We start from the raw sequence: 57,671 nt of genomic DNA on the forward strand, positions 1-57,671 counted from the left end.
CCAAATGCAAGCAACGGTAAAGTAGTTAATAAACCTAATAAAGTATCCGATAACTTTACATCAAAACGAATCATGTCTATTAACGGCCCAATACTAGATAATGCCGGTCTTAAATTAACCGACACCATTAAGACACCCACAAGTAGTAATGTTCGAGCGCCTTTACTTAATCCATTTTCATCTAATTTTGCCATACTAATTGAATAATGGACACCAATATGCCCCATTGTAATGAAATAAAATACTTCGAAAAAGACAGCAAAAATAGGCGTTTGAGATGAGAAGTTACTTTTTTAACTAAGGAGATTTACAGGGATTAGCAAAAAGAAGGAAACAACATCAATTGTCCCCATTTTATTAGCGTCTACTCCCCTCCTGTTATATAGTCGCCTTTGACATACTTATCTGCATATTGTTTTGTAAAATGCGCACCATATAAAAGAATGAGACTGGTATAAGACACCCAGAGCATAATTAATATTATGGAGCCTGCTGCGCCATAGGTGGAGCCTGGTTCCATGGTATTAAAATACCACGCAAGCAAGTACTTCCCTATTAAGAACATAAAGGTTGTTAAGGCGGCGCCTGTACGTACGGATTTCCATGAGATTTTAGCAGACGGTAAATATTTGAACATGGTAGCAAAAAGGATATAGATAAAGCCTACCGAAATTAAGAAATCGAAAACAAATAAATAATCGAACAGGTTTTCTGGTAAAATACGGTCGAGCTGTTTGCTAAATGTACTCAGTAACGAGGTTAGTACAAAACTGGTTAGTAGTAAAAACCCTAGAATTAGAATAAATCCAAAACTCTTTACACGACTCATCAGCGTGGCAACCACGTCATTTTTATAAGACGGTTCTTGTTCCCAGATAGAATCTAATGCCGATTGTAACTGAAAGAACACACCTGTAGACCCATAGAGCAAAGTTCCAATACCAATGATAGCCGCAAATACAGAGTTGTTTTTTCCACTCTGGTTGACAATCATCGTTCTGATTGCGTCGGCAGCATCTGGCCCGATGGTCTGCGAAATTTCACTTAATAATTCACCTCTAACAATATCTTCGCCCCAAACACTACCGACTACTTTTAAAATAATAATTACTAAAGCAGGTAGTGACAACACCGCATAATAAGCGACGATGGCACTGCGCTGAAAAGGCTCGCTTCCGAACCATGATTTGAACGCCGCCACCAATAATTTGGGCAATTGTTTAATATTGAATTTTTGTGTTTCGCTCATTGACTACGATGTTGTTTTATACCTAATATATACTTAATCTTCTTTTAACTAGTGCTTAACGCCTTGTATTATGCCTCTCCTCTAGCCGGATAATCTTTAGATAATACAAATTTGATGGCATTAATAATATCATCTAAACCAGGTCTTGCAAATGGCATGGTTTGAATAGATGCACAGTATAATTCTTGATTAGGACGTATAACAAATAAACCAGGTTCTATAAAGGTATCCGGTTCATCTTTAATTCCTTTAGAAATGTATAAGCCCCATTTTCTGGCTTCTTCTATTGGAAATTCATAACCTAAAGGCACATCACCAATATCCCATTCCTTATAGGTTTCCTCGGCTGTTGCTTTGGTATCGCTGCTTATAGCTACGACGTTGACCCCTAACTCATCGAATTTTGATAATTTACCCTGTAATTCTTCTAAGTATTTTTTACATACCGGACAGTGTAAACCTCTGTAAACAATAACTAAGGTAAAGGCTTCGGGGTCTTGTTTGCTTAAGCGCCACTCGGTACCATTGATAAGATCTATTGTTAATTCTGGTGTTTTCTCTCTTGGTTTTAACATGTTTATTCTTTTTAAGGTTTTGCAACTTAATTCTTAAGTCTGACAAGGTTTAAAATTATAACGATCAGCATCTAATCATTGTCACATTTAATAATAATCTTAATGGTATTGAAAACTAAGCTCAAGTTTTACGTCTCACCACGCCCCTTTTCTTATATGGTCAATAATTATCACATTCGCGTTAATGAGGTTCTGTGAAATATTGCAATTTGGAGTCTTAAAAATAACTTATGGAAACGAAACAACAAGATACATTTAAAACCATTAACCCAGCCAACGGTAATGAATTGGCCTCCTATCAGTATATGACGGATGCGCAAGTTGAAACCACTGTTAAGACATCTCATGAAGCCTTTTTATTATGGAAAACAAAATCGTTTGATGAACGTGGCCAAATTATCAAAGCAATAGGAAAAGCACTTCAAAAGCATAAAACGGAACTCGCCCAATTAATGACCGATGAAATGGGTAAACTACTCAAACAAAGTCATCAAGAAATTGACCTTTGCACTGGTATTTGTGATTATTCCGCAGAAAAAGCAACTGAAGTTTTAAAGCCTGAAGAACGTGAATTACAAAATGGAGGAAAAGGTATTATTAGCTATGCACCCATCGGTATTATTTATGGGATTCAACCATGGAATTATCCGGCTTATCAAGTGATTCGCTATAGTATTGTTAATCTGATGGCAGGAAACAGTGTGTTGTTAAAACACGCCTCTAATGTAACGGGTACCGCCAAATTATTAGAATCTATTTATAAGTCTGCAGGATTACCTGAAGGATTATTTAGTGTTATGGTTATTAATCATGAGCAGTCAGACAAACTCATTACTCATAAGCATGTCCGAGGGATTACCTTAACTGGAAGTCCGGTTGTAGGTGAAGCCATAGGAGAAAAAGCAGGTAAAGCCCTAAAGAAATCGGTTCTAGAATTAGGGAGTAACGATGCCTATATTGTGCTTGAGGATGCCGATTTAGAACTCGCCATAAAAAAATGTGTTATGGGACGTATCTATAACAATGGAGAAACTTGTATTGCTGCCAAACGCTTTATTGTGGTAGATGCCGTTTACGATGCATTTAAAGCAGGCTTTGTTAAAGCTATGGAAGCGCTAAAATTAGGAGACCCTACAGATGATGCTTCTAAATTAGGCCCAATGGCACGGGAAGATTTGCGAGAAACACTACATGAACAAGTTGAAAAAAGCGTTGCACATGGCGCAAAGATATTGTGCGGTGGTCAGATTCCTGAAGGCGAAGGTTTCTATTATCCGGCAACGGTGTTAGAATCGGTAACCAAAGGCCAACCGGCTTACGATGATGAGCTTTTTGGACCTGTAGCAGCACTGATTAAAGCCAAAGATGAAAGCGAGGCTATGGCGATTGCAAATGATAGCCGATTTGGACTTGGTGGTGGTATCTTCTCTACAAACGAACAACATGCCATTGAACTAGCTGAAACACAATTTGATACCGGAATGGTGTTTATTAATAAATTTGGATTAGCCGAACCTAATATGCCGTTTGGTGGTGTTAAAGATTCAGGATTTGGAAGAGAACACGGTGGTTTTGGAATGAAAGAATTTGTTAATGCAAAAGCCATTATGATTGGCTAATGGTATCCTATAAACACAGCGCAACTTATAACAGCCCTAAATAATGCCTGTTATAAGTTGCGCTATTATAATTAAAATGATTAAAAAGGTATTCTTTAGATAACAACACGTCATGGCGTGCTAATGGTCCGATTTATAAACCTTTACAAACGTATAATCGATAAAAGATAGACGTACAACTTACAAATTAGACCCCCAATCACAAAGGTTTTAACTTTGTAAATCAGATGTCCCTCTATCTATTAAATCTAAATATTATGGAAACAAAATTCTCTTTGTTTAACCAGGTTAATAGTTTATGTTACTGGTTATTAGTCTCAAGCGATTACAGAACGTCAGTGCATTTGGATGCAGAAAAAGACACTTACAGTGTTTGTATAACCCATGGAGGTATAGAACTCTATAGTAATACAATTAAAGGCTTTAGTAAAAGAAATGCGACGTTTTTAGAACACGAGTTAGATGGTATGGTTGCTGGATTATTACATTTAAAGCAAAATGTAGAACAGAAATCAGCTTAAACACTACTTGACGTTTCAATTATTATTTAAACGTATAAGACACACCTAAAGTGGCATAATGGAATAAGGAGAAGTTATAAACTTCATCATTATCGGCACCACCTTCTAAGATTCTGTAGCCTAAACGCATTACGGCTTGGTCAGAAAATTTGTAGGTCCCCGCTAACATAACATCTTCTGCTCTGCCTTGCTTTGCGGCTAAGGCATCACCTTGAAAAAGCAGACCGATTTTTTCATGAAAGGCCCAATGAAGTCGAAAGTTAATCAGCGGTACAAAGCCCACATTCTCTTTTTTAGCGCTTAAGTTATCACTGACGAGTTCGATTTCAGCATCTCTAATTTTACCTGTTAATCCTAATCCAAATTGAAACTTAGGGTTTCTTACAAAATCATAACGGTACGTTATACGGTAAGAGTTGAATTTATAGGATGCATCGAGTAATGTGTTTGCAGGAAATAATTCGCCTTCAAACGCAATAGGAAAATTAACCGAACCTGATGGTTTCACCGTTAAAGGCGCGTACAACACTGAAATGGTATGTTTAGAATTGATGGTATAGCCTGCTCTAATTCTGTAAAAGACACTAGAATTCACATCTAAATCGGAAGTTAATGAGACCAAAGTACCCGCATCTCCAGGTATCCTTACATCATTATAACCTGGAAATAAAGCGCCTGTTTCTACATCAATAAAGGCTTGAGCATTGCTTGGTGTGGTATGAATAAAAAATGCGATTGAAAAGACGGTGACTAGGGAAAGTAATCTATGTTTCATAAGAATTGAAGTATCATTGTTATTTAAGTAAGCCTAATATTCCACTACTTATAGTTATAATAATATGCATACTTAAGCTTTATCTAAAATACAAAAAGCTTTATTTCAATTTAACTTAAAACAAACTAAGTTTAACCGAAATGAAAGCTTTTTTAAACTCCTTTATATTGAAACTATATTCTTACTTTTTATAAAAGCATAAGCAATATACTAGCGTGCTAATTTACGAAGTGCCACCCATTGTTTTAACATCTCTCTAGAGTCAACTGCTGGGTAACCTAAAACTGTTTTTCCGGCAGCAACATCACCCATAACACCAGAGCCTGCACCTACTGTAGCACCAGAATGAATGGTTGTATGATCTTTTATAGACGCCGAACCACCAATAACCACACCATCGCCTAGAGTTACTGAGCCTGCTAAGCCAGAGCTTCCAGCCATAATACAAGAACGGCCAAGCACACAGTTATGTGCTATTTGAACCAGATTATCAATCTTACAGCCATCACCTATAATGGTAGAACTAAATTTACCACGATCCACACAAGAATTGGCCCCTATTTCTACTCCATTTCCAATAACTACATTACCAATGTGTGCAATCTTAACTAAGCCTCTACCGTCATCACTTGGGCGGTATCCAAAGCCATCAGCGCCAATACTTACATTATTATGAAAAATACACCCGCTACCGACTTCAGTACGTTCTCTAATGATAGTGCCCGACCAAATAGTCGTATGCGCTCCTATAGTTGTATCATCTAAAATGGTGACGTTAGGATAAATTGTAACATGATCTCCTAAAACCACATTTTTACCGATATAGGATCCCGCACCAACACGACAGCCTTCGCCTATAGTAACAGATTTATCAATGGTAGCAGCCGGATGAATAGCCGTTTCAAAATGCGGTGCTTCAGGTGTAAAAGCCTCTAATAATTTAGCCATTGCTAAATCGGCATTCTTTACTTTAATCAACACACGGTTGTCACCAGGTTCAATATCAATAGTATCATTTACAATTGCTAAACTGGCTTTAGAGTCGTTCCATAGTTTCGCAAATTTTCGACTCCCAATAAAGGTCGCCTGATTTTCAGTCGCTTTCTGAATTTGTTCTAAGCCTGTTATTTGATTTGTAGTTGTGCCTATAATGGTGCCGTTAATAATGGCGTTAATATCTTCTATTGAAAATGATTTCATTGGTAAAAATTAGGTGTTAATTAATAAAAACACAAGATAGTATTAAAATATGAAAAGGCCTTGCTATGAGGTTTGAAGAATTCTTACCATTTACATGGTGATTTCTCTAAACACAATGCCTAACGCCTTTTGAGTCTCTAGGACTTTTTGCATTTCACCAGGAATAATTAAGGCAATAGATTGGCCTGTTTTCCCTGCTCTTGCTGTTCTTCCGCTTCGGTGCGTGTAGTAATCTAAATGTTCTGGTAATTGATGATGTAAGACAAAGGCTAAATTATTAACATCGATACCTCTAGCAGAAACATCTGTAGAGATTAAGACCTGTAAGCTTTCATTTTTGAACGCTCGCATTACTTTATCGCGTTCTTTTTGTTGCATATCGCCTTCTAAAGCACCAACAGCAAAACCTTCTTTTTGTAATTGTTCTGCTAAGGCTTTGGTGCCTGCTTTAGTTCTACAAAAAATGATACCGCGTTCTTCTGGGCGCTTATCCAAGATTCGGATAATCATATTCACTTTGTCTTTAATGCTCGTTTGGATATAATGGTGTGATATATTTTCGTTAACCAAAGCATTTTTGTTCACCTCTACTCTAACCGCATCTTTAGACATGTAATTCTTTATGATGCTTTTGATTTCCTCGGGCATAGTTGCCGAAAACAACCAGGTTTGTCTTTTGGAAGTGTTGAATTTTAGTATTTTATTTAGGTCTTCTTTAAAGCCCATACTTAGCATTTCGTCAGCTTCATCTAGAACTAGAGTTTTTACTTTTGAAATATCAATAGTACCACGCTCTACCAAATCGAGTAAACGTCCGGGAGTTGCCACAATGATATGCGTTGTTCTAGAGAGGTTTTTAATTTGCTTGTCTATTTTTTCGCCACCATATACGCCTTCAGCAAAAATCTTCTGATCTACGTATTTTGTAAATCGGAACAATTGCTTTTGTATTTGCTGTACCAATTCGCGTGTTGGCGCAATGATTAACGCTTGTATATCAGAATTGTTAGGATTTATAGCGTGTAAAACGGGCAACCCAAACGCTGCTGTTTTACCAGTTCCGGTTTGTGCCAGTCCTATTAAATCGGTTTTAGAATCTAATAAGATAGGAATAACTGTTTCTTGTATTTCGGTTGGGTTTACAATATTAAGTTCTTTTAAGCCCTTTATGTAAGATTTGTGAACGCCGAGTTCTGAAAATGTTGTCATAATAATTGAATTATAGTGCAAAGGTAATTTGTTATTTCAATGAAATTCATCAATTCGAGTAAATTTTACGATTGAAAATGAGTGAAATTTGTATCGAGAATAAGAATTATTAATAACCATATTGTTCTCGATACGATTTTTCATCCTTCAAAATCACTCGAACTGACGTTTATATTTCCGATATAAGCTATAGTAATATTGTTAATGTTGGTCTTGTTTTTAGCTAGAACTACCAGCTAATAGGACGGTAATCTTTTAAGAATTTACCCGACCAGTGTTTCCCGGTGTTTATGCCATCAAACAACGGATCCATTACACGTGCTGCACCATCCACAATATCTAATGGAGGTTGAAAGTCGTGTAATTCTTGTTTGCGTTTGGCAAGTTCAGCAGGATCTTCATCAGTCACCCAACCGGTGTCTACAGCATTCATATAAATGCCTTCTTTGGCTAAACTACCTGCAGCCGTATGCGTTAACATATTTAAGGCGGCTTTTGCCATGTTGGTATGGGGATGACGGTCTTCTTTAAAGAAGGAATGAAACTTCCCTTCCATAGCTGACACATTGATAATGTGTTTTTTACCTGTGCTCTCCTTCTTCATTACTTCAGCTAGTCGGTTACACAAAACAAAAGGCGCTACGGAGTTTACCAATTGTACTTCAATCATTTCGGTGGTTTCAATTTCACCGAGTTTTAGTCGCCAGCTGTTGGTTTTTCTTAAATCGACTTGTTGTAAATCAGCATCTAATTTGCCTTCTGGAAAAACCTCTTGAGCCACCAAAGTATTATCGAAACTATAAGGAATTTGCGATAATTTAGCAGAGGCTCTTAAACCGATACCAGGTTCTGGTCCATGCCAAGTCACTGGCATATTTTTATTAGGAGATGCCCCAGACGTTAACTGTTGTAACTCTACCAAACATTCGGCGTGATCATTTAATAAATCGCGAGCATATTTTGGTAATTCCTCAATTGGTCGTTCTTCATTAGGCATTAAATGGCTGTAGAAACCTGCAGGACGTCTTACGGTTTGTGCTGCATTATTAATTAGGATGTCAAGGTTCTCATAGCGTTGTTCTATAAAGTTACAGAAGATTTCTACACTTGGGATATGTCTTAAATCGAGTCCATGGATTTTTAGTCGATGTCCCCATTCTGTAAAGTCTTCTTCTTGAGAAAAACGCAAAGCCGAATCTACAGGAAAACGTGTGGTTGCAATCACCGTAGCCCCACCACGCAATAGCATAAGTGTAATATGGTAGCCAATTTTTAATCTTGAGCCTGTAATTACGGCCACTTGGCCTTTTACATCGGCTGTTTGAAACCGTTTCGCATAGTTAAAATCGCCACATTCTTCACACATGGTATCATAGAAATGGTGCAGTTTGGTAAATAAGGTTTTACAAACGTAGCAGTTTCTTGGTGATTCTAGCTCCTGTTGCTCTTTAGCTTTTAAGTCGGCTTCGGCCAATAATTTAGGTGCTACAAAGACATGAGCTTCTCTAGCACTTCGGATACCGGTTTCTTTTCTGGCGTTTTTATCTCTTGCAGCCTGCTTTCGTTTGGCCGCTTTTTTGGCGTCTTTTTTACGTCGTGAAAACTCTTCGCGACTAGGACGAGATAATTGGCCAGAAGCTTTAATTAAAGCGGTACGTTGCGCCTTGGGAATCTCAAAAATTTGATCGGTATCAGCAACTAAACGTTCTAAAATAGAAATGCAGTTCTCAATCTCTTCAGAAGAAATGTCTTTAGATGCTTTGTTTGTGTCGTTGCTCATAAGTACTTGTAAATAAAAGATTAGGCGTCTTGAAGTTCTTTTTTAGACTTTCTATATAAATACGAATTAAAAATGCTTCGTCTAGCGAAACGCATTTGTTTATCTGAATTTATAAATTTAATAAAAACACCTTTAGGCACACCAAAATACTCATAAGTTGCGCCATCTAAAAAAGTAATTTCTAAAAGCTGCCCTTTGTGTTGGAAGTCAACAATACTAGAATCGGTAATAGTTGCCGTGTATTCTTCGAGGTTTGCCGCCTTAGTTTCTGGTGCAATACTCACTAAAAAATGATACCCATCAATGATTTCGACACTTTTTAACTCCGCTTCTTCTTGTCCGGCGTCACCATCCTGAAATTTATCGGGATGCCATTCTTTTACTAGGTTTCTGTATGATTTTTTTAAAGTTTTTAAATCTATGGAATCTTCTACAGAAAATAACTTTTTGTACTGGTTGATGCGCTTCATATTTAGTGCTTTATTTTGAGGCGCGAAATTACGTTAAAATATAAGATGTATGCTATTTATTTTTTAAGCACTTATATTCCTTTTTATATCGCATCAGATTTATAAGCACAAAACATTTATAAAGATAGGTTTAACAGTAGGTTTAGTGAGGTTTTTAATTAATTAACAACTTCAACACACAGATGATTTAGCTTCAACTCAACCCCTTAATTAACATTTATTTAGGTTAAAGTTTTTTTAACGTACGGTCTATTTTGAGTTGAAACACGTTCCTTTATCACATCAATCAATCCAACCATGCGTTTTTTTACATTAATAATCGTTCTGCTGTGCTTTCCTTTTCTCAATTTTAGTCAAACTTTAAATGGAAAGGTCTATGATGCAAAAGGCACTTTAAAAAACATTAAAGTCCTTAATAAAACTCAAAATATATTAACGGCAACTAATGACAACGGCAATTTTAGTTTAGAAGCCAAAGTAAATGATACCATTGCGTTTGGTTCACTGTTTTATCATAATCAACAGGTTGTGTTAAGTGCGTTTCATTTTGAAGGTACTGCAGTTTTTGAACTTAAGGAAATCCTTAACGAACTCGATGAAGTTGAGGTTATGGCAGAACCCGAGGAACTTGTTTTTAATGAAGAAACTTATAACGTTGATCTTCAAAATTTAATACAGACAGATATTAAAAATAATCCTGAAAAATATGCGCCTTTAGGCAGTAATCAAGGTGTTGATTTTGTGTATCTCGCCAAAAAACTTATTGACCTAATTAAGTCTAAAAAACCAAAAACTATTGAAGAAAGCACCATTACCTACGAGAACTTCACCCACCTTATTGAAAACAGTACATTTTTTAATAGTCGGCTGTTAACCGATGATTTAAATATTCCTGAAGCTCATAAAAACCTGTTTTTAGACTTCTGTGCAGCAAAACAAATGCCTTTAACACTCCTTAAAGAAGAAAATAAAATGCAATTGCTTGAAGAATTGGTCTTAAATAGTCAGCTGTTTTTGATTATTTTAGAGGAATATGGTGAGGCTAATGTTAACAAGGAATAATTAGCATCTTATAATTTATAGCGTAACTATACTAAATCCTAACTTCAAAAGTTATATTTTTAAAGCCTTAATTATATTTACGTTTTATGAAGCGATTGCTATCATTTTTACTGTGTTTCGGAATCTTGATGTTTTGGAGTTCTTGCCGAGAAGATTTTGAATTTTCACCTAGCCAAGGTCAGTTAGAATTTGTCAAAGACACCATTTATTTAGATACTGTTTTTTCAACCATTGGCTCTAGCACTTACAACTTAAAAGTTTATAACCGTAGTGATGACGATATCGTTATCCCAACCATACAATTAGAAAACGGAGAAAGCTCACTTTACAGAATGAATGTAGACGGTTCTACCGGATTAGAAGGTGAAGGGCAAGTTGGTAAATTTTTTGAAGATGTAGAATTATTAGCTAATGATAGTTTATATATATTTATTGAAACAACTATTGATATCGCTTCACCAGACTTAGGCGCTTTAGAAAATCAATTCTTATATACCGATCGTATTTTATTTGATTCTGGTAGTGAACAGCAAGATGTTGATGTGGTGACTTTAGTTAAAGATGCTGTTTTTATTTATCCTGAAAAAGATGACGATACCGATATAATAGAAACCCTAACCTTTGATGTTGATGGCGATGGTACACCAGACGAAACCACATTACAAGGCCGTTTTCTTGGTGATGACGAATTGACGTTTACCAATGAAAAACCATATGTTATTTATGGTTATGCTGGTGTTGGCGCAGGAAAAACCTTAACGATGGAAGCTGGAGCACGCGTACATTTTCATGCCGATTCTGGTATTATAATAACGAGTAATGGCTCATTACAAATTAATGGGGAATTAAGTAACGACCAAGAACTTTTGGAAAATGAAGTGATTTTAGAAGGTGACCGACTTGAGCCGTTGTATGCGGATATTCCGGGGCAATGGGGCACCATCTGGTTATTTAATGACAGTGAAAATAACAGTATTAATTATACCACTATAAAAAATGCGACAATAGGAATTATTGCGGAAGGCAACCAAGATGCAACCAATGCTAAATTAAGCATACGCAATTCGCAAATTTACAATACCAGTAGTTTTGGGATTAGAGCCACTGGATCGTCTATAACTGCAGAGAATTTAGTGATTAATAATTCCGGACAAGCCGCTTTTGCAGGTACCTACGGTGGAACATACAATTTTACCCATTGTACCATTGCTAATTATTGGAACAGTAGTTTTAGAGAATACCCTGCCCTACTCCTTAATGATTATGTGGTTGATGAAAACAACGTTGTTTATACTAACGCCCTAACTGAAGCTAATTTTAATAACTGTATTATCTATGGTAATGATAATCCGGAGTTTATTTTAGAAAGTGAAGGCGATATTTTTAATTATAAATTTACGAATTGTTTATTAAGATTTGATGATTCTAGTCTTGAAGGCAGCGGTAATTATAATTTTGATGACCCTACACATTACGCAAACAACGTATTTAATCTTAATCCACAATTTGAAGATGCTTTTGAAAACAAAATGCGTATAGGCGACAATTCTGGTGCAGCAGGTATTGGTCTGTCTACGTTTGCGTCTCAAGTACCTGAGGATCTTTTAGGAGTAAGTAGAACCGCTTCGACAGATGCTGGTGCTTACCAGAGTATTGAATTTGAAGATTAACGCGGTCTTTGGAATAATTGTTGATGGATTAAATGAGCAACGCTTACATCTCTAAACATCATGATTTCGAAAAAATTACACACCTGCTTATTCTTTTTGCTTTTAGTCATTAGCACCTTAAGTTCAAAAGCCCAAAATTTTGAGCTCATTAATGCAAGTTTACAACTATTGAATAGTGCTAACAGCAGTTGTAGCTGTGACTGCATTACTGAGCTAAATACTAAGGTCCCTGTTTATGAAGGTAAAATCACTTTAAAAGATCGTACTGTTTTAACAGGGGAAATCAGCGTTAATCAGCAATTTCAAAATAGATTAATTACCCTTTTTAAAAGTGATGATCAGTATGAAGCTATAGCCAACGCAACAATTAAAGACGTTAGTATATTTAATAGTGATACTATACTTACTGATGTCACAAAGTTTGTGAATATCAATGACGATGATAGGCTTTATAGATTAGTTTATGACAATGCTGATGAAACACGTGTTTACGACAGCTCGAGCAAACTCACAGATACGGATTTAGTAGGCCGAATCTTTATTATAAAACACAACACCTTAATAGATACTTGGAATTTTTGGTCATCGGGACCTAAAAAGGATTTGATTAATTACCTTAATGATAGAGACGACACAACTTACAAACGGCGAGATTTTGAAAGCTTAACAGATTTATTTGCTAAGCTATAACACTTATGTAAAGTAAAAAGCCTTTCAATATAAATTGAAAGGCTTTTTGTATCATATATAAAGACCTAAATGGTTTTGAGGTCAATTATATGTTAAGCATTAAATAAAGGACGTCCGCCCATGAGCGTGTTTACTTTTTCGGCAACCCCTTCTAATACGGTTTCATTATCGTGATTTGTTAATACTTCATCCACTAAATCTACAATGTATGGCATATCTGTTTCTTTTAAACCTCTTGTAGTAATAGCAGCTGTTCCTATTCTAATCCCAGAGGTTACAAAAGGTGATTCTGTATCAAAAGGCACCATATTCTTATTCACAGTAATATCTGCTTTTACTAAAGCATTTTCAGCATCTTTACCCGTAATATCTTTATTTCTAAGGTCAATAAGCATCATATGGTTATCCGTTCCGCCAGAAATTAAATGGTAATCTTTAGCAACAAAAGCTTTTGCCATAGCATCGGCATTATGTTTTACTTGTAACATATAGTGCATAAAGTCATCGGTTAATGCTTCACCAAACGCAATCGCTTTAGCAGCAATAATATGTTCTAATGGTCCACCTTGGTTTCCTGGAAATACACCAGAGTCTAATAAGCCCGACATTTTGCGAAGCTTACCACTCTTTAAAGTGATTCCAAATGGATTATCAATATTTTCGCCCATCATAATCATACCACCTCTTGGTCCACGCAATGTTTTGTGTGTGGTTGTGGTTACCACGTGGCAATGCGGCATTGGGTCATTTAATATTCCTTTAGCAATTAAACCTGCAGGATGTGAAATATCGGCTAATAAAACAGCGCCTACACTATCTGCAACCTCTCTAAATTTTGCAAAATCGATATCTCTAGAATACGCAGAAGCACCAGCAATAATCAGTTTAGGTTGTTCTTTTTGCGCTTGATCTGCTAACATATCGTAATCAATACGTCCGGTATCTTTCTTTACACCATAAAATGTAGGGCGGTATAATTTTCCAGAAAAATTAACAGGAGAACCATGCGTTAAGTGTCCACCATGAGATAAATCGAATCCTAAGATAGTATCCCCAGGTTTTAAACAAGCATGAAAAACAGCGGTGTTTGCCTGACTCCCTGAGTGGGGTTGTACGTTAGCATAAGCAGCACCAAATAAAGTTTTAGCACGTTCAATGGCAATAGTTTCAACTTCATCTACTACTTCACAGCCACCGTAATAACGTTTACCAGGATAACCCTCCGCATATTTATTAGTTAACACAGAACCAGAAGCTTCCAAGACTTGGTTGCTCACAAAATTTTCTGAGGCAATCAATTCTATACCATCAGTTTGGCGTTCTTTTTCGGCTTTAATAAGTTCAAATATTTGTTCGTCGCGTTGCATATAAAAAGTGTTTGTTAAATCGATACAAAAATAGTGAATACATTAGTTTAAATATCAAAAATTATGTAGGTTTGAATTAATTTAATGAACATTTAATCAACAATAATATATGCCATTATCCGCTAACAATCCCGATCGTACTTCTTGGTTACATGTCGGTAAAAATTCAGATTTCCCTATTCAGAACATTCCTTTTGGTGTTTTCTTAACTCGAGATGATATCATAACTATTGGAACTAGAATTGGAGATACTGCTATTGACCTAGGTGCTTTACATCAATTAGGCTATTTTAAAGGCATCCCATTAACAGATGATATTTTTTTACAAGACACCTTAAATGATTTTATTGCAGACGGTAGAAAAACATGGCGTTTGGTGAGAAATAGAATTGCCGAGATTTTTGATGCTGATAATGAGACTTTAAAGAATAACGTTCCACATAAGGAAACCATTTTATTTCGTTTAGATGAAATTGAAATGCAATTGCCAATACAAGTTGGTGATTATACCGATTTTTATGCCAGCAAAGAACACGCTACTAATGTAGGAACGATGTTTAGAGACCCCGACAATGCCTTAATGCCTAATTGGGTACATATGCCAGTAGGCTACCATGGTCGAAGTTCTTCTATTATTCCTTCGGAAATTCCTATTTTTCGTCCACAAGGACAAACATTACCTGCAGATTCAGATCAACCAGTATTTGGTCCTTCTAAATTAGTAGATTTTGAATTGGAGATGGCCTTCATTACTACAGATGCTAATGATTTGGGCGAACCTATTCCGATTGAAGAAACTGAAGAATATATTTTCGGATTGGTCTTATTTAATGATTGGTCGGCACGCGATATTCAAAAATGGGAATACGTACCACTTGGGCCGTTCTTAGGAAAAAGTTTTGCCTCGTCTATGTCACCTTGGATTGTAACGTTAGATGCTTTAGAACCGTTTAGAATTGAAAGTCCAAAGCAGAGTCCAAAACCACTTAAATACCTTCAGACCAAAGGCAAAAAGAGTTTTGATATTAATCTAGAGGTTGGCATTCAGCCAAAAGGCGTTAAAGAAACCATTGTTAGTAAGACTAACTTTAAATATATGTACTGGAATATGGCTCAGCAATTAGCCCACCACACCGTTAATGGTTGTCCTGTGAATTCTGGTGATATGATGGGAAGTGGAACAATTTCTGGACCAACACCAGATGCTTATGGGTCAATGTTAGAATTGACTTGGAAAGGAACTAAACCTTTGCAAATGAAAGACGGCACAGAACGAAAATTCATTAACGACCACGATACGGTTATTATGAGAGGTTATTGTGAAAATGATGATGTTCGTATTGGTTTTGGACAGGTAAAAACAAAATTATTACCTGTTTTTGATTCTAAGAAAAAGAAGAAATAGGTTGAGGTATCCACCTAAATAATATATTGAAAAGAAGATTAGGGCTAAGTGCTTTAATCTTCTTTTTTTTGCTCTCACTGCGAATGGCGATTATGAAAATTATTACACAAAGCTCCACTAATAAGGCACAAAGATTCACGGAGAAATTGTTCTGAACAATTAACTTAATGTACTAACCCACTAAACACCGCGACTAAAACCCAGCCTCACAACTAAACCGAACCCACTCACGTTTCACAGGATGTTCAAACTCTAGAGTTTCGGCATGCAAATGTAATCGATTAGAAGGTGTACCATATAAATCATCGCCAACAATAGGCAGATTTAAGCCCTTATGATGGGCCGCGTGAACACGTAGCTGGTGTGTACGACCAGAAATAGGATAAAAATGAATTCTGGTTTTATAATCTTTAACTGCAATCACTTTATAATTTGTAGTCGCTGATTTACCATGTTTATCACAGACTAACTGCCTTGGGCGGTTATTTAAATCGACCCGAAGTGGTAAATTAATGATACCTGCTTTAGATTCTAAAACACCATCTAGCAAAGCCACATAGCGTTTTTTGATGGTACGATTTATAAATTGCTTTTGAAGCATTTTATGCGTGCGTTCATTTTTTGCAACCAACAACAAACCCGAGGTAGACATATCTAAACGGTGTAATAATAAAGGGCCTGTGGCATTAGGTAAATAAGTCTGCATACGGGTTAAAACGGAGTCTTTAATGGTCTTTCCGGGAACCGATAAAAATTCTGGCGGCTTGTTTACGAGTAATAAAAAATCATCCTCATATATAATTTCTAATTCCCCATTAAAAACACCTGCGGTTTCAATAGGATTAGGTTCCACATCTAAACCCTGCATCATATGACCCAAAATAGGTTCGCAACGTCCACGACAAGACGGATAAAATTGCCCGTGTTTTCTAACTTCAGCTGTTGGTGAGATGCCCCAATAAAACTCGGCCATCGCTATAGGTTTTAATTGATTTTCATAAGCATACTGAAATAATTTAGGCGCAGCACATTCGCCCGCAGCTACAGGAGGCTTACCCAAATCTGTGGATTTAAAAATAGCTATTAAATCTTTGGTTTCACCTTTGGCATTGAGAAATTGATACTGAGCGTGAATTCGTGCTTGTAAATCAGCAGAGCGTTGTTTTCGTTCTAATTTTAAATTTTCTATAGGGTTTACCAATGCCTCTAAATGTTGTTCTGCTGTTGCAACTTCGGTTTCAAGATCTAATTTTAAGTATTTTAAATCTATATTAGATTGGATACTTTCTTGTTTCAAAAGTTCAAAAAGGGTTTCCTGTTCGGGGTGTGATAATTCTTTAGCAGCCACTGCCCTACGCTTTTTCCTGTTTAATTTTTCAGCTTTAGCATGTGTTTTAAAAGCTTCAAGGGTTTCAATATGATTTGCCTTAGCTTGTTTAAGCATTAGCCTGGCTTTCTCTAATTCTGGCTGTTGTTCTAAGCTATCAATTTCAGCAGTTAACTGATTTAAATAAGCTTCATTTTTTTTATAAAATCCGTCTTTATTTAAGGTGTCATAAATAGGTGGTACAAACCCTCTTAAATAATTACGTTCGGCTAATTTCCCTGAAAACGCCACGATAAATCCCAATTGATTTTCAGGCGTTTCAACAAGCATTACGCCAAACATTTTTCCAATTTTCAAACCTGTTTTAGATGAGTCGAGTCCAAAATTATGTTCAAAATCGGTCTGACTGCTTAAATAGGTTTTTACCGCATTGGCAGCTTTAACACAAAGCGGATGTGGTGTATAATAAAACGGAAAAGTAAATTGTTTCGGCCGGTTTTCGGAGTGTAATTCTATAGGGTGAAAACAGCCATTTTCTGGATTAAACATGCGCCTTTTTATTGATTTGCAAAGAAACAAAAATATAGAAAAGCGCCGTTTTAATTCTTATGAAACTTTTGATTGATTGAATCTGAAATGTCAATCCATAAAAATTCATAAATTTGAACTCTAAACACTTTGGCATCAAAATTGGAAACACTAAAAAATATAACCCACTAAACACAAGATTATGAAAAAAATTCTACTCCTCTCAGTTCTTATCACGGTACTCATATCTTGTAGTGCCAAAAAACAAATGGAAACTGCTATTAGTCATGGTAATTACGATGAAGCTATTGCTGAAGCTTTAAAAAAACTAGAAAACAATAAAGACAAAAAGCGTAAGCAAGATTATATTGTCTTATTAGAAGAAGCCTACAACAAAGTTTTAGCAGAAGATTTAAAAACCATCAAGCACCTCAAAAAAGATGGTAACCCTGAACAATATGAAACCATTTATGAAATTTATGCTGATTTAGAAGCGCGACAAACCGCCATTAAGCGTGTAATGCCATTAGAAATTGACGGTAAAACCTTAGAATTAGAATTTAAGGACTATAGTACCGAAATGGTAGACTATAGATATAAAACATCAGACTATTTAATTAATGAAGGTATAGCCCTTTTAGACTCTAATAACAAAGCAAATGCTAGAAAGGCGCATGAGATTTTTAGTTATATAGAACGTATTAATCCGAATTTTGAAGAAAACAGAAGCTTAATTACCGAAGCCCATTTAAAAGGTATGGATTATGTGCATATTTCTGTAGAAAACCAAACGGCGCAAATTATTCCACAAGAGTTAGAAGCTGAATTGGTTGATTTTAATACTTATGGATTAAATCAATTTTGGACCACCTACCACGCTGATATTGATACAACACTTACTTATGATTACGCCATGCAATTGCAATTAAAGCAAATTAATATTTCTCCTGAACGTATTAGCGAACGAGAAATTGTAAGAGAAAAAGAAGTTATTGATGGCTGGGAATACCAATTAGACCGTGCCGGAAACGTAAGAAAAGATAGTTTAGGTAATGATATAAAGGTTGATAAAATTATAAATGTTAAAGCACGTCTTTTAGAAGTTATACAAACCAAATCGGCACAAGTTGTAGCTAATGTTGTTTATACCGATTTATATAAACAACAAATTATGGATAGCTTTCCTATTGATAGCGGTTATGTGTTTGAAAACGTATTTGCAAGCTTTAAAGGCGACAAGCGAGCTTTACATAAAGATGATTTACCGCTTATAAAGCAAAGACAAGTCCCGTTTCCAAGCAATGAACAAATGGTGTTTGACTCCGGAGAAGATTTAAAACTTAAGTTAAAAGACTTGATAGGCGCTTATCAAATAACAAAACCTTAGCTGCCTGACTGCTATCGTTAATATTTTGGTTTTAAATAAAATTGACCTGCAAGATTATATGATGACTGAGCGTAGTTGAAGTCAAAGTCTTGCAGGTTTTTTTGGTTGATAAGCTGTACCTACAAAATTAAAAAAAACTTGCAGGATAATTAAGCAAGAAAAGGCAAGTTGGTAAATTACCTTATTTATCTTTTAAAGTGTTATATAAATGCCTGGTAGAGCCCAGTCGAAACCTATGTCTAGTAGAAAAACAATCCTTGTTTGTTTCTAAAAAAGTCTATTTTAAAGTCTTATTTATTTAACAGACCGTTTTGCATCGACTAACGTCTGTAAAAAACAAACGCATCTTTTTTATAGAATGAGTAATATTTAAAGAAAATCGCTATAAAAATGACATTCCACTTTCTCCTGTATAAAGATTGACAACAACAGCTTTTAATAGAGAATTTTTACCAGTTAACGGATTTATAATCAACTCTATTGATTTCAATTTATATTTGTGCATCCCTTTAGAATTATTAGCAATCATGAGACCTTTTGTGTTGATTTAAATTGTTTTTAAATTTTTGTGCTTTTATGTATTGTAAGACCACTATTGTTTTTTGAAAAAAATGAAACCTCGTTCAAGTCTAAGATTTGAAAACCGTGGTTTTTATTTTGACTAAAAATAAATAGTACTAAATCGCTGTTAAACCTTTGTTTAATAATGATTTAAAGATGGGTAGTTATTGGTTTAATCCGCTGATAATTTAACCTAATTTCAATACCTTTAAGTAGACTTATTTAACAGCAATTTGATAAATATAAAAGCGCCATACAATCTTCTTAAATGTAGCTATTTGCAACCGTAAAACAACACTTTATCGGAGATTTATGTCGTTTTGTCGAGAATTTATTTTGAAAAGTCGTTTAATCGTTCTATATTTGGCATCCCTCTACAGTTATGAAAATAACACTTTAATTACAACCATTGAATATAGCGCTAAACCTCTTAGGACCAAATGAATATTGTGTATTGCAATAAACTATGATGAACATGAAAAAAAGTGGCCTTCTGTTAATACAATTTTTAATTGCATTAACCTTTACTGTTAGCTTATCAGCGCAAGATGCGTTTATTACCACTTGGGATACTACTAATTATAATGGCGGTACCGAGTCACCGACAGGTACCATAAGAATACCGATGACTGGTGGGCCATACATCGTAGATTGGGGTGATGGTACTACGTCTACACATACTGTTGCACTAGGCGGTTATGCTGAACATATCTATACCACAAATGGCATTTATACGGTTACTATCACTGGAAGTTACGATAGAATTTATTTTAACAATAGTCGTGACCGAAGAAAAATACTTGAAATCAACCAATGGGGTACTAACCAATGGACCTCTATGGAAAAGGCTTTTGCCGGATGTACTAATTTAGTACTAAACCAATATAACACCTCAGAAGCTCCTGATTTGAGTATTCCTAATTTATATTTTTATGAAGATTATGATTTTATCCTAAAAGGCATGAGTTTAAAAAGTATGTTTGCAAGTGCTACAAGCTTTGATTCAGATATTGGGCATTGGGATATAACTAACATTACTACAGCAGAAAATATGTTTGGACCTGTAGATGGTAGTTCTCCTGCCGTTACAATATCAACTGAGAATTATGAAGGTATACTAATAGGATGGGCTAGTCAAATGGATTCGTTTTCTCCTATTAGATATGACGATTTTTATGTTAATTTAAACTTCCATGGTGGTAATAGCTATTATTGCTCTACAGCTGCTATAAATGCGAGAGCTAGTTTAGATAATAATGGAACTAATGGTACTGGTTGGGACACTATTACTGATGGCGGCTTAGAACCTCCTTATGCAATTTGTCCTGACGATATTGAATTTGTTTTAGACTCTAGTGTTGGTACAACAACATTAACTATAGCCGATTTAGGCGGTATTGAGAACCTATTTGAAATAAATTGTGGTACTGCTACTGTTGCAATAACTAATGGCACTACTAGTTTTGATTGTACCAATGTAAGTAATGAATACCCAATTGAGATAACCGCTACAAGTTCTAATGGTACGACGGCCAACTGCACTGTAAATGTAAAGATACTCGCACCTGCACCTACGTTTACTCCTGCAGAATTAGCAGCCTTTGGCACGGTAGAAAGACAATGTAATTATACTTTTGATTATAGAGATGCACCTGAAGGCATTGATGGATGTACTGGTGACCCTATTTATGGCGTACCTAGTCAATCTTCACCAATTCTTACCACAACCACTTTAACATGGACCTACACTAGTGCAGATGGTGCTTCTACCACATTAACTCAAGATGTTATTATCACTGATGGTGCTTTTGCAAATTATACGGATGTAGGGAGTGGCAGTTGTGATGAAACTACCATTCAATTAGATGCTAATGATGATTTAGATGGTAGTTGGACTGCAACATCCACTACGGGAGGTGCTTTTTCATTTTCTGATAGTTCTGCTTTTAATTCAACATTCACTGGAGAAAGTGGAGAAAGCTACAACATAACTTGGACATTAGACGACGAAACAAGTTGCCCTGAAGCACAATGGTCATCGACCATAACAGTAGATTTTCCTGACTGCGGTAATAATATTGACTTTAACGGTTTAGATAACAGCATAAATTTTGGTGATAATTACGATTTAACTACGGGCACTACGGGCAGTTTTAGTATTGAAGTTTGGGTTAAATCTGAAGCAGAAAACACCAATATTCAAACTATTCTATCTAAGCGTGACGCCGATAACCTTTCAACGGGTTATGATCTTCGTATATTAGATGGCGAAATTTCATTTAATGCCAATAATGAAACTAATGTTGTATCATCTACAATCACTACAGGACGTTGGTATCACATTGCAATAACCTACAATTCTGGCACATATACATTGTATAAAGATGGTAAAAGTAAAACTTCTAATTCCTCAGTAGCAATACCTACACCAAATTCTGCCAACATGCGCTTAGGTGCCATGGCAAGAAGTAATAATTTACCTACTCATTATTTTAATGGCTGGCTAGACGAACTCCGCATCTGGAACGTGGCTTTAAGTACAGATCAAATTCAAGAAATGATGAACCAAGAAATTGAAGCTAATGGAACTTCGGTTTCGGGTAGTGTTCTTGGTTTAGATATCACAGGACTTCATTGGACAGATTTAGACGGTTATTACCAAATGAACCAGACTACAACAGATATTAATGAAGGGTATTTAAATCCAAATAAAGGAACGACTAAAGGCCGTTTAGTTAGTATGATGACTACTCAACCAGAAACGGCACCATTACCTTATATGACTAGTACCAATGGCACATGGGACACCGCTAGTACTTGGCTTAATAACAGTGATCAAATGTTACCGAATACAGATAGTGTTAACTGGAACATAGTTAAATTATCACATAACATTACGTCTGGGAACAGAGCGACAACCCTTCTTGGTTTAGTAGTAGATAACAATACCTACACCATTACCAATGACCAAGAATTAAACGTTACCAAATACTTAAAAATTAATGGCACCTTAGATTTAGAAGGCGAATCGCAACTCATACAACCCGAAGGAAGTATTGTTGATTATACTGGAATTGGTAAATTAGAACGTGATCAACAAGGAACTACTAACCTTTATAATTATAATTATTGGGGAAGTCCGGTGAGTAATTTAGGAACTTCAGATAATAGAACTTATGCTTTAGGGTCGGTATTATATGACGGTACAAATCTAGTAAACTGGAATACGGATCATGATCCTCTAGTAGCAACCAGTCCAATTACAATCAGCAGCCGTTGGCTATATACGTATGCGAATTTTGATGGTACTTATGAAGAATGGAATTCTATTAATGAAAGCTACAATATTCCTGTAGGTCTAGGATTTACTATGAAAGGGAGTGGCGCCGCAACCTCTGAACAAAATTACACGTTTATAGGACAGCCTAATAATGGTATAATTACTAGAGATATAAGTGCTAATAACGAGACGCTTGTAGGCAATCCCTACCCTTCTGCCATTGACGCTCAGCAGTTTATTTCTGATAATGAAGATGCTTTATTAGACGGCAAAGTGATATTCTGGGAGCAGGCACCAAGCAATAACTCTCATAATTTATCAGCTTACCAAGGTCGGTATTCTTATTATAATTATATTGGTGGCACTGCGGCTACTGGAAATGAAGTAACACCTTCGCAAATAGATGGTTCAGGAGATGCATCTAAAATACCAGAACGCTATATCCCTGTAGCACAAGGTTTCTTTGTGAATGCCGATTCAGTTGATGGTACAATTACCTTTAAAAATAGCCAACGTAAATTTAAGACTGAAGACTCTGAGTCAATATTTTTTAGGTCGGGTGATATCAATGAAAATCAAGAATCAAATAGTGATGAAAATTCAGATGCAATTAGCCGCATTAGATTAAATTTCAATACTCCCGAAGGAGCTACAAGACACTTACTATTAGGATTTACCTCAGATAATGCAGCAACAGATGGTGTAGATTATGGCTATGATGCACTTAATGCAGACTACTTCCCAAGTGATTTATCATTCCGTATTGAAGACAATAATTATATTATTCAAGGCGTTGGAGAATTTGATATTACTAAAACCTACCCTTTAGATATGGTACTTGGTGAACAAGGTAATATTGAAATCGGATTAACTGCCCTTGAAAATTTTGATACTACTATCGATGTATTTATTTACGATGCCTTAGAAGGGACTTACACCCAGTTCAATGACGTTAATTTCCAAATGAATTTAGAAGCCGGTAATTATAGTGAACGATTCTATATTGCATTTCAAGACGATGAAACCCTATCTACAATTGCCGATGAATTTAAGCTTGTTCGTGTAAGGTTTTTGAGCCAAAGTAGTGAGATATATGTTCAAACACCAGCTACGGTTCAAGTGAAGCAATTGCATCTAGTTAATTTATTAGGTCAAACTGTTGCTACGTGGAATGCAACCAACTTACCAATGAGCAATACAATCGTCATTCCGGTAAAAGATATTTCTGAAGGTGCTTATATTTTAAAAGCAGAAACAGATACAAGTGTATTTAATAAAAAAATTATTATAAAGTACAATTAAATAATGTATAGTATTTAAGCTAAAAAGCCGCAACCTCATTATGAGATTGCGGCTTTTTTATTTCAAAATAAGAAGTCATTTATATTCTAAAAGTATTTAATTGTTAGCTTGTGTTGAAGTTTAGTCTTAATGTCAGGTTTGAACATAGTCAAAAGAACTTTATTGGTCGTTATTACGAATGAGGAACGAAGCGGAATCTCATAGTTTTAAATTTGCAATGAGAGTTCTGAGTAGCTTCAAAATGGCAAAACACGCTTAACAACTAGAGTAACCGCAATTAAATTGGCGTTCAAACTACAACAAAATTGTTAGGTTAAGCACAGTCGATAGCTGTTTAGAAAATATAATTATTATATAAAACTAAACTACAACCTAAGATTTCTTCTTCCCTTTCCCAACTTTATAAGACTGTTTAAAACGTCGGCGTTTTTTACTTTGAGGCTTTGGTTTTAGACGTTCATCCCGTTTAAATTGCTTTAAATCTTCTATAAGTTTAGATTTTACCAAACGCTCTAAAACAGCATTACGTTTTTTGTAACTATAGACACAGCCAATTAATAACGTTATACCTCCTACTATTTCTATAGCACCATTAGATATTAACGGAAACTGTGTATATAAATTCACACCTATTAAAGGTTTGGTATAAGCAAATTTATACCAGCCCAATAGGATAAAAAACACCGCCAATACACCAAACAAATAAATATTAAAATTAATCCCTTTTTTAGTTTTACGTTCTAATTTTAAAATATGGTCGGCACTTAAAATAGGATTATTTGCCTTTTCTTGTTGTGCTATAAATTTAAAAAAGGCATCATCTGCACCTTCTATAAGTGTACTGTGTTTTCGCTTCTTAAGATCTTCTTTTGTTATTTTATAGGGCATTAAAACTATTAAATTTTAATTATACAGTTTTAAATCAATTTCATTAATCCCACCATGACTAACATGCGCTACCACCACGCCATTTTTAATAATTAGCAGTTGTGGCGACTGATGCATCACCTGAAATTTATACCCCACTTCATCAGACACGTCTCGATAAGCTAATAAATCTAAATAATACAAATCAGCGTTTAGTTCTAAATCATAGGCCGAAACAAACTGTTTCATCACCATACTACTAATACCACAGCGTGTAGAATGCTTAAATATTAGCTGCGGTTTTATTAGAGATTTTTCAGTAATAGAACCTAGTTGATTAACATCAACCAAAGCTTGCCAAGGCAGTATTTTTTCTTCTTTTTTAGGCTTTGATTCTGATGAACCGAATATTTTTTTAAACATATTATAATAGGATTTTAAATTGTGGTCGAAAACAAAACAACAAGCTTACAAACAGACAAAACGTCACGCTATCACTAACAAAATCAGTCATATTGTCGTTTAAACCAGCAATAATTCAATTGGTAAGATTATTGTTTAAAGGTAAACAAATGCACTAATAAATTAATAAAAGTGTGACACTAGACATTATATAAAATAAAACTATTTTTCATATTAAGTCTTTTAATCAGATAACATGCTAGTGAACACATTAAGTTGAACATAAAAAAAGAGCCCTGTTTTTACAGGCAATATAAGATGAATTTTAATAATTATACCATTAAATCGCAAGAAGCCATACAGCAAGCGCAGCAGCTTGCTCAGGGTTTTGGACATCAGCAAATAGAAAATGAGCATATTTTTAAAGCCCTTTTTAATGTTGATGAAAATGTACTACCATTCCTTTTAAGAAAGTTGAATGTTAATGTATCATTACTTGAACAAGTATTAGACAAAGAACTCGAAAGTTTTCCTAAAGTTTCAGGAGGTGACCTTATGCTCTCTCGTGAAGCCAGCAAAACACTCAATGAAGCCGCTATCATCGCCAAAAAGATGAATGATGATTTTGTATCTATTGAGCATTTAATTTTAGCTATTTTCAAATCCAAAAGTAAAACCGCTCAAATCTTAAAAGACCAAGGTGTAACTGAAAAAGGATTAAAAGCTTCGATTGAAGAATTACGAAAAGGCGACCGCGTCACGTCTCAAAGTCAAGAAGAAACCTATAATTCTCTAAGTAAGTATGCTAAAAACTTAAATCAATTAGCAAGCGATGGAAAATTAGATCCTGTAATTGGTCGTGATGAAGAAATACGTCGAATTCTTCAGATTTTATCGCGTAGAACTAAGAATAATCCTATTTTAGTCGGTGAACCTGGTACAGGTAAAACAGCCATTGCCGAAGGTTTAGCACACCGAATTATTGATGGTGATATTCCAGAGAACCTAAAAGACAAGCAAATTTTTGCCTTAGATATGGGTGCGCTTATTGCAGGTGCTAAATATAAAGGTGAATTTGAAGAGCGTCTTAAATCAGTCATCAAAGAAGTTACAGAAAGTAATGGCGATATTGTATTGTTTATTGATGAGATTCACACCTTGGTTGGTGCTGGTGGTGGACAAGGTGCCATGGATGCAGCCAACATCTTAAAACCTGCTTTGGCACGAGGCGAATTGAGAGCTATTGGGGCAACCACACTAGATGAATATCAAAAATATTTTGAACAAGACAAAGCTTTAGAACGTCGTTTTCAAAAAGTTATCGTTAATGAACCCGATACCGAAAGCGCAATTTCTATTCTGCGAGGTATCAAAGAAAAATATGAAACACACCATAAGGTTAGAATCAAAGACGACGCTATTATTGGTGCTGTAGAATTATCGGAACGTTACATAACCAACCGTTTTCTTCCAGATAAAGCAATTGATTTAATGGATGAAGCGGCCTCTAAATTGCGTATGGAAATCAACTCTAAACCAGAAGAGTTAGATGTGCTAGACCGCAAAATTATGCAACTAGAAATTGAACATGAGGCTATTAAAAGAGAACAAGATGAAACTAAATTAAAAAGCCTAAAAGCCGATTTAGCCAATCTAAAAGAAGAGCGGAATGAATTGAATGCGAAATGGAAATCTGAAAAAGAAGTTGTTGAAAACGTTCAGAATATAAAACAAGCCATTGAAAACTACAAACTTGAAGCCGAGCGTGCCGAACGTGAAGGCGACTATGGTAAGGTTGCAGAAATTCGTTATGGAAAAATAAAAGAAGCTACTGAAGAACTTGAAAAATCGCAAAAACAATTAGCAGAGCAACAAGATACTGCCATAATAAAAGAGGAAGTAACTTATGAAGACATTGCAGATGTGGTTGCTAAATGGACCGGAATACCTGTCTCTAAAATGCTTCAAAGTGATCGCGAAAAATTATTGCATCTTGAAGACGAATTACACAAACGAGTCGTTGGCCAAGAAGAAGCCATTGAAGCCGTTAGTGATGCCGTACGTCGTTCTAGAGCTGGACTTCAAAATCCAGAAAAACCAATTGGAACCTTCCTGTTTTTAGGAACAACCGGTGTTGGTAAAACAGAACTCGCTAAAGCATTGGCAGAATATCTATTTGATGATGAAAACGCCATGACACGTATTGATATGAGTGAATACCAAGAGCGTCATGCTGTTAGTAGATTGGTAGGTGCGCCTCCGGGTTATGTTGGTTATGATGAAGGTGGTCAATTAACAGAGGCTGTGAGAAGAAAACCTTATTCTGTAGTACTATTAGATGAAATTGAAAAGGCGCATCCAGATACGTTCAATATTCTGTTACAAGTCTTAGATGAAGGGCGTTTAACGGATAACAAAGGACGAGTGGCCGATTTTAAAAATGCTATTATCATTATGACTTCAAATATGGGAAGTCACATTATACAAGAGCGTTTTGAAGCTACCAAAGATATTCCTTCAGCTATTGAATCTGCCAAAGTAGATGTCTTAGCATTATTAAAACAAAGTGTACGACCTGAGTTTTTAAACCGAATAGACGACACTATTATGTTTACACCTTTATCTAAAGAAAACATTGTAGATATCGTTGGTTTACAGCTCAAAGGAATCACAAAAATGGTGGCGAAACAAGGCATTACGTTTGATGCCACACCAGAAGCTGTAAGTTACCTAGCAAACAAAGGCTATCACCCAGAATATGGAGCAAGACCTGTAAAACGTGTCATTCAAAAAGAGGTTTTAAACGCCTTGAGTAAAGAAATATTAGCAGGAAAAGTAACTATTGACAGTATCATTTTATTAGATGAATTTGATGGCGAGTTGGTCTTCAGAAATCAAAATGATTTGGTAAGTGAAGCCTTGTAAGTTTAAAACTAATCTGAGTAGATTAGAATAATCAATAAAAGGATTGGTTGGTTGAAGCAACAGAGCATTTAAGTCGGGTAAATAAAGCGCGTCTAAAATGTTAGTGTTGCTTTTTTTCGTAACAAACTTATCAGTCAGACGACTTGTAAATTGAGTTTCAATTTACAATTATATTTAGCAACTAAAACTTTAGGATGGCACGTAATTAGTCAAACTCAATACAAATACCTATCAAATAGAAAATGATTACAATGAATAAAAATATACCATTTTAGCTATAGCGATATTTTCAATGCTATCGGTAAATGATGAATGATGAAAATAATGCTTCTATGGCTAATCATTAAGATAAATTATTACATCAAAGGAACAAAAATTGGATTTCTAAAATTGAAGCGTATGCTAATGACCAACCAACTTTCTTTGGCGTTGGTGCAGAGCACTTAGCTGGAGAATTAGGCGTCATCAATTTACTGAGACAAGCAGTTTATAGAGAAACAGCGGTAATGAAATAAAACAACAACTATAAAACTTAGAAGTTCTAACAAAAACAAAATGTTGTGAACGTATTAATTTAGACATTCAATAATCTAAAAAGCGCAACTTAAACTCTACATTATTTTTAGCGTTATTATGTATTCAACTCAAAAGTCTAATTAGCCACACTTTAATGGTTATTACTTATAAGAATTACCTTTTTTATAACTATTTATATATCACAATAGGCTTTTAGGCTAACAATAAATTAATATTATCTGCGTTTAATATTCTACTAAAAAACTGAAATAATAACAGCTTAAATTGCAATAATTTACACTTGTAAAATACCTTTTTCGATGAACGGTATTATAAATTATCGCTTTTTATCATGTTTTTTAACGGATAAATACTTAATTTTGTCGAGCTATTTATTCCAACGAAATTTAAGATAAAATTTAAACTTGTTAGTAATCCTCTACTAAGTAGAGCTTTATTATTACAAATTTTTACCCAAAACCCAAATCAAAAAAAATGGAATTAAATCGATATATAGACCATACCTTATTAAGTGCATCAGCAACAGAATCAGAAATTCTTAGACTTTGTGAAGAAGCTTTAAAATACAATTTTTACTCTGTTTGTGTCAATAGTTGCTATGTTTCTATTGCCAATCAAGCATTAGGTGATTCTGATGTTAAAATATGTACTGTAGTTGGCTTTCCACTAGGCGCAATGTCTACAGAAGCTAAGATTTTTGAAGCCAAGAATGCTATTGAACAAGGGGCTACAGAAATAGATATGGTAATGAATATTGGCCGCTTAAAAAGCAGCAATCATTTGGCTGTTCTAAAAGATATTAGTGATGTTAAAAGAGCCATCGGTCACACAACTTTAAAAGTGATTTTAGAAATAAGCGAGCTTTCAAAAAACGAAATCGTAAAAGCATGCGAAATTTGTATTGATGCTAAAGCCGATTTTGTAAAAACATCAACCGGATTCTCTAAAAGTGGTGCCACTTTAACTGCTGTAAAGATTATGAAAAAAACAGTTAGAGACCAGCTAAAAATAAAAGCTTCTGGTGGTATAAGAGACGCAGAAACAGCACAAAAATATATTGATATTGGTGTAGACCGAATTGGTGTATCTGCAGGAGTTGCTATGATGAATAATCTAGCCACAAACTCTGCATATTAATTGAAACGCTTTTCTTAACTTTGTAGAATGAGTGTACATATAGAAGCTGAAAAAGGCGAAATTGCAGAAACTATTCTTTTACCAGGTGATCCATTACGAGCAAAATGGATAGCGGAAACATTTTTCGAACATCCAAAATGTTTTAATAAAGTTAGAGGCATGTATGGTTATACAGGCTTCTATAAAGGGAAACGTATTTCTACTATGGGAACTGGTATGGGCGTGCCTAGTATTTCTATTTATGCTAACGAACTTATTTCAGATTACGGTGTAAAAAACCTGATCAGAGTTGGTAGCGCCGGCTCCTATCAAAAGGATGTAAAAATTAGAGATGTTGTTTTGGCCATGTCTGCCTCCTCCACTTCTGGTGTTAATGAATTGCGTTTTGGAGGTGCAGATTATGCACCTACAGCAGATTTTGGTCTGTTTATAAAAGCGGTTGAAGCGGCTCGAACTATGGAAATCCCCATTAAAGCGGGAAATGTATTATCTTCAGATGAATTTTATGAAGATGATAAAGAAGCTTTTAAAAAATGGTCTAAATTTGGTGTACTTTGTGTTGAAATGGAAGCTGCTGGTTTATATACCATAGCTGCTAAACACAAAGTAAATGCTTTAGCTATATTAACGATTTCAGATTCATTAGTTACAGGAGAAACAACTACCAGCAAAGAACGCGAGTCCACTTTTAAGCATATGATTGAGGTGGCTATGGAATTAGCTTAGTCAGTAATATCGTAAACTTATGATTTTATACTATACTTATGAAAAAGCTAAGCCTATTACTTCTCGTCATTTTAACTGTGTTCCCTTCTTGTAAGGAAAACACTAACACTGAAAAAGAAGTTATATCTACTTATTATTTGATTAGACATGCTGAAAAAGACCGTTCAGATTCAACTAACAAAAATCCACATTTAACCGAAAAAGGCTTACAGCGTGCTGAGAATTGGGCTCAACATTTTAAGACTATAAAATTCGATATGGTTTATACGACCAATTATAATCGAACAATTCAAACAGCAAAACCAACAGCCAAAGCTAACAAAACAGAACTTCAATTCTATAACCCATCAGATTTAAATATTGAAGAGTTTTTAATACAGACTAAAGGAAAAACATCCCTCATTGTTGGGCATAGTAATACCACACCAAAGTTTGTGAATGATTTATTGGGTGAAGAAAAATATAAAGACATTGCAGACACTAATAATGCCAATCTTTATAAAGTTGTAATTTCTGAAAGCGGAAAAACAACACAATTATCAGTCGTTGACTAATTGCACTTCCACATTATCAAGTTCTATTTTAGACAATAATTCTAACTGATTTGCTTCAAAAGCTTTGCCTAACTTTTCAACCGGAATACTTTGATCTTCAGATTTAAAATTATTGTAATCTACAAAGCGTAAACTATTAATATAACGCTCATTGTAAGCTTCTCTAAATCGCATCCCTAAGCCACTTTCTTCCTTATAGGAATACGCTAGGTAATCCGCTTTAAATGTTTCTTTATTAATCCAATACACAAAAACATCATCAAAATCTTCACCACCACCAGCTTCATTAAAAGTCACTTTTATTTTATAGTAATTTTTAGACTTAATCTGTTCGCTCCCCAGTAAGGTTTTATTTACAGCGGCATCATTTAATCCGTAAGGTAATACCGAAAAATAATGCACAGAGTTTACAGAAGCTTCGTATTTTTTAGCAATAGAATCTTCAAGCTTAACAAAGGTTTCGTTATTGTAGCGTTCATAACCTACATTGCTTAACATATCAAATATAGAATCGTTGTCTTCTACGGTTAATCTGACTAATAGAAATTCGTGATTCTTACGCAGTGCCTGATAATACGTATCTCTAAATTCAAATTTAAGACTCGACCTTTTAAAGTTGTCTCCGCCAGACACCTCAATCGATTGATTTATAATATCATTTGCCGTTAAAGTCTTTTCAGTAGCTATAGCTTCATTTTGAGTTTTATTTGTATTGTCATTTTTACACGCTAAAAAGAGTATAACAACGAGGAGTCCGAGAAATTGCTTCATGATAAAATTAGTTTACTTATAATGTCGCAAAACTATAAATAAGATTACATACTTATCCCAAATTCAACTTAAAAAGGACACTTAAAATGGCTTTAATAGCTAGTATTTACCTAAAGCGTTTCAACTTTATATGTTAAAGCCGATAAACTTTTGTCGCTTTCGAGCTTCAAACTTCAATCTTACTTTCTTATCTTTGCCCACCATGCAAAAAACCGTTAACATACTCAATAGAAAAGCCAAATTTCAATATGAAATATTGGACAAATACACGGCAGGAATTGTCCTTACAGGTACCGAAATTAAATCGATACGGTCTGGAAAAGCTTCTATTGCTGAAGGGTTCTGCGAATTTAATGATCGCGGTGAACTTTTTGTCATTAATATGACGGTTGAAGAATACAAATACGGAACGCATTACAATCACAGACCTAAAGCTGAGCGCAAATTATTACTCAACAAAAGAGAGCTTAAAAAACTGGAAAAAGAGGTTAATATTAAAGGAAATGCTATTATTCCTTTAAAATTATTCGTTAATGATAGAGGTTTAGCTAAGCTCGTGATTGGTCTTGGAAAAGGTAAAAAACTTTACGATAAACGCGAAACCATTAAGGATCGTGATAACAAGCGTAACTTGGACCGTATAAAAAAAGATTTCCGATAATTTTAAGATAGCCCTAACTTTTAATCAACTATTTTTAGTCAAAAGTTTAAGATTACATCCATAATTTTGAATGATTCGTTTTACGCTATCATCACAAATCAATGTAGTGCTTAGACAACCTTTTATCATTTAATTTCGTCTTTATGTAGGTACAGGCACAAAGTTTGTGATGATTTATTTTCCAAACAATCAAAAAAAATATGATTAAAAAACTACTCAGTTGTTTCCTTATCTCCTTCAGCACTTTAGTTTCCGCACAAATCACCGGAAACATCACCAATCAAAATAACGAAGCACTTCCCTTTGTCAACATCTTAATTGAAAACACCTATAAAGGAACCACCAGCAATAATGATGGATATTACGAACTCAATATTTCTACACAAAAAACCTACACAATTGTTTTTAGTTATTTAGGTTATAAAACGGAAAAAAAAGAGGTTTCCATAACTAAATTTCCGTATCAATTAGATGTCGTTTTAGAGGAAGAATCCGTATCACTCCATGAAGTTCTTATTGATGCAGACAATGATCCTGCAAATGCCATTATGCGACAAGCTATTGCGCAACGTGAAGCCAATCTTAAGAAAATAAACGCTTTTAAAGCCGATTTTTACTCTAGAGGATTAATTAAAATTAAGGATGCTCCCGAAAAATTACTAGGTCAAGATGTGGGTGATTTAGGTGGTGCATTAGATTCAACCCGAAGTGGAATTATTTACTTATCAGAAACCATTTCTGAAATTCAGTACTTATTTCCCGATAAGTTGAAAGAAAAAATTACAGCTTCAAAAGTTAGTGGTAATGACAACGGGTTTAGTTTTAATGCCGCTCAAGATGTCGATTTTAATTTCTATAAAAACACGATAAGTCTAGGCAATGAAATTATTTCACCTATAGCTAATAATGCCTTTGGCTATTACAATTATAAGCTTGATGGTGTATTTTATGACGACAAAGGTCATCTGATTAATAAAGTTAAAGTGATACCGAAACGTAAAAACGACCCTGTGTTTTCAGGTTTTATTTATATTGTAGAAGACCAGTGGAATATCTATGCTTTAGAATTAGATATAACAGGTGTACAAGCACGAATTCCTGTTGCAGATATTTTATCGCTACAGCAAAGTTTTTCTTATTCAGAAACTAACAGTATTTGGGCACTCATCTCTCAAAGCATGGATTTTGAATTTGGCATGTTTGGCATCAAAGGCCAAGGTCGTTTTACGGCTGTTTACAGCAATTATGAGTTCAATGCCGAACTTACCCGAAAAGATTTTAGTCGAGAAATCGTTGCTTTTGAAAAAGAAGCCAACAAAAAGGATTCCTTATTCTGGAACAGTATGAGACCTGTACCTTTAACTGATGAAGAACGTACCGACTACATCAAAAAAGATAGTCTTCAAACGCTTCTGAAATCTAAACCGTATTTGGACTCTTTAGATCGGGCTAACAATAAATTTAAATTAGGAAATATTTTAGGATACACCTATCAAAATTCGCATAAAGATTATCGCTTAGGATTTGATATTCCTATTTTAAATGGTATTCAGTTTAATACGGTTCAAGGCTATACGGCAAAAACTGATTTGTTCTACACGAAAAATTATGATGATTATAATCGCTTTTTAAGCGCAAAGGGAAGTCTTCAATATGGATTTTCGGACCAACGTTTACGTGCTACAGGGTCATTAACCTATAAATTTAATAGCATTACAAATTCCTTTCTAAGCGTGTCTGGAGGTGTTAAAACCGAACAGTTTAATGCTTCTAATCCTATTTCTACTTTAGTCAATTCGGTAAGCACCTTATTTTTTGAGGATAATTATATGAAACTATATGATAAAAGTTTTGTAGCACTTAACTATTCCGAAGAACTTTTTAATGGCTTTAGACTTTATACGAGTTTAAGCTACAAACGGCGAAAAGCACTCTTTAACACTACCGACCAAACTTTTTTTAATGATGAAAATGATGCTTATACCAGCAATAATCCCTTAGACCAAACAGCTTTTGGTGTTGCGTCTTTTGAAACCCATCATATTGTAAAAGCAACGGTTAGCGCGCGTATTAATTTTGGACAAGACTATTTAAGCTACCCTGATGCTAAGTATAATCTGAGCAACGACAATTACCCAACTTTATATTTGGGTTACGAAACAGGTTTCGCATCGACTAATGAAGCTTATAATTTTAATCAGGTTAAAGCACGAGTCGAGCAATCTTTCAACATAAAAGATAAGGGACGTTTTATGTATAACCTTAGAGCTGGAAAGTTCTTTGATGCCGATGCTATTGCTTTTATGGATTACCAACATTTTAACGGCAACCAAACGCATATAAGTACAGATGGCAATTATATGAATGTGTTTAATAATTTAGATTATTATGCAGCAAGTACCAATGATTCGTATTTTGAAGGTCATGTAGAACACGACTTTAATGGTTTTATACTCGGCAAAGTACCAATGCTTAACCAATTGAATTTCAATTTAATTGTAGGCGCACACCTATTAGCAACACCAGATTTTAAGCCTTATCAAGAATATTCAGTAGGCATCGATAATATTGGTTGGGGAAAATGGCGATTATTAAGAGTTGATTATTTACGTTCTTACCAAAGCGGATTTCAAAGTGATGCTATTGTTTTTGGCTTAAAATTCTTTTAATTTTATAACATGAAAAAAATCATATTGTGCTGTACGATTATAATGGCCTGTTTTACAATTTCTGGTCAGAATATCGATAATTTAAAATTTAAAAACACTAAAGATTCATTAACTAGCGTTTTACTATCAGAATATGATTTTTATAATTCTAAACGATTTAAAATTAAGCAAAAACTCGATTCCATTAGACTTGAAAAACAAATTGAGCTCATCACACAAATTGAAGGTCAATGGGAATATATTAAAGGAGCTTGCCCCGATTGTATCATATCTAAAGACGAAAAAAAGATAAAACGATTTATTAAAATTACTAGAAAAGACATCATCTTCTATCAAGATGCTATTTCCGAAAACAACATCATTGCCAAAGAGCAATTAAGGTTTAGTGATTATATGGATTCCTTTTCTGGCTTAACGTCTATCGTTTATAGCGATAAACGTGTATGGAATTTTACCATTGATACCACTCAGAATTATTTATCTACGAGTTATATTGGAAATGAAAAAAAAGACCATATATCAACCGTTGTTAGTGGTAATTATACGCATTATTACAAACGTATTAACTAATTTACAGACTGCTTAAATCCCCATTATGAAAACACCATTTATTCTTATTCTCATCGCTTTTACCTTAAATCTTTCTGCACAAGAACCTAAAGATTTCACATCTAATGTGGCTAGTATAGACAGCACCATGGCGAGTTTATATTCTGCAATTTCTGGTAATAAAGGCGACGTACGCAATTGGGACTTATTTAGACATTTATTTAGAAAAGACGCTAAACTCATTCCTATAGGAAAAAAAGACGGTCAAACGACTATACGCTATATGTCAGCAGACGATTATATTAAGTCTTCTGGTGCATGGTTGGCGGAAAATGGTTTCCATGAGGTTGAAATAAAACGCGAGACTCAATTATTTGGTGACATGGCACATGTGTATAGCACTTACGAAGCTTATACGAGTAAAGATGACGAAACACCAATGATGAAAGGCATTAATAGCATCCAATTGTTTAACGATGGTAAACGCTGGTGGATTGTAAACCTGTATTGGAAACAAGCCTCTGAAGCCTCCCCTATTCCTGAAGCCCATTTACCTGAAATTGAATCAGAATAGTTTACATTATAATCTACCTACAACAATTAACAATTTTTTAAATAATTCTTAAAGTGTAAATAGCATATTTGTAACTTGAAAATACCGAACCACATAAAACACCTTTGTTCTTTTCTTTCAATTTCAGGATTCATTCTATTGTTGGTGCTTTCACCTTGTAAGGTTCGGAATTCTATTCAAGAGGTTTTTGAAGTTCCGAAAACCGAAGTTTCAAATAAAAGTATTTCTGCACTAAAAAATGGGACATGTAATGTTTCTTCGACTGAAAACACCATACTTTCAAAATCTAATATCAACCTGCAACTTTCGCAAGCACTATTAGTAAAACCATCCTTATTTAAAACGAATACTATTGCGCTTTCAGAGCGTTCTATAACACAATATTACAACGCTAGAGCCGAGATTCCGCCTGTAGTTCCTTATTATATACTCTTTCAGAATAACAAAGCTTATCTATAATTAATTTTCTTCAGACTTAAATTTAGCATTCTCAGCTAAAAGAAAATTATTACTCATATTATAGATAACAAAATGAATATACCTATTAAAAACGATTCGGGCTTTTTAGCCCTTGCAGTAAGAATGGTCATCGGATGGACTTATTTTTCTGCTTTTTTCAGACGAACCATTTTAGCCGATAAATTAGACCCAGAACTTGCAGGATACATTGGCGTAAAATTTAATCATTTCCTTCCTCATGCTTTAGGCATAAAACCTATGATTCAGTATATGGTGGAAAATCCAGATATACTTTGGTATAATATGGTTGCATTTACCATAATTGAAGGCATTGTTGGCTTATTTATTATTTTCGGATTATTCACCAGGCTTATGAGTATTGGTGTTTTTGGATTGGCCATGGGCATCCTTTTAGGTGCTGGCTGGATTGGTACGACTTGCTTAGATGAATGGCAAATAGGTGTACTTGGTATTGCTACCGGATTTCTCTTGTTTTTAACAGGAAGTGGTCGGTTTTCACTAGACAATTACCTAATAAATAAAAATGTAGCCTTTACTAAAAAGAACTGGTTCGCTTGGATGGGTTCTGGGTTAATTCCTATTAAAGATAGTGTTTTCTCAAAAGTTGTGATTATTGGCTCGTTCCTTATTTTAGGATTAACGCTTTATACGAATCAAGTATTTCATGGTGGACTTTGGGGAACTTTACACAACAAATCTGTAAAGCCAAAACTTGAAATTACCGAGGGCCAATTTAAAAACGATGAACTTTCTTTCGATGTCTTTAGAGTTGAAGGTGTTGATGTTTATGGCGCATGGATTATTGGTATTGAACTTAGAGATAGTCAAAACAGCGTGGTGATATACTACACACAGGATAAATTGGCTAAGCTGCCAGAAGCTGCAATTGATAATTATTACATAGCGAAAGTAAAACCTGGTAAACACAGTTTAGTTGCACCATTAGGAGCAAAAGCAAATCTAAAACTTAAGAATTCTAAAATAAAGAATTTACCACCCGGTACTTACACTTTAAAAATGACCGATATTAGTGGTGCCAGCTGGGAGCATCAAATAACAAAATAGAGGCTTTAATCACAAAACGCCCAAAACTATAATATATCATTATGGTTTTGGGCGTTTGTATTTCTGTTTTTTCTAATTAATTCTTATTCTCTAACATGGGTACAAATCTAAAATCACCAAACTCATGTTTTTCAAAATCCTTTAGTCCTTTTCTAATAAATAAAGTCATCACTTGTACATCATCACCTACAGGAATAACCAAGCGTCCACCAATAGCCAATTGGCTCAATAGCGGATTAGGAACGTATGGTGCTCCAGCTGTAACAATAATACTTTTAAAAGGCGCTTCTTCAGGCAAACCTTTATAGCCATCTCCAAAAATGAGTTTTTTAGCTCTATACCCAATGGTTGGTAAAAACTTAGAGGTTTTTTTAAAGAGTTCTTTTTGACGTTCAATACTATAAACCTTAGCGCCAAGCTCTAAAAGCACGGCCGTTTGATACCCGCTTCCTGTTCCAATTTCCAAAACGGTATCACCAGGTTGTATTTGTAATAATTCAGATTGAAATGCAACCGTATAAGGTTGCGAAATGGTTTGGTCTGCAGCAATAGGAAACGCCTTGTCCATGTAAGCATGATCTATAAATCCGGAATCCATAAACAAATGCCTCGGAATTTTACCAATAGCCTTTAAGACTCCTTTATCTTTTATATCTTTTTTAATGAGCGTGTCTACCAATTTTTGGCGCATTCCTTGATGCTTAAATGTGTCTTTCAAAAGCGTAGTTTAGTTAGTTTAGCGTAAAAATAGCGCAAACAAAAGCAAAATCCAACCCCTAAAACTTCAAGATTTTTGTTATCTGTAGTTAAGCCGTTAAGATGCAAAGCTTTTATACCCTTAAGTTTTTTTATTAATTAATGATTTTAATCCAGTGGGATGGCATGAGTTTTCTATGCTTAATTTTGTGTGTTTGTTTTTTCTTACTTTGTAGAAAAACTTCAAATAAACAAGCCCCTTAATTAAGCTTAAGATGCTCTCAGTATTTTATATTTTCTTTTTTCAATTTCTAAATGAAAACGCCTATTTTTGTTAAAAACATAAAAATATGCTGAAAGTTGGTGTTCTTGGTGCTGGTCACCTTGGTAAAATTCATTTGAGATTACTCAACCAATCTAATAAATATGATCTTGTCGGTTTCTATGATGCTGATACGGATAATGCAAAACGTGTTGCGGAAGAGTTTGGTTATAACTATTTTGATGCTATTGATGATTTAATCGATGCTGTTGACGTGGTTGATATTGTAACACCTACCCTTTCGCATTATGAATGTGCTAAAAAAGCCATTAAAAAGGGCAGACATATTTTTATTGAAAAACCGATTACAAATACGGTTGAAGAAGCAGAAACGATTAGAACTTTAGTTGCAGAACATGGTGTTAAAGGACAAGTTGGCCATGTGGAGCGTTTTAATCCGGCTTTTATTGGTGTTAGAAATCAGATTAAAAATCCGATGTTTATAGAGTGTCACCGATTAGCAGAATTTAACCCACGAGGCACTGATGTTCCTGTGGTTTTAGATTTAATGATTCATGATATTGATATTATACTCAGTGTAGTACAATCGCCAGTAAAGCATATTTCTGCAAGTGGCGTTGCTGTGGTTAGTGAAACGCCAGACATTGCTAATGCACGTATTGAGTTTAAAAACGGATGTGTTGCTAATTTAACGGCAAGCCGAATCTCATTAAAGAACATGCGTAAAACAAGATTCTTTCAAAAAGACGCTTATATCTCTGTCGATTTTCTTGAAAAGAAATGCGAAGTTGTAAAAATGAAAGATGCACCAGAAAATCCAGGTGATTTTGATATGATTTTACAAAACGCTGAAGGTTTAAAAAAGCAAATCTATTTTGATAATCCTGAAATTGCCAATAACAACGCCATTTTAGATGAATTAGAAACCTTTGCTGATGCCATTAACAACAATACAAAACCGATTGTAACCTTACATGATGGTACGGAAGCCTTACGTGTGGCCAATATGGTTATTAATCAGTTTTAATTCCTTAATATAGGCATCTTATAATATCAACTACATTATAATATAGTTTCCCTTTTTCGTGGGAAAAAAAATTAAAATTTTTATGAAAAACATAGCAGTTATAGGTGCAGGAACAATGGGGAATGGTATTGCTCATACGTTTGCACAATCAGGATTTAAAGTTCAACTTATAGATATTAGTGACGCATCGCTTAAACGCGGTCTCGATACCATTACTAGAAATTTGGATCGCATGGTGGCTAAAGAAAAAATTAGCGACGCTGATAAAACTAAAACCTTAGAGAATATTAGCACATTTACCGATACTAAAGACGGTGTTAAAAATGCCGATTTAGTGGTGGAAGCAGCGACTGAAAACAAGGATTTAAAACTAAAAATCTTTAAGCAATTAGACGAGGTATGTGCTGAAAACACCATTTTAGCCACCAATACCTCTTCTATTTCCATTACGCAAATTGCAGCAGTGACATCGCGACCAGAGAAAGTGATTGGTATGCATTTTATGAACCCCGTACCAATTATGAAACTGGTAGAAATCATTAGAGGTTACAGCACCAGTGACGAAGTGACTTCAACCATCATGGAATTATCTAAAACCTTAGGTAAAGTACCAACAGAAGTTAATGATTATCCTGGTTTTGTGGCTAATCGTATTTTAATGCCAATGATCAATGAATCTATTGAAACACTTTATAATGGTGTTGCAGGTGTTAGCGAAATTGATACGGTTATGAAATTAGGTATGGCACATCCCATGGGACCACTACAACTAGCGGATTTTATTGGTTTGGATGTGTGTTTATCCATATTAAATGTAATGTACGATGGTTTCAAAAACCCAAAATACGCCCCTTGTCCCCTATTAGTTAATATGGTTATGGCAGGAAAATTAGGCGTGAAATCTGGAGAAGGTTTTTATGATTATTCGGAGAGTCGAAAGGCTGAGACCGTTTCTGGTCAGTTTGCTTAATGTGGAGTGTGAAGTTTGTAGTCGCATTATAATTTCATAAAATTAAGATGAAAGTACAAGATTTAATAACTTATAAATAAGATTTTAAATTATATGATATTGCATCTTAAAAAATTTGGTTCAAGTGATTAGTTTATTATAAACATAACAACTTAAAACTTTACACTTTTTACTTTACACTTAATTAATAATGCCAAAAATAATCCCATTCAAAGCTGTAAAACCTACGAGAGCAACTGTAGGACTTGTTGCTACGCGTCCCTATCAAAGCTACACCGTAGATGAGCGCGAATCTCGAATGGCCTATAATCCATACAGTTTTCTTCATGTTATAAATCCTGGTTATAAATATGATCAAGAGGTCAAAGGTAATAAGCGTTATGAGCTTGTAAAAAATAGATATTTAGAATTTAAAGAGGATGGTATTCTGGTTCAAGATGAAAAACCATCGTTTTATGTCTATAAAATTGTGAATCGATTTGGACAAGAATTCAACGGAATTATAGCCGCATCCAGTGCTGAAGACTATGAAAACGGAATCATTAAAAAACATGAAGATACCATTGTAAAACGTGAAGAAACTTTTAAAAATTATATTCAAAGCGTTGGTTTTAATGCCGAACCCGTATTACTAACCTATCCGGATAATGCTAAAATTGCTGCCATTATAAAAGCTACACAAAACAGTTTTGCCGAATTTGAATTCACCACAACCTATAGAGACACGCATTATTTATGGAAAATAGATACTGAAGACACCATCACGGCAATTAAGGATGAATTTGAACAAATGGAAACCGTTTATATCGCTGATGGTCATCACAGATCTGCTTCTTCTTATTTATTATACAAAGATGAAAAAGCAAAAAATCTAAATCATAAAAGCAGTGCGTCTTATAATTTTTTTATGTCTTATTTAATTCCTGAATCAGATTTAGTGGTTTACGAATTTAACCGACTAATTAAAGATTTAAATGGCGCATCTAAAGAAGAATTTTTAATAAGTTTAGACACAGCTTATCGTATTGAAAACAGAGGGACACTTCCTTATAAGCCTTCAAAACCACATCATTTTAGTATGTATTTAGATGGCGAATTTTATTCCTTATACTTACGAAAATCAGCTTATAATTTTAACACAGCATTAGATCAGTTAGATGCACAGTTATTGTACAAAACTATACTTCAACCGCTATTGGGAATTAAAGATTTACGTCATGACAATAGAATTTCGTATGTTAACGGCCAACATGAAATGCTAACTATAAAAAGTAGTATTGATAGTGGCGAATTTACAGTCGGTTTCGGAATGTGTCCTTCAAACATTACACAGATAAAGCAAATTGCAGACGAAGGCTTAACCATGCCGCCAAAAAGCACCTATATATTACCAAAATTAAGAAGTGCCATTACTATATATGAATATTAAAATATGACTAAAAAATATCTTATATTTTTATTATTCATGAGCTTTAGCTTAGCTTGTTTCTCTCAAGGCACAGCAACAAATACCGTTGTAAAAAATGGTGTTGGATTAGGTGCTGTAATAGCTGTTGTAGCCTCATGGGATAGAAATAAATCCATTTTATGGGCTATTTTACACGGCATATTAGGCTGGCTTTATGTTATTTATTTTGCACTTACTAGAGATTAAACAATTATGAAAATAGCAGAAAACCTTTTAGAAATTAAATCTAATTTACCAGAGCAAGTTACCTTAGTTGCGGTATCCAAAACAAAACCTGTTTCTGATTTAATGGAAGCCTACAATGCTGGTCAGCGTATTTTTGGAGAAAATAAAATTCAAGAAATGGTTGAAAAGCATGAAGAAATGCCTAAAGATATTGAGTGGCATATGATTGGGCATGTACAGCGAAACAAGGTGAAATATATGGCTGAATTTGTGAGCTTAATTCATGGTGTAGAAAGCTTTAAATTGTTGAAAGAAATTAACAAACAAGCCCAAAAGCACGATAGAATTATAGATTGTTTGCTTCAAATAAAAATTGCCGAAGAAGACAGTAAGTTTGGTATGTCTGCAAAAAACGCTTCTGCCCTTTTAAAATCTGATGACATTGCAGAGTTAAAACATATTAAAATTGTTGGTGTTATGGGTATGGCAACTTTTACGGACGACAGAAATCAAGTTAAAAATGAATTCGAACTCCTAAACAGCACATTTACAGCGCTTAAAACCATAAATTCAGAACTTAATATCTTAAGTATGGGTATGAGTGGCGATTACCAATTAGCAATTGACTGCGGGAGTACTATGATTCGCGTTGGAAGTAGTATATTTGGAGTACGAAATTATAATTAACATGTCTTTGCGAAAAGGCGATATGAAGTCATCTTTTATCAAGTAATCAAATGGCTTCACGTGGTTCGCAATGACGCAAACAACAAACAGCATTTACGCAATACTAGACATAGAAACCACTGGTGGTAAATATAATGAAGAAGGCATCACCGAAATTGCAATTTACCAATTTGATGGCCATAACGTAACTGATCAATTCATTTCTTTAGTTAATCCCGAACGTGAAATTCAACCCTTTGTAGTTAATCTTACAGGTATTAATTCTAACATGCTAAAAAGCGCCCCTAAATTTTATGAGGTTGCCAAACGCATCGTAGAAATTACAGAAGATTGTATTATTGTTGCCCACAATTCAAGTTTTGATTATAGAATTCTTAAAACAGAATTTAAACGCTTAGGCTTTCCTTTTAAACGAAAAACGCTTTGTACTGTTGAGCTCTCTCAACAGCTTATTCCAGATATGCCCTCTTACAGTTTGGGTAAGTTAACACGCTCATTAGGCATACCTATGAGTGACAGACACCGTGCAAATGGCGATGCTATGGCTACTGTAAAGTTGTTTAAAATGTTATTGAATAAAGATTTGGACAAAGGGATTGTAAAAAACGCTGTTAAAGTTGAACAAAAATCTAAAATAGCAACAAACCTTAAAACGATTATTGAAGAATTACCCTCAGAAACTGGTGTGTATTATATTTATAATTCTGAAGGCGAAATTATCTATATCGGCAAAAGCAATAATATAAGAAAGCGTATCGTACAGCATTTTACAGGTACCAATTCTAAATCTAGAAAAATTCAAAAATTAGTAAACACCGTAACTTACGAAAAAACAGGAAGTGAATTAGCAGCGTTATTAAAAGAGAGTGCAGAAATTAAAAAGAACAAGCCTATTTTTAATCGTGCGTTGCGAAGAACCATTTTTACCCATGCCCTATACAGTTACACGGACAGTAATGGTTATATCAATCTTTTTATAGATAAGTCTAACCGTGAAGAAACCCCAATTACAACATTTAGTACAAGGTCTAGTGGCAAACACTTTATGTTTAAAATGGTCGAAAATTTTAATTTGTGCCAAAAATTAACAGGTTTATATAATACTAAAACAAGTTGTTTTAAATATGACGTAAAAGAATGCCAAGGCGCTTGTATTAATGAAGAAAATCCTGAAGAATACAATAAAAGAGTACAATCGGTTATTGAAAAATACAGCTACGAAAATAAGAATATGCTGATTGTAGATAAAGGGCGTGCTATTGGTGAAAAATCTGCTTTTTTAATAGAAAATGGGGTTTTTAAAGGCATGGGCTTTTTTGATTTAAATCATCAGATTAACAATAAAGCTATTTTAGCGTCATTGATTACACCTATGGAAAACGATAGAGACACTAAACATATCATTCAAAGTTATATGAGACGTCATAAACGACTTAAAATTATTGAATTAAACCCTTAAAATTATTTTTCGTTCACAAACCAAACTATGAATACTATAAATAAACATAATTGGAAATCTAAAATTCATGAAATCATCTACGAGGCGGATACGCCTTCGGGGAAGTTATTTGATGTGCTACTATTGGTTTTCATTCTGTTGAGTATTGTTCTTGTAATGCTTGAGAGTGTTGCTAGTGTTGACGAAAAATACCATCAAATTTTATATATAGGAGAATGGGTTGTTACCATCTTGTTTTCAATTGAATATATTCTAAGAATCATTTCGGTCAAAAAGCCATTGAAGTATATGTTTAGCTTCTTCGGAGTAATTGATTTTCTATCAACCATTCCTATGTATTTGGCCTTCATTTTTGCGGGTTCTCAGGCCTTAGTGACTTTAAGAGCTTTACGATTACTTAGGGTTTTTAGAATTTTAAAACTTGCAAGATATTTAGGCGCTTCTAACCAACTTAAAGATTCCATTATAGCGAGTAGAGTAAAGATTTTTGTGTTCTTATTTGCCGTAATTGTGTCTTCAATAATTTTTGGAACAATTATGTATTTAGTTGAAGGTGAGGCCAATGGGTTTGACAATATTCCCAAAAGCGTTTATTGGTGTATTGTTACCTTAACCACAGTTGGCTTTGGAGATATTGCACCTCAAACTGCCTTAGGACAGTTTATCACAACTTTTATCATGATTTTAGGTTACGGAATTATTGCTGTACCAACGGGAATTGTTTCTGCAGAATATGCTAAAAGTAGCCGAAAAGCCGATTTAGAAAAAGAAGCTTTATTGCACAGCAGTAATAACCACAATGCACAAAATGATAATAACAACACTGCTGTTGATCTCAATTCGCAACATTGCCCAAATTGTGGTGTATCTAATCACAAAGATGATTCCAATTTCTGCTATAAATGCGGTTATAAACTGCATCTCTAAATCTTAGCTTTACTTATGACAAAAGTTCAAAATTACGTCATTGCTATTGTTGGCCCTACCGCAATAGGCAAAACGGCTTTAAGTATAAAACTTGCCCAACATTTTAATGCTGAAATTGTATCTGCAGATTCGCGTCAATTTTATAAAGAAATGGCTATTGGCACTGCCGTACCTTCAAACGAAGAGCTTAAGGCTGCTAAGCATCATTTTATACAACATATTTCTATTAATGACGCTTATAACGTTGGTGATTTTGAACGAGATGCCATTATTAAACTTAAAACATTACATGAGGAAAATCCAATTTCAGTAATGGTTGGTGGCTCAGGTCTGTATGTAAAAGCCCTAACCAAAGGTTTAGATTATTTTCCTGAAGTTGCTGCTGATATAAGACCAAAATTAAACCAACAGTTAGAAACTCATGGCTTAGTACATCTACAAGCACAATTAAAAGATTTAGATCTAAAAACGTATAATAGCATAGCTATTGATAATCCACAACGGGTTATAAGAGCGTTAGAAATTTGTATTGGCACAGGCAAACCTTATGCCTCTTTTTTAACCAATCCGGAAAAAAATCGTGACTTTAAAACCATTTCAATTGGTTTATTTGCCGAACGCCCTATAATGTATGAGCGGATTAACCAACGCGTTGATATAATGATTGAAAATGGTTTGTTAGACGAAGCAAAAGCACTATTTCCTTATAAACATCTCAATGCATTAAATACCGTTGGCTATAAAGAATTATTTAAATATTTTGAAGGCGAGTGGACCTTAGAATTTGCCATTTCTGAAATTAAGAAAAATACCCGACGTTTTGCTAAACGGCAATTAACTTGGTTTAGAAAAGATACATCAATCACTTGGTTTGATTATGAAACTGAAGTCGAAAAGATAATTCAGTTTATTGAAGAACAACTTTAAACAACGTATTAGACAAAAAAAAATCCAGCTCTAAAAGAACTGGATTTTTTAATACTATATAATTTACAATTATTTGTCATTATTAATTACCAATCTAAAGCCCTCACCATGAATGTTTAAAATTTCAACATTAGGATCTGGTTTTAAATATTTACGCAGTTTAGCAATATAAACATCCATACTACGAGAGGTAAAATAATTATCATCTCTCCAAATTTTTGTTAAGGCTAATTCTCTTGGCATTAAATCATTTTCATGCAATGCCAATAAACGTAATAATTCATTTTCTTTAGGTGATAGTTTAGAAGGATCACCGCCATCTAATTTTAAGAAACGCAATTTAGAATTTAAATCAAAACGTCCTATTTTAAACTCAAACTGTTTACTATCTGCTACAGAATCAGTTGCCTTACGCTGCATGATAGCTTTGATTTTCATTAATAATACTTCACTATCAAAGGGTTTATTAAGATAGTCATCAGCACCTACTTTATAACCTTTTAAAACATCTTCTTTCATGGCTTTGGCCGTTAAGAAAATAATTGGCACTTCAGCATTCTTTTCTCTAATTTCTTTAGCTAATGTAAAGCCATCTTTATAAGGCATCATAACATCTAAGATGCATAGATCGTAATCATCTTTTTTGAACTTTTCAAAGCCTTCCATACCATTTTTAGCATGGACAACGTCGTAATCGTTCATCATTAAATAGTCTTTTAATACGGTTCCAAAATTTGGATCATCTTCAACTAAAAGAATTTTTTTATTTTGCTCTTCCATAATTCGTTTTTATGATATTAACGGCATCTTTATAATAAAGGTACTGCCTTTTCCTTTTTCACTTTCTACTGATATATGACCTTGATGGTCTTCTATTATTCGTTTTACGTAGGCTAAGCCTAATCCATGTCCTTTTACATTATGTACGTTACCGGTGTGTTCTCTATAAAATTTTTCGAATACACGTTTGGCAACTGCTTTTGTCATCCCATTACCTTGATCTGCAATTTTTAAGATAATATTATTTCCTGCATTTTCAGTGTATACATCTATTTTTGGTGCATCGTCTGAATATTTTATGGCATTATCTAAAACATTGACAACCACATTTGTAAAATGAGTATCGTTAGCTAAAATTGATGACCGGTCTGCGTTTAAATGTGTTTTTACATAGCCTTTTCTATCTTCAACAATTAACTCCACATGAGTAATTGCGTCTTCAACTATGTCGTTTAACTCTAAGCGTTCCTTACTAATATTAAGTTCATTTTTGTCTAATTTAGAAATACGCAACACATTCTCTACCTGAGCATGCATACGTTTGTTCTCGTCTTTAATCATTCCTAAATAACGCATTACCTTTTCGCGGTCATTAATTATTTTTGGATTCTTTATAGAGTCTAAAGCCAAATTAATTGTTGCAATAGGTGTTTTAAACTCATGCGTCATATTATTAATGAAATCCGTTTTAATCTGTGATATTTGCCGTTGTCTAATTAACTGATAAATAGCACTAACATAAGCTATAACTATAATTGCAGTAAAGATAATTGACAGCACTATCATCCATAAAATAGAAGATAGCCAATACTCTTTTCTATCCGGAAAACTAACTAAAAGTTTATAACTGTTATTGGTGTTTAGAAAGACAGGAACACCATAAGGGTTTTTACTGTCAAAATTTTGACTTTGAACTGTTGTTGCTAAATCATCATCGTAGATTGCAAATTCAAAATCTAAATCTACACCTTCATCTTTTAGTTCTCTTTCTAATAAGGTTTCAACCTGTAATGCTGATACACGCTTGTATATAGGTATATCTTTTAATAAATCTCTAAACGTATCGTCATACATCTGTCTATCTAGAGCACTCAATGATGAGTATTCTCTTAGTCGCGTTTCAGGATCGATACGTCTAACACCATCTATTTTAGTGGTATTATAGGTTTCTGTAACGCGTTCGCTATATAACTTACTGATATTAAAACTGTCTGCATCAATTTCAAAGAACAATGAAGGCACTTTAAAACGCTCTTCTAAAACCGTATTTCTATGAACTATGGTTTTATCATTAATATCGTCTTCATCCGTTACAAATAATTGCTTAATAATAGCAGAATCTGCTTTGTTATCTGGGGTTAAATAAGGTTGGAGTTTTTCAAAATAATCTCTGTACTCATATTCCTCAATAGCCTTAGAAACATAGCTTAACGAGCGATGAACGCTTAATGTGAAATTCTTTTTTTCATTCTCTATACTATTATTTATAAAAAATGATTGTACAAAAATAATTCCGATAAGCGATAAGCTCATCAAGACCACCAATACCACGAATAGCTTTTTGTCCATTATCCAAATTTAACATTTTAACATTTAGTATAAATTAGGTTTAACCTAACGTTAACATAAGATAAGTTCTATTATTGATTTATTTTTGCGAGAATGGTGTTATGAATTGTAAGCGCTTGTTTTTTTGCCGTGTTTAAGTCATTATTTTCTATAATAAAATCAGACCTATCAACTTTCTCTTTATCAGATAATTGATTACTCATTATAGCTTTTATTTTTTCTTTAGAAGCATTATCTCGCTTCATAACACGTTGTAATCTTAAGTCCTCATCGGCAATAACTGTGATAATATAGTCGTATTGATTTTCTAAATTATTTTCAAAAATTATTGCTGCTTCTTTAATAACGTAACTAAATTCTTGTTTTTTTAGCCAATTTTTAAAATGCGCTGCTACTTTAGGATGAACGATAGCATTCATTTTTGAGAGTAAGGTTTTATCACTGAAAATTTTTGAAGACAAAAAGGGTCTATTCAGGGTGTCGTTTACATAAGCTTCTTTACCAAATAGATCAATTAGTTGGCGTCTTATCACCATTGAACGGTTCATTAAAGCTTTTGCTTCAATATCTGCAATATAAACCGGAACACCGAAGGATTCAAAACATTTTAAAATGGTTGTTTTACCACTACCTATACCACCTGTTAGTCCAACTATTATCATATTATAATTTAATAAAATCGATTCGTTTTTGCTTTATATTAACATGCTTTACAAAGTCTGGCTTCTTAACAATTTTAGGTATTAAATAGGTTTGATTATCATCTAAATCTGCATAATCACATTCTACTACAAAATCTAAAGCTTTTACAGCATTATAGCTTTCTAAATCTACATAGTAAGCAACACTTACTGTTTTGGGGAAGTAATTAATGGTAATGTTTTGAGGTTGATTTATGATTGCAATAGAAACTTCTACTGTTCCTTCTGTAAATCGCTTAACGGTGCCGCTAACCACAGCTTCTTTAGGAAAAATTTCAATATTATTATACCCTGAAGCATCGAGTCTTACAGTTGTATTAATAGCACTGTTTACATTATTCAGGCTTAATTCTTCTGTAGTAATCGCGTTTATTTTATTAACTTCTGAAGCTGACCCTACAATTTTAACACTATCAACATCTAATTTATAATCGCCTTTTATATCATAGCCTACAGCGTAATTTATTTTTTTCTTGAGTTTTATTGGTACTAGTTTTGAAGCGCGTTTGGCATAAGGAATTAAAAGTGTGTCTGGCATTAAAGAAATTAGCTCAAAGGAATTGCCCAATTGATCTTCAATCAAATATTTATGTTTTTGCACATCAAAAATAAAATAGTCCGATTTTAGAGCCACATCACTTTTAGCATTAACATCAAAGCTCTTATACGCATTAAATATCAGTGGCATTAATGTAATCCCTTTAGCTTCAACATAAGCTTGAATATAATTTGCTGAATCATTTTTTAATAAGATTTCATCATCAGTATTAATAAGGTTTACTTTTAAATTTACCGTTTGCTTATAATCGTTAGAAAGCTTTGAAAATATTAAGAATATAAACGCAACGACAAAAAACAGCCCAAAACGCTTTACTTTTTTTTCTTTTAAGTGATCTAATATGTTTATTTTTTTCTTTGTATCCATTTATATTTTAAAAAATAATTGTGGAAATGATTCTTTAGGATTTTTTTTAAGTACTCCTAAAACAAACGTTGATTTTAAAAAACCATAACCATAACCAAAAAACTGAATCATAATAGCCAATAATGCTTGAAATGCTACGCTAATACTTCGGTTTGAAATTAAAGCCAATACAAAAGCTATAGTAAAATATAAACCATAGAGGTATAACGGTAAACTAACCTGACTGAAAGCTAATATCATTGAAATAATTAGACCTAGACTAAATACCGTAGGAAACCAATATACAATACTACTAGATTTTGGGTGCCATTGATTTAGAATTGGGCGTACCATTCCAAATTTATAAACTTGATTGTAAAACTTAGACCAAGAAATCCGACGCTTATGATAGACAAAAGCCGAAGTAATTAGTGTGGTTTTAAATCCTAATTGATGTAAACGTAATGATAAATCTGGATCTTCACCAGGATGAATTTCACCAAATCCACCTGAAGCTAAAAATGCTTTTTTAGATAAGCCCATATTAAAACTTCTGGGCTGAAAATCATCTACCTGTTGCTTCCCTCCTCTTATTCCACCTGTAGTTATAAAAGAGGTCATGGCAAAATTAATTGCTCTTTGAAGCTTGGTAAACGAAGGATGTGCAGCATCTGGCCCGCCAAAACAATCGTAATAATCTAGTTCTAAAAACTTTATAACTTCAATTAAATAATTGGGAGGCAGTAATACATCGGAATCTAAAATAATAAAATAATTACCTTTAGCGTTTTGCATGCCATAATTTCTAGAATCTCCTGGTCCCGAATTTTGTTTAAAATAATACGAAATATCTAATTGGTTATTAAACTGTTTAATAACTGCTTCTGATGTTTCAGTAGAACCATCTTCTACTATTACAATTTCAAAATCATGTTGGCCTTCTAAATTTAAAAAACTTTCTAAAAGTTCTTTAATTTCATTAGGTCTGTTAAAGACAGGAATAATAAAAGAAAAATTAATGGCTTCCATAAGGTACAAAGGTAAATAACCAAATGCAATTTTTAAGTTTTAGTCGCGCTTTAAATAAATTACATCTGCATCAAAATTAAAACGAACAACTATTGACTTTCTAGCTTGTTTTTAGAACAAAAAAAAGCCGCTAAAATTAGCGGCTTTTCTATAATTATAAATGAATTAGGCTATTGCTTAATCACTCTAATTGTTTCAGTAACATTAGCGATTGTTACTTTAACAAAGTAAGTACCCGTTTGTAGGTTAGACATATCTAAATCACTAGCTACTGCATTAGGCATTGTTCTTAATACTTCTTGACCTAGCATATTATACATTGCCACTTGCTCTATAGTGTTTTGAGCATTTAATGTTAATGTGTTTTTAACTGGGTTAGGATAGTATGTAAAAGCAGTTTCTGATTCAAAATCATTAAGTGATAATGCGTCTTCACTTGGTGACCAGATTTTTAAATCAAAAGTTAAACCGCTTGTTGAATCAGTACCATATTGAAAAATTCTTGTATAATACGTTTCACCTACAGTTAAACCTGTTGCATTAATTTCTTCAGTTAAACCGAAATTATCAGAACAAGCTACATAAGTTAATTCGTCACATGTACCTGTGTACAGTATTGCAACACCATCAAAAGTAAGATCGTAATCTATATTAACATCTTCAGTTAATGCTACAAATGAATACCATACGTCATCATTAGCTGTACCCGTATAACTACCACAGGCTTCAGCAGCAACACCAGAAGCTACTGCAGATTCTATAGTTCCAGAAACAGCAGTTGCACCATCAACATCTGCAATTTCAGTTTCTTGAGTAACTGCCTGAGCACCAGAACAATCATTATTAGCTGGAGGAGCTGGAGCAGGTATTACACATAAATCAAAGTTTACATATGCTGATGAACTTGAACTTCTTACATTTACATAATAAGTTGTACTAGCTGTTAATTCACCACTAAAAGAAGAACTATAACAACTTGAACCAACTTGTGTTAATGCACCACATGCACCTTCATATACAGAGAGATAAGTAGACGAAAAAGAAGAATCAAAAGTTTCAGTAACATCAATATTAAAAATATTGGTTTCAGAAGGTGTAAACGAATACCAAACGTCTTTGTTTATTGCAGAACAAGTATCTTCAATTGATGCATAAGCGTTTTCAGTAGTTCCTGAAATTACATTATTACAAGTATCATCAGATACTGTTAATTCAATAGCGTCTACACATTCATCATTAGCAACAGGTGCAGGTAATGTACTCAGGCAAATATCAAAGGTTGTAACATAATTAGAAGACCCGTAAGAATTAATTCTTAATAAGTACGTTTCTCCAACCGTTAATCCAGTAACAGTACTAGTATCAGAGTCACTACAAGTTAAATTCGTTAATTCTCCACAAGAACCAGACCATACGGAGTGGTATAAATCAGTATAGCTACCAACTACATTTAATAATTCTATTTGGTGCATAGATTCTGTAGCAACAAAAGAGAACCAAACATCATCATTTTCGGTTCCATAACATGCAGTTTCGTCTACGCCAGAAGGTGTCGCTGCTTCTATTGTTCCAGAAGTGGTAGATGTACATTCTAAATCAGAATTAATTGTTAAAGCAATAGCACCTGAACACTCGTCATTTGCAGGTGCTGGTAGTGGGCATGTAAACTCAAATGTACCGACAGGTGAATCACAAATTTCACCATCAAGAACATCTAAAGTAATAGTTACTTCTTCTCCACTAGCATAAGGTCCTGCTATAACCGTACCTACAACTACTGGATACGTGTTTGTTCCATCGTCAAAAACACTACCTGCATCACCAGCATCGGATACCACTATTTCTACATTATATGTTCCTGTTCCTTCTGGAGTACAGCTATCTTCTACTGCTATAGAACTGTCAATTGTTGGTGCTGTACATGTAGGTGGTGGACCACAAATAATATTTGCTTCCCATCCTGTTCCTTGAACTGAACTATCAGAAGTAAACTCAATAGTTAACGCACCAGATGCATCTGTAGATGTAAATGTATCTCCTAAATCAATCCTATAACCGTCTCCTGGATCACCTCCATCACCACTTACTTCTCCACACAAAGTCTCAGCTAAAATAGGATAAGTATTATCTGGACCATCATATATAGTTAAATAATCATAACATCCGCCACCATAAGTATTGGCTTCAATATCAACATATGTAAATACAAGCGTTACAACATCTCCAGAGTTTTCAGGTGTAATAGTTGTAGAAGATGATTCACTAGAACTATAACCAGATTCTGTTCCTCCAGAATCCATAAATACTTCGCCACAAACCTGGGCGTTACTTGTATAACCTACAAGTAACATTGCAAAAAACATTAGTGTAATTTTTTTCATGTAAATAAAAATTTTAGTTAGTAATTCTCTAAAAATATGTTAATTATTTAGAACAATCTTAGCTTTAACTTTTGGATCGTCAAAATGAAGAAAATGACGACAAAAAGCAATATTATATTTATGTTATTATTTAGAACAAAAAAAAGCCATTATACAATTTGTACAATGGCTTTTACAATTAAAAATCTTAATGCATTATTGGTTTTCAACAAAGGTATCCATAACAGCGTCACTGACGCCCATATTACTAAAACCACCATCATTATACAAATTCTGTAGCGTGACACGTTTGGTTAAATCACTAAACAATGAAACCGTATAATTTGCACAATCCATTGCTGTAGCATTACCTAATGGTGACATTTTATCAGCAAAAGCAATGAAACCATCAAAACCTTTAACACCACTACCTGCCGTTGTTGGCGTTGGCGATTGCGAAATAGTATTCACTCTTACTTTTTTATCCTTACCAAAGTAATACCCAAAGCTACGTGCTACACTTTCTAAATAGGCTTTATTATCGGCCATGTCATTATAATCTGGAAACACACGTTGTGCAGCCATATAAGTTAAAGCAACAATACTCCCCCATTCATTCATAGCATCTGCTTTATATAAGGTTTGCATAACTTTATGAAAAGACATTGCAGAAACATCCGTTCCTTTTTGTGTCCATGCATAATTTTGATCGGTATAATGTTTTCCTTTTCTTACATTTATAGACATCCCAATAGAATGTAAAACAAAATCAATTTTACCGCCTAAAATCTCCATAGATTGTTCTACAAGATTTTTAAGATCTTCTTCTGAAGTGGCATCTGCAGGAATAATTTGAGACCCCGTTTTTTCGGCTAATTCATTAATTTGCCCCATTCGCATGGCAACTGGTGCATTAGTCAGTACAAATGTTCCGCCTTCTTCATGTACGCGTTCTGCAGTTTTCCAAGCGATAGAGTTTTCATCTAAAGCTCCAAAAATAATTCCTCTTTTTCCTTTTAGTAAATTGTATGACATGTCTTTATTGTTAGTTGTTAAGTTGTTTGTTGTTCTTCGACATAGAAACTATAGCCATGAAGAAATCTATTTATCTTATTTTTATGATGCCAAAGTTAATAAAACTTTGAACGTATTAATCGGTTTTAATTTCTAAATCTTCAATAACAGAACCCCGTTCATCTGTCCATTGATTATCTTTATATATAATGAGACCAAATTTTTTATGGTAATACTTATCCCCATTTTGTAAATCTTCTGCTTCAGGAAAAATATAATCAGGCACGCACTCATCATTAATAATGACATGGTTTACCTCACAAGGATCATCGCTTCCACAAGACATAGCGCCCAAATTTACTATAAGAATTAAAACTAAAAGATAATTTTTCATCACTAAGAATTAATGTAGTAATTGTTTTGCATGCTCCATAGCAGAATCTGTAATGGTTAATCCCCCTAACATTTGGGCAATTTCTACAATACGCTCATCTTCTTTTAATTTTTTTAGCTGGGTATGCGTTACATTGTCGCTATCGGTTTTATAGACTTTAAAGTGCGAATCTCCTTTGGCTGCAATTTGAGGTAAATGTGTAATGGTAAACACCTGCATTTTACTACTCATGCGTTTCATAATTTCACCCATTTTATTTGAAATTTCTCCAGATACGCCGGTATCAATTTCATCAAACATGATTGAAGGAAGTTGCACATATTCAGCTAAAATTGATTTTATAGCCAACATAATACGCGATAATTCACCTCCTGAAGCTGATTTCTTTAAGGCGTTAAAACTAGAGCCTTTATTAGCCATAAACAAAAACTGTAAATCATCTTTACCATTTTTAGCAAAGGCCTCAGTAGTTTCTAATTCAACTTTAAATTTAGCATTAGGCATACCCAATTCTGAAAGAATCGCTTCTAATTTTGAAACAAATACCGGAATAACTTTTTTTCGTTTATTATGAATTTTTAAAGCTATCTGGTTAAGTTTCTCATTTTGTTTTAAGAGGTCTTGTTCTTTTAAGACAATTGCGTCATCTAGGCTTTCCGTATTATTTATTTTTGACTTTAAATCGTTATGAATTGCTATTAAATCGTCTATTTCTGTAACGGCATGTTTTTGAAATAAATTATTTACAATTTGAAGCTTACTGCTGATACGTTCTAATTCTTGTGGGTCAGACGATAAGTTTTCTTCAAGATTATCGAGCTCTATTAAAATATCGTCGAGTTCAATGCCAACACTTACTAAGCGCTCTTTTAACGTTTCGTAAGAAGCTCCAAAATTAGCAATTTTAGTCAAATCTTGTTTTGCCAAATTCAGTTGGTCTACAACACCAAGATCTTCTGTACTTAATATGGATTTCGCACTACTTAATTTCTCACTTATAATTTCAACGTTATTAAGTTCCTCATACTGCGCTTCTAAATCTTCAAGATTTATTTTCTCTAGGTTAATCTCATTCAACTCATTAGATAAAAATAAATTATAATCGTATTCTTTAATGAGTTCAGCCTTAGATGCTTTTAATTCTTCTAAGGATTTCTGAAGTGTTTTATAACCAACTAAGCCTTTTGAAAATTCTTTTAAATAAGACTTGTTATCCGCCAAAGCATCAATCACTTTAAACTGGTAATCATCTTGAGTAAGTTGTTGTGTTTGTTGTTGCGAGTGGATATCAATGAGAAAACCACTTAAAGCCACCAAATTGTCTAAAGTTACGGGCGTATCGTTTATAAATGCTCTTGATTTTCCTGATGGTAAAATCTCTCGTCTAATGATGGTTTGCACTTCATAATCTAAATCCAGAGTATTGAATAATGGTTTTAAATCGTAGTTAGCAATATCAAAATGAGCTTCAATGATACATTTTTCGGTTGCATTTTTTACCTGACTAAGGTCAGCACGTTTTCCTAATACTAAAGACAAACCGCCTAATAAAATGGATTTTCCTGCACCTGTTTCACCAGTAATAATAGTTAAGCCATTATTAAATGCAACATTAAGCTCATCGATGAGCGCGTAATTTTTTATGTAAAGTGATGTGAGCAAGGGTTTCTATTTTATGAGTACAAAATTAAGCGATTAAGGCTTTATATTTGAAAAGTAGAAAGAAAATGTTTTAATGCAAAATTTGATGGTTGCATTGATCTAATTTAAAACAACTTTATAAGCTCTGTTTTAAAGCGTTATTCAGAATAAAAAACTAAAACTTAATATTACGCCACTTTTGGGAGTGCATTGGCGCAATTCGGTTTAATATATCCTTAGCTTCTGTGATGTTAACACTTGGGCCGCCAGAAAGTATATCCATTATTTCATCTGCTTTTGCATCAAAAAACACACGCATTAAGTAAGAATTTGGTCTTATACGATGTACTTTTTGTAAATCATCTAATACCGAAATAATTTTTGTCTTCCCATCTTTAGCGCCTTCATTCATAATATCCATGCCTTCTCTATGGTATCTGTACATGGCTGTTCTCATATCCGTGTATGAAGGAGACATTAAATTGTCAATCATGGCAAAACGCGACTGAAGACCATCTTCCATTTTCCAACCTTGACCACTAAGCTGTTGTGAATAATTAGCAATGGTCTGTGCTTGTTTAAAATACGAATCACCACCTTTAAGCTCAAAAGTATCGGCATCCATACCTAGAATCATATATACGTGAAATGACAAAACAGAAACCAGGTTAGATTCAAATTGGTTGGGATTAAAAATTAAATTTTGATACTCTAAATACTGAAAATTAAAGTCTCTATCATTATAATTATAAACAGGAGAACTATAGCTTGAATTA

At 34.1% G+C, this 57,671-nt stretch carries 50 protein-coding genes and 1 pseudogene (2 of these 51 running past the window's edge); 27 read left to right on the forward strand and 24 right to left on the reverse strand.

The genetic code is table 11. From position 1 onward, the window contains the following. The 3 genes from HM982_RS14330 to HM982_RS14340 all read right to left on the reverse strand — a co-directional run. Nucleotides 1–194, reverse strand: partial view of a CynX/NimT family MFS transporter gene (locus HM982_RS14330; protein ID WP_246296832.1) — the 5' end (the start) only. It extends 997 nt beyond the left edge of the window; 194 of the gene's 1,191 nt are visible here — the first part of the coding sequence; it begins with the start codon at nucleotides 192–194; the stop codon falls past the left edge of the window. A 170-nt stretch (nucleotides 195–364) separates the two neighbouring features. Next, the gene (locus HM982_RS14335; protein WP_179353933.1) at nucleotides 365–1,249 is read right to left on the reverse strand and encodes a YihY/virulence factor BrkB family protein; all 885 of its coding nucleotides are present in this window, start codon (nucleotides 1,247–1,249) and stop codon (nucleotides 365–367) included. Nucleotides 1,250–1,317: 68 nt separating this feature from the next. Beyond that, entirely contained in the window at nucleotides 1,318–1,824 is a 507-nt protein-coding gene (locus HM982_RS14340) for a peroxiredoxin-like family protein (protein ID WP_179353934.1), read from the reverse strand. A 230-nt stretch (nucleotides 1,825–2,054) separates the two neighbouring features. Between HM982_RS14340 and HM982_RS14345 the strand changes: the two genes are divergently transcribed. Together HM982_RS14345 and HM982_RS14350 are read left to right on the forward strand one after the other, a co-directional pair. Further along, nucleotides 2,055–3,443: an NAD-dependent succinate-semialdehyde dehydrogenase gene (locus HM982_RS14345; RefSeq protein ID WP_179353935.1), complete on the forward strand. Its 1,389-nt coding sequence runs from the start codon at nucleotides 2,055–2,057 to the stop codon at nucleotides 3,441–3,443. A gap of 257 nt (nucleotides 3,444–3,700) precedes the next feature. Beyond that, nucleotides 3,701–3,964 carry a hypothetical protein gene (locus tag HM982_RS14350; protein WP_179353936.1) on the forward strand — a complete coding sequence of 88 codons (264 nt, stop codon included), beginning with the start codon at nucleotides 3,701–3,703 and terminating at the stop codon, nucleotides 3,962–3,964. 22 nt (nucleotides 3,965–3,986) lie between these two features. Here the strand turns inward: HM982_RS14350 and HM982_RS14355 are convergent, their stop codons facing one another. The 5 genes from HM982_RS14355 to HM982_RS14375 all read right to left on the reverse strand — a co-directional run bounded on the left by HM982_RS14355 (nucleotide 3,987) and on the right by HM982_RS14375 (nucleotide 9,398). Then, complete coding sequence (locus tag HM982_RS14355) at nucleotides 3,987–4,739, reverse strand: porin family protein (protein ID WP_179353937.1); 753 nt, start codon at nucleotides 4,737–4,739, stop codon at nucleotides 3,987–3,989. Between the two features lie 210 nt (nucleotides 4,740–4,949). Beyond that, on the reverse strand, nucleotides 4,950–5,939 hold the full coding sequence (gene lpxD, locus HM982_RS14360; protein WP_179353938.1) for a UDP-3-O-(3-hydroxymyristoyl)glucosamine N-acyltransferase: 990 nt from the start codon (nucleotides 5,937–5,939) through the stop codon (nucleotides 4,950–4,952). A 90-nt stretch (nucleotides 5,940–6,029) separates the two neighbouring features. Continuing rightward, the gene (locus HM982_RS14365; RefSeq protein WP_179353939.1) at nucleotides 6,030–7,148 is read right to left on the reverse strand and encodes a DEAD/DEAH box helicase; all 1,119 of its coding nucleotides are present in this window, start codon (nucleotides 7,146–7,148) and stop codon (nucleotides 6,030–6,032) included. Nucleotides 7,149–7,377: 229 nt separating this feature from the next. Then, a complete protein-coding gene (locus tag HM982_RS14370; protein WP_179353940.1) occupies nucleotides 7,378–8,928 on the reverse strand; it encodes an SDR family NAD(P)-dependent oxidoreductase in 1,551 nt (516 codons plus the stop codon). 20 nt (nucleotides 8,929–8,948) lie between these two features. Next, on the reverse strand, nucleotides 8,949–9,398 hold the full coding sequence (locus HM982_RS14375; protein ID WP_179353941.1) for a KTSC domain-containing protein: 450 nt from the start codon (nucleotides 9,396–9,398) through the stop codon (nucleotides 8,949–8,951). Between the two features lie 297 nt (nucleotides 9,399–9,695). Between HM982_RS14375 and HM982_RS14380 the strand changes: the two genes are divergently transcribed. From HM982_RS14380 to HM982_RS14390, 3 genes are all read left to right on the forward strand, one after another. Then, the gene (locus HM982_RS14380; RefSeq protein WP_179353942.1) at nucleotides 9,696–10,460 is read left to right on the forward strand and encodes a peptidase associated/transthyretin-like domain-containing protein; all 765 of its coding nucleotides are present in this window, start codon (nucleotides 9,696–9,698) and stop codon (nucleotides 10,458–10,460) included. Between the two features lie 86 nt (nucleotides 10,461–10,546). Beyond that, the gene (locus tag HM982_RS14385; protein WP_179353944.1) at nucleotides 10,547–12,130 is read left to right on the forward strand and encodes a right-handed parallel beta-helix repeat-containing protein; all 1,584 of its coding nucleotides are present in this window, start codon (nucleotides 10,547–10,549) and stop codon (nucleotides 12,128–12,130) included. Between the two features lie 60 nt (nucleotides 12,131–12,190). Then, nucleotides 12,191–12,820, forward strand: a complete 630-nt coding sequence (locus tag HM982_RS14390; protein WP_179353946.1) for a hypothetical protein — start codon at nucleotides 12,191–12,193, stop codon at nucleotides 12,818–12,820. 92 nt (nucleotides 12,821–12,912) lie between these two features. Here HM982_RS14390 and HM982_RS14395 read toward each other — a convergent pair whose 3' ends face one another. Further along, nucleotides 12,913–14,187: a serine hydroxymethyltransferase gene (locus HM982_RS14395; RefSeq protein ID WP_179353948.1), complete on the reverse strand. Its 1,275-nt coding sequence runs from the start codon at nucleotides 14,185–14,187 to the stop codon at nucleotides 12,913–12,915. A gap of 109 nt (nucleotides 14,188–14,296) precedes the next feature. Here HM982_RS14395 and fahA point away from each other — a divergent pair, with 109 nt between their 5' ends. After that, nucleotides 14,297–15,592, forward strand: a complete 1,296-nt coding sequence (fahA, locus tag HM982_RS14400; protein WP_179353950.1) for a fumarylacetoacetase — start codon at nucleotides 14,297–14,299, stop codon at nucleotides 15,590–15,592. A gap of 193 nt (nucleotides 15,593–15,785) precedes the next feature. On the opposite strand, the gene HM982_RS14405 is transcribed toward fahA, so the two are convergent. Further along, nucleotides 15,786–17,468 carry an RluA family pseudouridine synthase gene (locus HM982_RS14405; RefSeq protein WP_179353952.1) on the reverse strand — a complete coding sequence of 561 codons (1,683 nt, stop codon included), beginning with the start codon at nucleotides 17,466–17,468 and terminating at the stop codon, nucleotides 15,786–15,788. Between the two features lie 181 nt (nucleotides 17,469–17,649). Here HM982_RS14405 and HM982_RS14410 point away from each other — a divergent pair, with 181 nt between their 5' ends. After that, nucleotides 17,650–18,834 carry a hypothetical protein gene (locus tag HM982_RS14410; RefSeq protein WP_246296834.1) on the forward strand — a complete coding sequence of 395 codons (1,185 nt, stop codon included), beginning with the start codon at nucleotides 17,650–17,652 and terminating at the stop codon, nucleotides 18,832–18,834. Between the two features lie 1,036 nt (nucleotides 18,835–19,870). Next, entirely contained in the window at nucleotides 19,871–23,977 is a 4,107-nt protein-coding gene (locus HM982_RS14415) for a LamG-like jellyroll fold domain-containing protein (protein WP_179353953.1), read from the forward strand. A 372-nt stretch (nucleotides 23,978–24,349) separates the two neighbouring features. On the opposite strand, the gene HM982_RS14420 is transcribed toward HM982_RS14415, so the two are convergent. Both HM982_RS14420 and ytxJ read right to left on the reverse strand, forming a co-directional pair. Then, nucleotides 24,350–24,865, reverse strand: a complete 516-nt coding sequence (locus HM982_RS14420; protein ID WP_179353955.1) for a hypothetical protein — start codon at nucleotides 24,863–24,865, stop codon at nucleotides 24,350–24,352. A 15-nt stretch (nucleotides 24,866–24,880) separates the two neighbouring features. Then, nucleotides 24,881–25,267, reverse strand: a complete 387-nt coding sequence (gene ytxJ / locus HM982_RS14425) for a bacillithiol system redox-active protein YtxJ (RefSeq protein WP_179353957.1) — start codon at nucleotides 25,265–25,267, stop codon at nucleotides 24,881–24,883. Nucleotides 25,268–25,564: 297 nt separating this feature from the next. On the opposite strand from ytxJ, the gene clpB reads away from it, so the two are divergent. The 5 genes and pseudogenes from clpB (at nucleotide 25,565) to HM982_RS14450 (ending at nucleotide 31,125) form a co-directional block, all read left to right on the forward strand. Next, nucleotides 25,565–28,171, forward strand: coding sequence for an ATP-dependent chaperone ClpB (gene clpB / locus HM982_RS14430; protein ID WP_179353959.1), 2,607 nt, complete (start codon nucleotides 25,565–25,567; stop codon nucleotides 28,169–28,171). A gap of 362 nt (nucleotides 28,172–28,533) precedes the next feature. After that, nucleotides 28,534–28,686 (forward strand): annotated as a pseudogene (locus HM982_RS18560) (TraB/GumN family protein); the annotation flags it as partial. A gap of 496 nt (nucleotides 28,687–29,182) precedes the next feature. After that, a complete protein-coding gene (gene deoC / locus HM982_RS14440) occupies nucleotides 29,183–29,845 on the forward strand; it encodes a deoxyribose-phosphate aldolase (RefSeq protein ID WP_179353961.1) in 663 nt (220 codons plus the stop codon). Between the two features lie 27 nt (nucleotides 29,846–29,872). Beyond that, nucleotides 29,873–30,571 (forward strand): purine-nucleoside phosphorylase, encoded by a 699-nt coding sequence (deoD, locus tag HM982_RS14445; protein ID WP_179353962.1) that lies wholly within the window; start codon nucleotides 29,873–29,875, stop codon nucleotides 30,569–30,571. Between the two features lie 38 nt (nucleotides 30,572–30,609). Further along, a complete protein-coding gene (locus tag HM982_RS14450; RefSeq protein WP_179353964.1) occupies nucleotides 30,610–31,125 on the forward strand; it encodes a SixA phosphatase family protein in 516 nt (171 codons plus the stop codon). Here HM982_RS14450 and HM982_RS14455 read toward each other — a convergent pair. Then, nucleotides 31,111–31,896 carry a DUF6503 family protein gene (locus tag HM982_RS14455; protein ID WP_179353966.1) on the reverse strand — a complete coding sequence of 262 codons (786 nt, stop codon included), beginning with the start codon at nucleotides 31,894–31,896 and terminating at the stop codon, nucleotides 31,111–31,113. The genes HM982_RS14450 and HM982_RS14455 overlap by 15 nt on opposite strands. Nucleotides 31,897–32,098: 202 nt before the next feature. Here HM982_RS14455 and smpB point away from each other — a divergent pair, with 202 nt between their 5' ends. The 6 genes from smpB to HM982_RS14485 all read left to right on the forward strand — a co-directional run bounded on the left by smpB (nucleotide 32,099) and on the right by HM982_RS14485 (nucleotide 37,894). Then, a complete protein-coding gene (gene smpB / locus HM982_RS14460; protein ID WP_179353968.1) occupies nucleotides 32,099–32,557 on the forward strand; it encodes an SsrA-binding protein SmpB in 459 nt (152 codons plus the stop codon). Nucleotides 32,558–32,757: 200 nt separating this feature from the next. Then, nucleotides 32,758–35,226, forward strand: coding sequence for a DUF5686 and carboxypeptidase regulatory-like domain-containing protein (locus HM982_RS14465; RefSeq protein ID WP_179353969.1), 2,469 nt, complete (start codon nucleotides 32,758–32,760; stop codon nucleotides 35,224–35,226). A gap of 9 nt (nucleotides 35,227–35,235) precedes the next feature. After that, nucleotides 35,236–35,796 (forward strand): hypothetical protein, encoded by a 561-nt coding sequence (locus HM982_RS14470; RefSeq protein ID WP_179353971.1) that lies wholly within the window; start codon nucleotides 35,236–35,238, stop codon nucleotides 35,794–35,796. A 25-nt stretch (nucleotides 35,797–35,821) separates the two neighbouring features. Beyond that, nucleotides 35,822–36,349, forward strand: coding sequence for a hypothetical protein (locus HM982_RS14475; protein WP_179353973.1), 528 nt, complete (start codon nucleotides 35,822–35,824; stop codon nucleotides 36,347–36,349). Nucleotides 36,350–36,424: 75 nt separating this feature from the next. Continuing rightward, nucleotides 36,425–36,808, forward strand: a complete 384-nt coding sequence (locus HM982_RS14480; protein WP_179353975.1) for a hypothetical protein — start codon at nucleotides 36,425–36,427, stop codon at nucleotides 36,806–36,808. A 72-nt stretch (nucleotides 36,809–36,880) separates the two neighbouring features. Beyond that, a complete protein-coding gene (locus HM982_RS14485) occupies nucleotides 36,881–37,894 on the forward strand; it encodes a TQO small subunit DoxD (RefSeq protein ID WP_179353977.1) in 1,014 nt (337 codons plus the stop codon). A gap of 76 nt (nucleotides 37,895–37,970) precedes the next feature. Here HM982_RS14485 and HM982_RS14490 read toward each other — a convergent pair whose 3' ends face one another. After that, complete coding sequence (locus HM982_RS14490) at nucleotides 37,971–38,612, reverse strand: protein-L-isoaspartate(D-aspartate) O-methyltransferase (protein WP_179353979.1); 642 nt, start codon at nucleotides 38,610–38,612, stop codon at nucleotides 37,971–37,973. 328 nt (nucleotides 38,613–38,940) lie between these two features. On the opposite strand from HM982_RS14490, the gene HM982_RS14495 reads away from it, so the two are divergent. From HM982_RS14495 to miaA, 8 genes are all read left to right on the forward strand, one after another. Continuing rightward, on the forward strand, nucleotides 38,941–39,900 hold the full coding sequence (locus tag HM982_RS14495; RefSeq protein ID WP_179353980.1) for a Gfo/Idh/MocA family protein: 960 nt from the start codon (nucleotides 38,941–38,943) through the stop codon (nucleotides 39,898–39,900). Between the two features lie 82 nt (nucleotides 39,901–39,982). Next, the gene (locus tag HM982_RS14500; protein WP_179353982.1) at nucleotides 39,983–40,870 is read left to right on the forward strand and encodes a 3-hydroxybutyryl-CoA dehydrogenase; all 888 of its coding nucleotides are present in this window, start codon (nucleotides 39,983–39,985) and stop codon (nucleotides 40,868–40,870) included. Nucleotides 40,871–41,060: 190 nt separating this feature from the next. Continuing rightward, on the forward strand, nucleotides 41,061–42,299 hold the full coding sequence (locus tag HM982_RS14505) for a DUF1015 domain-containing protein (protein ID WP_179353984.1): 1,239 nt from the start codon (nucleotides 41,061–41,063) through the stop codon (nucleotides 42,297–42,299). A gap of 36 nt (nucleotides 42,300–42,335) precedes the next feature. Next, nucleotides 42,336–42,524, forward strand: a complete 189-nt coding sequence (locus HM982_RS14510) for a hypothetical protein (RefSeq protein WP_179354084.1) — start codon at nucleotides 42,336–42,338, stop codon at nucleotides 42,522–42,524. Nucleotides 42,525–42,530: 6 nt separating this feature from the next. Next, nucleotides 42,531–43,190: a YggS family pyridoxal phosphate-dependent enzyme gene (locus HM982_RS14515; RefSeq protein WP_179353986.1), complete on the forward strand. Its 660-nt coding sequence runs from the start codon at nucleotides 42,531–42,533 to the stop codon at nucleotides 43,188–43,190. Between the two features lie 91 nt (nucleotides 43,191–43,281). After that, complete coding sequence (locus tag HM982_RS14520; protein WP_179354085.1) at nucleotides 43,282–44,649, forward strand: exonuclease domain-containing protein; 1,368 nt, start codon at nucleotides 43,282–43,284, stop codon at nucleotides 44,647–44,649. A gap of 27 nt (nucleotides 44,650–44,676) precedes the next feature. Next, nucleotides 44,677–45,576, forward strand: coding sequence for an ion transporter (locus HM982_RS14525; protein WP_179353988.1), 900 nt, complete (start codon nucleotides 44,677–44,679; stop codon nucleotides 45,574–45,576). 15 nt (nucleotides 45,577–45,591) lie between these two features. Continuing rightward, nucleotides 45,592–46,503 carry a tRNA (adenosine(37)-N6)-dimethylallyltransferase MiaA gene (gene miaA, locus HM982_RS14530; RefSeq protein WP_179353989.1) on the forward strand — a complete coding sequence of 304 codons (912 nt, stop codon included), beginning with the start codon at nucleotides 45,592–45,594 and terminating at the stop codon, nucleotides 46,501–46,503. Between the two features lie 69 nt (nucleotides 46,504–46,572). Here miaA and HM982_RS14535 read toward each other — a convergent pair whose 3' ends face one another. From HM982_RS14535 to porD, 10 genes are all read right to left on the reverse strand, one after another. After that, nucleotides 46,573–47,283: a response regulator transcription factor gene (locus HM982_RS14535; RefSeq protein ID WP_179353991.1), complete on the reverse strand. Its 711-nt coding sequence runs from the start codon at nucleotides 47,281–47,283 to the stop codon at nucleotides 46,573–46,575. Nucleotides 47,284–47,292: 9 nt separating this feature from the next. Beyond that, nucleotides 47,293–48,852, reverse strand: a complete 1,560-nt coding sequence (locus HM982_RS14540) for a sensor histidine kinase (RefSeq protein ID WP_246296836.1) — start codon at nucleotides 48,850–48,852, stop codon at nucleotides 47,293–47,295. A 71-nt stretch (nucleotides 48,853–48,923) separates the two neighbouring features. Further along, the gene (gene coaE, locus HM982_RS14545; protein WP_179353993.1) at nucleotides 48,924–49,514 is read right to left on the reverse strand and encodes a dephospho-CoA kinase; all 591 of its coding nucleotides are present in this window, start codon (nucleotides 49,512–49,514) and stop codon (nucleotides 48,924–48,926) included. Nucleotide 49,515: 1 nt separating this feature from the next. Continuing rightward, on the reverse strand, nucleotides 49,516–50,478 hold the full coding sequence (locus HM982_RS14550) for a CdaR family protein (protein WP_179353995.1): 963 nt from the start codon (nucleotides 50,476–50,478) through the stop codon (nucleotides 49,516–49,518). Continuing rightward, on the reverse strand, nucleotides 50,479–51,486 hold the full coding sequence (locus tag HM982_RS14555; protein WP_179353996.1) for a glycosyltransferase: 1,008 nt from the start codon (nucleotides 51,484–51,486) through the stop codon (nucleotides 50,479–50,481). Nucleotides 51,487–51,656: 170 nt separating this feature from the next. After that, nucleotides 51,657–53,867, reverse strand: coding sequence for a T9SS type A sorting domain-containing protein (locus HM982_RS14560; RefSeq protein WP_179353998.1), 2,211 nt, complete (start codon nucleotides 53,865–53,867; stop codon nucleotides 51,657–51,659). Nucleotides 53,868–54,062: 195 nt separating this feature from the next. Continuing rightward, a complete protein-coding gene (locus HM982_RS14565) occupies nucleotides 54,063–54,881 on the reverse strand; it encodes an enoyl-ACP reductase FabI (RefSeq protein WP_179354000.1) in 819 nt (272 codons plus the stop codon). A gap of 115 nt (nucleotides 54,882–54,996) precedes the next feature. Continuing rightward, nucleotides 54,997–55,254 (reverse strand): hypothetical protein, encoded by a 258-nt coding sequence (locus HM982_RS14570; RefSeq protein WP_179354002.1) that lies wholly within the window; start codon nucleotides 55,252–55,254, stop codon nucleotides 54,997–54,999. Nucleotides 55,255–55,263: 9 nt separating this feature from the next. Then, nucleotides 55,264–56,916: a DNA repair protein RecN gene (recN, locus tag HM982_RS14575; RefSeq protein ID WP_179354003.1), complete on the reverse strand. Its 1,653-nt coding sequence runs from the start codon at nucleotides 56,914–56,916 to the stop codon at nucleotides 55,264–55,266. Nucleotides 56,917–57,070: 154 nt separating this feature from the next. Continuing rightward, on the reverse strand, nucleotides 57,071–57,671 hold the 3' portion of the coding sequence (gene porD, locus HM982_RS14580) for a type IX secretion system protein PorD (RefSeq protein ID WP_179354005.1). The gene runs 287 nt beyond the window's last position; only the last 601 of its 888 coding nucleotides appear in the window; its start codon lies beyond the right edge, outside the window; the stop codon is at nucleotides 57,071–57,073.

It is taken from the genome of Winogradskyella vidalii, assembly GCF_013403955.1.
GTDB lineage: Bacteria > Bacteroidota > Bacteroidia > Flavobacteriales > Flavobacteriaceae > Winogradskyella > Winogradskyella vidalii.

Excerpts from the sequence above, each read along its gene's own strand:
- HM982_RS14395 (WP_179353948.1), bottom strand. The coding sequence starts at position 14,187 with ATGCAACGCGACGAACAAATATTTGAACTTATTAAAGCCGAAAAAGAA.
- HM982_RS14370 (WP_179353940.1), bottom strand. The coding sequence starts at position 8,928 with ATGAGCAACGACACAAACAAAGCATCTAAAGACATTTCTTCTGAAGAG.
- HM982_RS14475 (WP_179353973.1), top strand. The coding sequence starts at position 35,822 with ATGAAAACACCATTTATTCTTATTCTCATCGCTTTTACCTTAAATCTT.
- deoD (WP_179353962.1), top strand. The coding sequence starts at position 29,873 with ATGAGTGTACATATAGAAGCTGAAAAAGGCGAAATTGCAGAAACTATT.
- HM982_RS14405 (WP_179353952.1), bottom strand. The coding sequence starts at position 17,468 with ATGTTTAATCCAGAAAATGGCTGTTTTCACCCTATAGAATTACACTCC.
- lpxD (WP_179353938.1), bottom strand. The coding sequence starts at position 5,939 with ATGAAATCATTTTCAATAGAAGATATTAACGCCATTATTAACGGCACC.
- HM982_RS14355 (WP_179353937.1), bottom strand. The coding sequence starts at position 4,739 with ATGAAACATAGATTACTTTCCCTAGTCACCGTCTTTTCAATCGCATTT.
- HM982_RS14570 (WP_179354002.1), bottom strand. The coding sequence starts at position 55,254 with ATGAAAAATTATCTTTTAGTTTTAATTCTTATAGTAAATTTGGGCGCT.
- HM982_RS14495 (WP_179353980.1), top strand. The coding sequence starts at position 38,941 with ATGCTGAAAGTTGGTGTTCTTGGTGCTGGTCACCTTGGTAAAATTCAT.
- HM982_RS14420 (WP_179353955.1), bottom strand. The coding sequence starts at position 24,865 with ATGCCCTATAAAATAACAAAAGAAGATCTTAAGAAGCGAAAACACAGT.
- fahA (WP_179353950.1), top strand. The coding sequence starts at position 14,297 with ATGCCATTATCCGCTAACAATCCCGATCGTACTTCTTGGTTACATGTC.
- smpB (WP_179353968.1), top strand. The coding sequence starts at position 32,099 with ATGCAAAAAACCGTTAACATACTCAATAGAAAAGCCAAATTTCAATAT.
- HM982_RS14380 (WP_179353942.1), top strand. The coding sequence starts at position 9,696 with ATGCGTTTTTTTACATTAATAATCGTTCTGCTGTGCTTTCCTTTTCTC.
- HM982_RS14335 (WP_179353933.1), bottom strand. The coding sequence starts at position 1,249 with ATGAGCGAAACACAAAAATTCAATATTAAACAATTGCCCAAATTATTG.
- HM982_RS14470 (WP_179353971.1), top strand. The coding sequence starts at position 35,236 with ATGAAAAAAATCATATTGTGCTGTACGATTATAATGGCCTGTTTTACA.
- miaA (WP_179353989.1), top strand. The coding sequence starts at position 45,592 with ATGACAAAAGTTCAAAATTACGTCATTGCTATTGTTGGCCCTACCGCA.
- HM982_RS14560 (WP_179353998.1), bottom strand. The coding sequence starts at position 53,867 with ATGAAAAAAATTACACTAATGTTTTTTGCAATGTTACTTGTAGGTTAT.
- HM982_RS14500 (WP_179353982.1), top strand. The coding sequence starts at position 39,983 with ATGAAAAACATAGCAGTTATAGGTGCAGGAACAATGGGGAATGGTATT.
- HM982_RS14565 (WP_179354000.1), bottom strand. The coding sequence starts at position 54,881 with ATGTCATACAATTTACTAAAAGGAAAAAGAGGAATTATTTTTGGAGCT.
- clpB (WP_179353959.1), top strand. The coding sequence starts at position 25,565 with ATGAATTTTAATAATTATACCATTAAATCGCAAGAAGCCATACAGCAA.
- HM982_RS14415 (WP_179353953.1), top strand. The coding sequence starts at position 19,871 with ATGAAAAAAAGTGGCCTTCTGTTAATACAATTTTTAATTGCATTAACC.
- HM982_RS14375 (WP_179353941.1), bottom strand. The coding sequence starts at position 9,398 with ATGAAGCGCATCAACCAGTACAAAAAGTTATTTTCTGTAGAAGATTCC.
- deoC (WP_179353961.1), top strand. The coding sequence starts at position 29,183 with ATGGAATTAAATCGATATATAGACCATACCTTATTAAGTGCATCAGCA.
- HM982_RS14540 (WP_246296836.1), bottom strand. The coding sequence starts at position 48,852 with ATGGACAAAAAGCTATTCGTGGTATTGGTGGTCTTGATGAGCTTATCG.
- HM982_RS14510 (WP_179354084.1), top strand. The coding sequence starts at position 42,336 with ATGAGCTTTAGCTTAGCTTGTTTCTCTCAAGGCACAGCAACAAATACC.
- HM982_RS14555 (WP_179353996.1), bottom strand. The coding sequence starts at position 51,486 with ATGGAAGCCATTAATTTTTCTTTTATTATTCCTGTCTTTAACAGACCT.
- HM982_RS14410 (WP_246296834.1), top strand. The coding sequence starts at position 17,650 with ATGAAAAAAATTCTACTCCTCTCAGTTCTTATCACGGTACTCATATCT.
- HM982_RS14535 (WP_179353991.1), bottom strand. The coding sequence starts at position 47,283 with ATGGAAGAGCAAAATAAAAAAATTCTTTTAGTTGAAGATGATCCAAAT.
- HM982_RS14340 (WP_179353934.1), bottom strand. The coding sequence starts at position 1,824 with ATGTTAAAACCAAGAGAGAAAACACCAGAATTAACAATAGATCTTATC.
- HM982_RS14385 (WP_179353944.1), top strand. The coding sequence starts at position 10,547 with ATGAAGCGATTGCTATCATTTTTACTGTGTTTCGGAATCTTGATGTTT.
- ytxJ (WP_179353957.1), bottom strand. The coding sequence starts at position 25,267 with ATGTTTAAAAAAATATTCGGTTCATCAGAATCAAAGCCTAAAAAAGAA.
- HM982_RS14525 (WP_179353988.1), top strand. The coding sequence starts at position 44,677 with ATGAATACTATAAATAAACATAATTGGAAATCTAAAATTCATGAAATC.
- HM982_RS14515 (WP_179353986.1), top strand. The coding sequence starts at position 42,531 with ATGAAAATAGCAGAAAACCTTTTAGAAATTAAATCTAATTTACCAGAG.
- HM982_RS14455 (WP_179353966.1), bottom strand. The coding sequence starts at position 31,896 with ATGAAGCAATTTCTCGGACTCCTCGTTGTTATACTCTTTTTAGCGTGT.
- HM982_RS14345 (WP_179353935.1), top strand. The coding sequence starts at position 2,055 with ATGGAAACGAAACAACAAGATACATTTAAAACCATTAACCCAGCCAAC.
- HM982_RS14390 (WP_179353946.1), top strand. The coding sequence starts at position 12,191 with ATGATTTCGAAAAAATTACACACCTGCTTATTCTTTTTGCTTTTAGTC.
- HM982_RS14365 (WP_179353939.1), bottom strand. The coding sequence starts at position 7,148 with ATGACAACATTTTCAGAACTCGGCGTTCACAAATCTTACATAAAGGGC.
- HM982_RS14450 (WP_179353964.1), top strand. The coding sequence starts at position 30,610 with ATGAAAAAGCTAAGCCTATTACTTCTCGTCATTTTAACTGTGTTCCCT.
- HM982_RS14550 (WP_179353995.1), bottom strand. The coding sequence starts at position 50,478 with ATGGATACAAAGAAAAAAATAAACATATTAGATCACTTAAAAGAAAAA.
- HM982_RS14485 (WP_179353977.1), top strand. The coding sequence starts at position 36,881 with ATGAATATACCTATTAAAAACGATTCGGGCTTTTTAGCCCTTGCAGTA.
- HM982_RS14505 (WP_179353984.1), top strand. The coding sequence starts at position 41,061 with ATGCCAAAAATAATCCCATTCAAAGCTGTAAAACCTACGAGAGCAACT.
- coaE (WP_179353993.1), bottom strand. The coding sequence starts at position 49,514 with ATGATAATAGTTGGACTAACAGGTGGTATAGGTAGTGGTAAAACAACC.
- HM982_RS14465 (WP_179353969.1), top strand. The coding sequence starts at position 32,758 with ATGATTAAAAAACTACTCAGTTGTTTCCTTATCTCCTTCAGCACTTTA.
- HM982_RS14350 (WP_179353936.1), top strand. The coding sequence starts at position 3,701 with ATGGAAACAAAATTCTCTTTGTTTAACCAGGTTAATAGTTTATGTTAC.